At 39.7% G+C, this 57,671-nt stretch carries 50 protein-coding genes, 4 tRNA genes and 5 pseudogenes (1 of these 59 running past the window's edge); 26 read left to right on the forward strand and 33 right to left on the reverse strand.

Annotated features, from left to right (window positions below):
- Positions 1-121: 121 nt before the first annotated feature.
- Positions 122-349 (forward strand): annotated as a pseudogene (locus tag FTU17_RS07470) (transposase domain-containing protein); the annotation flags it as partial.
- Between the two features lie 44 nt (positions 350-393).
- Here FTU17_RS07470 and FTU17_RS07475 read toward each other — a convergent pair.
- The 7 genes from FTU17_RS07475 to FTU17_RS07505 all read right to left on the reverse strand — a co-directional run bounded on the left by FTU17_RS07475 (position 394) and on the right by FTU17_RS07505 (position 5,876).
- Positions 394-750: a cupin domain-containing protein gene (locus FTU17_RS07475; protein ID WP_180135018.1), complete on the reverse strand. Its 357-nt coding sequence runs from the start codon at positions 748-750 to the stop codon at positions 394-396.
- 118 nt (positions 751-868) lie between these two features.
- The gene (gene folE, locus FTU17_RS07480) at positions 869-1,417 is read right to left on the reverse strand and encodes a GTP cyclohydrolase I FolE (RefSeq protein WP_180135050.1); all 549 of its coding nucleotides are present in this window, start codon (positions 1,415-1,417) and stop codon (positions 869-871) included.
- Positions 1,418-1,512: 95 nt separating this feature from the next.
- Positions 1,513-2,202 carry a Smr/MutS family protein gene (locus FTU17_RS07485; RefSeq protein WP_180135019.1) on the reverse strand — a complete coding sequence of 230 codons (690 nt, stop codon included), beginning with the start codon at positions 2,200-2,202 and terminating at the stop codon, positions 1,513-1,515.
- Positions 2,203-2,313: 111 nt separating this feature from the next.
- Positions 2,314-3,234: a hypothetical protein gene (locus tag FTU17_RS07490; protein WP_257227373.1), complete on the reverse strand. Its 921-nt coding sequence runs from the start codon at positions 3,232-3,234 to the stop codon at positions 2,314-2,316.
- Positions 3,235-3,403: 169 nt separating this feature from the next.
- Positions 3,404-4,210: an indole-3-glycerol phosphate synthase TrpC gene (gene trpC, locus FTU17_RS07495; protein ID WP_180135021.1), complete on the reverse strand. Its 807-nt coding sequence runs from the start codon at positions 4,208-4,210 to the stop codon at positions 3,404-3,406.
- Positions 4,211-4,226: 16 nt separating this feature from the next.
- A complete protein-coding gene (gene trpD, locus FTU17_RS07500) occupies positions 4,227-5,273 on the reverse strand; it encodes an anthranilate phosphoribosyltransferase (RefSeq protein ID WP_180135022.1) in 1,047 nt (348 codons plus the stop codon).
- An 18-nt stretch (positions 5,274-5,291) separates the two neighbouring features.
- Positions 5,292-5,876, reverse strand: coding sequence for an aminodeoxychorismate/anthranilate synthase component II (locus FTU17_RS07505; RefSeq protein ID WP_218955537.1), 585 nt, complete (start codon positions 5,874-5,876; stop codon positions 5,292-5,294).
- Positions 5,877-6,764: 888 nt separating this feature from the next.
- On the opposite strand from FTU17_RS07505, the gene glnA reads away from it, so the two are divergent.
- On the forward strand, positions 6,765-8,180 hold the full coding sequence (glnA, locus tag FTU17_RS07510; RefSeq protein WP_180135023.1) for a type I glutamate--ammonia ligase: 1,416 nt from the start codon (positions 6,765-6,767) through the stop codon (positions 8,178-8,180).
- A gap of 96 nt (positions 8,181-8,276) precedes the next feature.
- Positions 8,277-8,555, forward strand: a complete 279-nt coding sequence (locus FTU17_RS07515; RefSeq protein WP_180114594.1) for a hypothetical protein — start codon at positions 8,277-8,279, stop codon at positions 8,553-8,555.
- An 82-nt stretch (positions 8,556-8,637) separates the two neighbouring features.
- Here the strand turns inward: FTU17_RS07515 and FTU17_RS07520 are convergent, their stop codons facing one another.
- On the reverse strand, positions 8,638-9,552 hold the full coding sequence (locus FTU17_RS07520) for a polysaccharide deacetylase family protein (protein WP_180135024.1): 915 nt from the start codon (positions 9,550-9,552) through the stop codon (positions 8,638-8,640).
- A 202-nt stretch (positions 9,553-9,754) separates the two neighbouring features.
- Here FTU17_RS07520 and FTU17_RS07525 point away from each other — a divergent pair, with 202 nt between their 5' ends.
- The 4 genes from FTU17_RS07525 to FTU17_RS07540 all read left to right on the forward strand — a co-directional run bounded on the left by FTU17_RS07525 (position 9,755) and on the right by FTU17_RS07540 (position 13,167).
- Complete coding sequence (locus tag FTU17_RS07525) at positions 9,755-10,240, forward strand: chorismate lyase (RefSeq protein WP_180135025.1); 486 nt, start codon at positions 9,755-9,757, stop codon at positions 10,238-10,240.
- A 22-nt stretch (positions 10,241-10,262) separates the two neighbouring features.
- Positions 10,263-11,144 (forward strand): 4-hydroxybenzoate octaprenyltransferase, encoded by an 882-nt coding sequence (gene ubiA / locus FTU17_RS07530; protein ID WP_180135026.1) that lies wholly within the window; start codon positions 10,263-10,265, stop codon positions 11,142-11,144.
- A 122-nt stretch (positions 11,145-11,266) separates the two neighbouring features.
- Complete coding sequence (locus FTU17_RS07535; RefSeq protein WP_180135027.1) at positions 11,267-12,724, forward strand: S9 family peptidase; 1,458 nt, start codon at positions 11,267-11,269, stop codon at positions 12,722-12,724.
- 182 nt (positions 12,725-12,906) lie between these two features.
- Positions 12,907-13,167: a hypothetical protein gene (locus tag FTU17_RS07540; protein WP_111884529.1), complete on the forward strand. Its 261-nt coding sequence runs from the start codon at positions 12,907-12,909 to the stop codon at positions 13,165-13,167.
- 75 nt (positions 13,168-13,242) lie between these two features.
- On the opposite strand, the pseudogene FTU17_RS07545 reads toward FTU17_RS07540, so the two are convergent.
- The 5 genes and pseudogenes from FTU17_RS07545 to FTU17_RS07565 form a co-directional block, all read right to left on the reverse strand.
- Positions 13,243-13,723 (reverse strand): annotated as a pseudogene (locus FTU17_RS07545) (DUF2726 domain-containing protein).
- Positions 13,724-13,744: 21 nt separating this feature from the next.
- A tRNA-Asn gene (locus FTU17_RS07550) sits at positions 13,745-13,820 on the reverse strand.
- 258 nt (positions 13,821-14,078) lie between these two features.
- A tRNA-Asn gene (locus tag FTU17_RS07555) sits at positions 14,079-14,154 on the reverse strand.
- Between the two features lie 216 nt (positions 14,155-14,370).
- Positions 14,371-14,446: transfer RNA gene (locus tag FTU17_RS07560), tRNA-Asn, on the reverse strand.
- 5 nt (positions 14,447-14,451) lie between these two features.
- Positions 14,452-14,527 (reverse strand) — tRNA-Asn (locus FTU17_RS07565).
- Between the two features lie 504 nt (positions 14,528-15,031).
- On the opposite strand from FTU17_RS07565, the gene FTU17_RS07570 reads away from it, so the two are divergent.
- The gene (locus FTU17_RS07570; protein WP_180135028.1) at positions 15,032-16,375 is read left to right on the forward strand and encodes a hypothetical protein; all 1,344 of its coding nucleotides are present in this window, start codon (positions 15,032-15,034) and stop codon (positions 16,373-16,375) included.
- Between the two features lie 331 nt (positions 16,376-16,706).
- On the opposite strand, the gene FTU17_RS07575 is transcribed toward FTU17_RS07570, so the two are convergent.
- Both FTU17_RS07575 and FTU17_RS07580 read right to left on the reverse strand, forming a co-directional pair.
- Entirely contained in the window at positions 16,707-17,333 is a 627-nt protein-coding gene (locus tag FTU17_RS07575) for a superoxide dismutase (RefSeq protein WP_180135029.1), read from the reverse strand.
- 156 nt (positions 17,334-17,489) lie between these two features.
- Entirely contained in the window at positions 17,490-18,248 is a 759-nt protein-coding gene (locus FTU17_RS07580) for a Nif3-like dinuclear metal center hexameric protein (protein WP_180114588.1), read from the reverse strand.
- Between the two features lie 169 nt (positions 18,249-18,417).
- Between FTU17_RS07580 and FTU17_RS07585 the strand changes: the two genes are divergently transcribed.
- Together FTU17_RS07585 and FTU17_RS07590 are read left to right on the forward strand one after the other, a co-directional pair.
- The gene (locus FTU17_RS07585; protein ID WP_180135030.1) at positions 18,418-19,596 is read left to right on the forward strand and encodes a trypsin-like peptidase domain-containing protein; all 1,179 of its coding nucleotides are present in this window, start codon (positions 18,418-18,420) and stop codon (positions 19,594-19,596) included.
- A 185-nt stretch (positions 19,597-19,781) separates the two neighbouring features.
- Positions 19,782-20,039: a hypothetical protein gene (locus tag FTU17_RS07590; protein ID WP_078191893.1), complete on the forward strand. Its 258-nt coding sequence runs from the start codon at positions 19,782-19,784 to the stop codon at positions 20,037-20,039.
- A gap of 104 nt (positions 20,040-20,143) precedes the next feature.
- On the opposite strand, the gene FTU17_RS07595 is transcribed toward FTU17_RS07590, so the two are convergent.
- The 3 genes from FTU17_RS07595 to lipA form a co-directional block, all read right to left on the reverse strand.
- Positions 20,144-20,530, reverse strand: a complete 387-nt coding sequence (locus FTU17_RS07595; RefSeq protein ID WP_005008801.1) for a carboxymuconolactone decarboxylase family protein — start codon at positions 20,528-20,530, stop codon at positions 20,144-20,146.
- Between the two features lie 159 nt (positions 20,531-20,689).
- On the reverse strand, positions 20,690-23,203 hold the full coding sequence (locus FTU17_RS07600; RefSeq protein ID WP_180135031.1) for an acyl-CoA dehydrogenase: 2,514 nt from the start codon (positions 23,201-23,203) through the stop codon (positions 20,690-20,692).
- Between the two features lie 420 nt (positions 23,204-23,623).
- Complete coding sequence (lipA, locus tag FTU17_RS07605; RefSeq protein ID WP_078190238.1) at positions 23,624-24,637, reverse strand: lipoyl synthase; 1,014 nt, start codon at positions 24,635-24,637, stop codon at positions 23,624-23,626.
- A 206-nt stretch (positions 24,638-24,843) separates the two neighbouring features.
- Here lipA and sthA point away from each other — a divergent pair, with 206 nt between their 5' ends.
- A complete protein-coding gene (gene sthA / locus FTU17_RS07610; RefSeq protein WP_078190237.1) occupies positions 24,844-26,259 on the forward strand; it encodes a Si-specific NAD(P)(+) transhydrogenase in 1,416 nt (471 codons plus the stop codon).
- A gap of 142 nt (positions 26,260-26,401) precedes the next feature.
- On the forward strand, positions 26,402-27,514 hold the full coding sequence (locus FTU17_RS07615) for an AAA family ATPase (protein ID WP_180135032.1): 1,113 nt from the start codon (positions 26,402-26,404) through the stop codon (positions 27,512-27,514).
- A 34-nt stretch (positions 27,515-27,548) separates the two neighbouring features.
- On the opposite strand, the gene chrA is transcribed toward FTU17_RS07615, so the two are convergent.
- Entirely contained in the window at positions 27,549-28,787 is a 1,239-nt protein-coding gene (gene chrA / locus FTU17_RS07620; protein ID WP_180135033.1) for a chromate efflux transporter, read from the reverse strand.
- 335 nt (positions 28,788-29,122) lie between these two features.
- On the opposite strand from chrA, the gene FTU17_RS07625 reads away from it, so the two are divergent.
- Entirely contained in the window at positions 29,123-30,106 is a 984-nt protein-coding gene (locus FTU17_RS07625) for an alpha/beta hydrolase (RefSeq protein WP_257227374.1), read from the forward strand.
- 95 nt (positions 30,107-30,201) lie between these two features.
- On the opposite strand, the gene FTU17_RS07630 is transcribed toward FTU17_RS07625, so the two are convergent.
- Positions 30,202-31,053 (reverse strand): pirin family protein, encoded by an 852-nt coding sequence (locus FTU17_RS07630; protein WP_180010429.1) that lies wholly within the window; start codon positions 31,051-31,053, stop codon positions 30,202-30,204.
- Between the two features lie 102 nt (positions 31,054-31,155).
- Here FTU17_RS07630 and FTU17_RS07635 point away from each other — a divergent pair.
- Positions 31,156-32,067, forward strand: a pseudogene (locus tag FTU17_RS07635) (LysR substrate-binding domain-containing protein).
- A 107-nt stretch (positions 32,068-32,174) separates the two neighbouring features.
- Here the strand turns inward: FTU17_RS07635 and FTU17_RS07640 are convergent.
- The 4 genes from FTU17_RS07640 to FTU17_RS07650 form a co-directional block, all read right to left on the reverse strand.
- Positions 32,175-33,131, reverse strand: coding sequence for a TauD/TfdA family dioxygenase (locus tag FTU17_RS07640; RefSeq protein WP_180135035.1), 957 nt, complete (start codon positions 33,129-33,131; stop codon positions 32,175-32,177).
- 221 nt (positions 33,132-33,352) lie between these two features.
- The gene (locus FTU17_RS17490) at positions 33,353-33,487 is read right to left on the reverse strand and encodes a hypothetical protein (RefSeq protein ID WP_257220694.1); all 135 of its coding nucleotides are present in this window, start codon (positions 33,485-33,487) and stop codon (positions 33,353-33,355) included.
- Positions 33,480-34,691, reverse strand: a complete 1,212-nt coding sequence (locus FTU17_RS07645; RefSeq protein ID WP_180135036.1) for an MFS transporter — start codon at positions 34,689-34,691, stop codon at positions 33,480-33,482. Before FTU17_RS07645 ends, FTU17_RS17490 begins: the two co-directional genes overlap by 8 nt.
- A 244-nt stretch (positions 34,692-34,935) precedes the next feature.
- Positions 34,936-35,994, reverse strand: a complete 1,059-nt coding sequence (locus tag FTU17_RS07650) for an OmpW family protein (RefSeq protein ID WP_180111707.1) — start codon at positions 35,992-35,994, stop codon at positions 34,936-34,938.
- Positions 35,995-36,437: 443 nt separating this feature from the next.
- On the opposite strand from FTU17_RS07650, the gene FTU17_RS07655 reads away from it, so the two are divergent.
- Positions 36,438-36,617, forward strand: coding sequence for a hypothetical protein (locus tag FTU17_RS07655; RefSeq protein ID WP_078190224.1), 180 nt, complete (start codon positions 36,438-36,440; stop codon positions 36,615-36,617).
- Positions 36,618-36,677: 60 nt separating this feature from the next.
- On the opposite strand, the pseudogene FTU17_RS07660 reads toward FTU17_RS07655, so the two are convergent.
- Both FTU17_RS07660 and FTU17_RS07665 read right to left on the reverse strand, forming a co-directional pair.
- Positions 36,678-38,135 (reverse strand): annotated as a pseudogene (locus tag FTU17_RS07660) (diguanylate cyclase domain-containing protein).
- A gap of 198 nt (positions 38,136-38,333) precedes the next feature.
- On the reverse strand, positions 38,334-39,122 hold the full coding sequence (locus tag FTU17_RS07665; RefSeq protein ID WP_180050860.1) for a hypothetical protein: 789 nt from the start codon (positions 39,120-39,122) through the stop codon (positions 38,334-38,336).
- Between the two features lie 299 nt (positions 39,123-39,421).
- Between FTU17_RS07665 and uvrB the strand changes: the two genes are divergently transcribed.
- The 7 genes from uvrB (at position 39,422) to FTU17_RS07700 (ending at position 49,019) form a co-directional block, all read left to right on the forward strand.
- A complete protein-coding gene (uvrB, locus tag FTU17_RS07670; RefSeq protein ID WP_180135037.1) occupies positions 39,422-41,443 on the forward strand; it encodes an excinuclease ABC subunit UvrB in 2,022 nt (673 codons plus the stop codon).
- 154 nt (positions 41,444-41,597) lie between these two features.
- Positions 41,598-42,194, forward strand: a complete 597-nt coding sequence (locus FTU17_RS07675; RefSeq protein WP_111885539.1) for a lipocalin family protein — start codon at positions 41,598-41,600, stop codon at positions 42,192-42,194.
- A gap of 127 nt (positions 42,195-42,321) precedes the next feature.
- The gene (rarD, locus tag FTU17_RS07680) at positions 42,322-43,254 is read left to right on the forward strand and encodes an EamA family transporter RarD (RefSeq protein WP_180135038.1); all 933 of its coding nucleotides are present in this window, start codon (positions 42,322-42,324) and stop codon (positions 43,252-43,254) included.
- Between the two features lie 218 nt (positions 43,255-43,472).
- Complete coding sequence (locus FTU17_RS07685; protein WP_180135039.1) at positions 43,473-45,158, forward strand: hypothetical protein; 1,686 nt, start codon at positions 43,473-43,475, stop codon at positions 45,156-45,158.
- A 709-nt stretch (positions 45,159-45,867) separates the two neighbouring features.
- On the forward strand, positions 45,868-47,325 hold the full coding sequence (locus FTU17_RS07690) for a glyceraldehyde-3-phosphate dehydrogenase (protein WP_168379186.1): 1,458 nt from the start codon (positions 45,868-45,870) through the stop codon (positions 47,323-47,325).
- Between the two features lie 308 nt (positions 47,326-47,633).
- On the forward strand, positions 47,634-48,335 hold the full coding sequence (locus FTU17_RS07695; protein ID WP_180135040.1) for an MFS transporter: 702 nt from the start codon (positions 47,634-47,636) through the stop codon (positions 48,333-48,335).
- 3 nt (positions 48,336-48,338) lie between these two features.
- Positions 48,339-49,019 carry a hypothetical protein gene (locus FTU17_RS07700; RefSeq protein WP_180135041.1) on the forward strand — a complete coding sequence of 227 codons (681 nt, stop codon included), beginning with the start codon at positions 48,339-48,341 and terminating at the stop codon, positions 49,017-49,019.
- Between the two features lie 57 nt (positions 49,020-49,076).
- Here the strand turns inward: FTU17_RS07700 and FTU17_RS07705 are convergent, their stop codons facing one another.
- Positions 49,077-49,931 (reverse strand): SDR family oxidoreductase, encoded by an 855-nt coding sequence (locus tag FTU17_RS07705; RefSeq protein ID WP_180135042.1) that lies wholly within the window; start codon positions 49,929-49,931, stop codon positions 49,077-49,079.
- Between the two features lie 115 nt (positions 49,932-50,046).
- On the opposite strand from FTU17_RS07705, the gene FTU17_RS07710 reads away from it, so the two are divergent.
- The 4 genes from FTU17_RS07710 (at position 50,047) to FTU17_RS07725 (ending at position 53,633) form a co-directional block, all read left to right on the forward strand.
- Positions 50,047-50,421, forward strand: a complete 375-nt coding sequence (locus FTU17_RS07710) for a helix-turn-helix domain-containing protein (protein ID WP_078191873.1) — start codon at positions 50,047-50,049, stop codon at positions 50,419-50,421.
- A 213-nt stretch (positions 50,422-50,634) separates the two neighbouring features.
- Positions 50,635-51,849: an Obg family GTPase CgtA gene (gene cgtA, locus FTU17_RS07715; RefSeq protein ID WP_180022810.1), complete on the forward strand. Its 1,215-nt coding sequence runs from the start codon at positions 50,635-50,637 to the stop codon at positions 51,847-51,849.
- A 40-nt stretch (positions 51,850-51,889) separates the two neighbouring features.
- Positions 51,890-53,023 (forward strand): glutamate 5-kinase, encoded by a 1,134-nt coding sequence (gene proB, locus FTU17_RS07720; RefSeq protein ID WP_078190202.1) that lies wholly within the window; start codon positions 51,890-51,892, stop codon positions 53,021-53,023.
- A gap of 91 nt (positions 53,024-53,114) precedes the next feature.
- Positions 53,115-53,633 carry a GNAT family N-acetyltransferase gene (locus FTU17_RS07725; protein WP_180135043.1) on the forward strand — a complete coding sequence of 173 codons (519 nt, stop codon included), beginning with the start codon at positions 53,115-53,117 and terminating at the stop codon, positions 53,631-53,633.
- A 57-nt stretch (positions 53,634-53,690) separates the two neighbouring features.
- On the opposite strand, the pseudogene arsH reads toward FTU17_RS07725, so the two are convergent.
- The 6 genes and pseudogenes from arsH to FTU17_RS07755 form a co-directional block, all read right to left on the reverse strand.
- Positions 53,691-54,395, reverse strand: a pseudogene (gene arsH / locus FTU17_RS07730) (arsenical resistance protein ArsH).
- 1 nt (position 54,396) lies between these two features.
- The gene (arsB, locus tag FTU17_RS07735; RefSeq protein ID WP_180135044.1) at positions 54,397-55,437 is read right to left on the reverse strand and encodes an ACR3 family arsenite efflux transporter; all 1,041 of its coding nucleotides are present in this window, start codon (positions 55,435-55,437) and stop codon (positions 54,397-54,399) included.
- A gap of 2 nt (positions 55,438-55,439) precedes the next feature.
- Positions 55,440-55,913: an arsenate reductase ArsC gene (locus tag FTU17_RS07740; protein WP_180135045.1), complete on the reverse strand. Its 474-nt coding sequence runs from the start codon at positions 55,911-55,913 to the stop codon at positions 55,440-55,442.
- Positions 55,910-56,239 carry a metalloregulator ArsR/SmtB family transcription factor gene (locus tag FTU17_RS07745; RefSeq protein WP_180135046.1) on the reverse strand — a complete coding sequence of 110 codons (330 nt, stop codon included), beginning with the start codon at positions 56,237-56,239 and terminating at the stop codon, positions 55,910-55,912. Before FTU17_RS07745 ends, FTU17_RS07740 begins: the two co-directional genes overlap by 4 nt.
- Positions 56,240-56,441: 202 nt before the next feature.
- The gene (locus FTU17_RS07750) at positions 56,442-57,038 is read right to left on the reverse strand and encodes an undecaprenyl-diphosphatase (protein WP_180135047.1); all 597 of its coding nucleotides are present in this window, start codon (positions 57,036-57,038) and stop codon (positions 56,442-56,444) included.
- 173 nt (positions 57,039-57,211) lie between these two features.
- Positions 57,212-57,671, reverse strand: partial view of an SIMPL domain-containing protein gene (locus FTU17_RS07755; protein WP_180135048.1) — the 3' portion only. Its footprint extends 242 nt past the window's final position; only the last 460 of its 702 coding nucleotides appear in the window; its start codon lies beyond the right edge, outside the window; it ends in the stop codon at positions 57,212-57,214.

Here is a 57,671-nt window from a genome sequence, read left to right on the forward strand (position 1 = left end):
ATGTCAACGATGTATAACCGGGTGCCGAATGGCGCCTTAGCAGAGGCTTGAGCCGTGTGCTGGGAAACTCGCATGCACGGTTCTTAGGGGGTTGGACGTAGGTAACTGCGTCTGACTACCCGACAATCAGATGCGTCCCTGGGCCTTAGGACGCAAGAACTGGCTGTTTGCTGGCTCGCTGCGCAGTGGCCAGCGAGCGGCGAATATCATGACTTTAATCCAGTCAGCAAAGCTGAATGGCTTGGATCCGTATGCCTATTTAAGTGATGTGCTGAAAAGGCTGCCGACACACAAAGTGACCCAAATTGAAGAATTGCTGCCGCACTGCTGGAAACCTGAATCGAATTAAAAATTGGTATGGGATTCAGCGGACGCTTACAGATGTACTGTAATTTAAACTTCAACAACAACATAGTATTTTTTGACAGCTTCGACAACTTCAAACTTGCCCTGAAAAGATGGGGGAATAATGCCCGCTTGGCCAGCAGAAACTTCGATATATCCGCCTTGTTGATCATGAATACGTACTAATCCTTCAAGGATTGTAAAAAACTCTTGTTTGTTCGGTGCAAAGACAATATTCCATGCGCCAACTTCACATTGCCAAATCCCGCAGTCCATATTGGGGTGTGCATACATGCTTGCAGTTTCACGTTTGGGATTGCCCTGAACCAAACGGTCTGGGCGAGGGAAGTCTATGCTGTGTTCGGCTTGCGCTAAACCCTGACCAGCAATATATACATCTGACATGATTCATCCTGAAAATAGTGCTTTGCTATCAAAGCAAATGATTTGGGACATTAAACACAAATAAAAAAAGCCTCAAGAGTTTGAAGCTTTTTTAAAAGAACTGACGCTGAATGTTCTATTAATAGCTTTCAGGTACAGCACTTAGGAATTCACGGCGTTCTTCTTTATTGGTTTTAAAGTCACCGACAAAAGAAACGGTACGGGTTGTAGACTCTTGTTTACCCACACCACGCATCATCATACACATGTGAGCTGAATCAATCACCACAGCAACACCACGCGCGCCGGTCACTTCAGCCACAGCTTCAGCAATCTGCTGAGTAAGGTTTTCCTGAATTTGTAAGCGACGGGTAAACATTTCTGTAATACGTGCGAATTTTGATAAACCTAAAACATTGCCTTCTGGGAGATAAGCAATATGTACACGGCCATAAAAAGGCAATAAATGGTGCTCACACAAAGAATAGAATTCAATATTCTTAACTAAGACCATTTCACGGTTATCGGATGGGAAAACCGCATTGTTGGTCACTTCTTCAAGTGTCTGGCTATAACCAGAAGTAAGATATGAAAAAGCTTTAGCAGCACGCATAGGCGTATCTTTAAGACCTGGGCGATTCAGATCTTCACCAACGGCAGTTAGGATATTTGCGTAGGATTGCTGCATAGACATAAGACGTGTTCACTTACACTGAGAGATTGAACAAGGACGGCATTGTAGCAGAAAACTATTACAATGCCTTCTTTTGGAGTTAAATCCGATTATTGTTTAAACTGTGGGTTCTTTTCTGCACGTTTAAGCAGAACCAGTACAGCACCTGTACCGCCTTGTTTTTCTGGGGCGCTCACAAATGCCAATACATCACGGTGTTGACGTAACCAACTATTTACATAAGTTTTTAAAATTGCTTCTGGTCCTTTGCCATGCACAATTTTAATGACGTTTTGATTGTCATCTTTCGCCATTTGAATGATTTGCAGCACAGCCGAACGAGCTTCTTCTACAGTGCAACCGTGTAAGTCGACTGCTTCGAACCACCGTAGATTACCAGCTTTTAAATCTTCAAAAACTTTATGCTGTAAGGTTGCAATGCGATAGCTTAAAGCAGCTTGACTGGCAACAGGGTTGAGCATCGCTTGCGTATCAGAAAGTAATGCATCATCTGTTTCCATAGGACCAATTGCAGCAGCACGTTTAGCCAACGTTTGCGCATCAGGTTTTTTACGACCAACTTTTTCCATTTTTGCAATATTTCCTGCATTCATTTTTTGAACACCTTGCATTTGCTTTTGGAAAAGCGCGAAGTCTTCTTCCCGCTCTTGTTCAACAGTCTTTGGCGTTGGCTCAGGCTGTTTAGCAATCGTCGAGGAATGTGGATTCGTAATTTGCTTTTTAAAAGATTTCAGTAGGTTGTACTGATCTTTTGAAAGCGAAGAATCGTGTTTGCTCATAATGAAAAAACGGGAAATATACAAAAATTTAGTGCAATTATAGCCTTAAATGGCACTGATTTGAACTGGAAAGACTTTATATAAAGAAGATCTCTTAATTCATTACAAGTCCTATTTGGGCTTCAAAGTTGAATTAATTAATTTAATAACTTTTTTATTTTTATATTGTTCTGCAAGAGCTAATGCTGATTGTTCTTCATTAAATTTAGAAATACACACGATTTCGGTTGAAGCGCCTTTTTCAAGTAAATAAGAAATTATCTGATATTGATTTAGGCGAATAGCTTTACCTAATGGGGAGCATCTAGTGAAATAATATGTTTGTGGTTCAACTTCATCTACTACAAGTTCATTTATTTTTCTCAGCTTCATTTTTTTGATGAAAGAAATATCTGTGTGCTCGATAGCCGCCATAATTAAGGTGGTATCATAAAATTCATTGTTTTCACCAAAATTTAAATATTCAAGATACAAATTTTTGGCTTTTTCATAATTATCAATATCATTTTTCTGTGTCAGGTTCTTTATCGCATTTTGGAAAAAATCATTCATATCATCAAAATCATTTATTGCTGCATGGAACATGAATATATTTATTAAATATGGCTCATCAGCTAAATCCTTTTTCAATAAATGAGGGTTATCTTTATAAAAAATCTGTTCAAAATAATTTAATTTTTCCATGGAAATAGGGTGAGATTTAATATTGATTGGTTTTGATAAAGAATTTTTATGTTCTTTAGAAATAGAAAAATAGGTTGAATTTTCAATATTCTTGTTTTTAGTATTGATTGAGTAATTAATGACTATTGGTAAGCCTTGATAACTAACGATTTCAATTTGATTCTTATTGAAATCATAATTTTTGCCCTTTAGCACGTTAGTATTTATATTTGGAAAAATTTGATTTAGGTCAATCTGCGCAGCAATGATGCCTTCGGGCATAGTGGAAATATTAAAGTAGAGGATATGATTTTGGTCAATAAGATACGGTGAGCCTGTATACAGAGTTATATTTTTTGCCCAACTCATCTGGTGTAGTGAAACCAAGATTAATGAAATGAATAGAAGAGTAGAAGAAATAATCGACTTCATTATTTTTAATTCTCAAATGAATAAAAATTATAAAAAGGATGTGTAATTTTTTTAATATGGATGCAAAGGAGAAAAAGGGTGAGCGAACTCACCCTACATATTTCATTTATATTTTATCAGGCACACCAAACAGCTCTTTAAACGCCTGATCAGGGCGTGGCTGCTTCATAAAACTTTCACCGACCAAGAATGCATGAATATCATGTTCTTGCATCATGGCAACATCTGTGGGTGTGGCAATACCGCTTTCTGTCACGAGTAGGCGAGAAGGTTCAAGTAACTTTTTCAAACGTAATGATGTGTTGAGGTCAACATCAAAGGTTTTTAAATTACGATTATTGACGCCAAGTATACAGTTGTCAGAAAGACGCATTGCACGCTCAAGTTCTTCTTCGTCATGTACTTCAACCAACACGTCGAGATTGTGTTCAAAAGCAGTTTTCGACATTTCTTCGAGTTGTTGATCAGACAAACAAGCCACGATTAATAAAATACAGTCCGCATGTAAAGCGCGTGCTTCAATTACGCCATAAGGGTCAATTAAAAAATCTTTACGAAGCGCAGGTAAGTCACAGTTCGTACGTGCAATCTGAATGTTTTCATCTGCGCCTTGGAAAAAATCCGCATCGGTGAGAACAGACAAACATGCTGCACCAGCATCTTGATACTGCTGCGCAATTTCAGAAGGGTTAAAGTTTTCACGAATGATGCCTTTCGATGGTGATGCCTTTTTAATTTCAGCAATCACCCCCGGACGTTTAGAGCCGAGGTTTTGTGCAAAACCTCGAACGGGTGTAGCTGCTTGGGCTAGCTCTTCGACATCTTTATAGCTACGTTGTTTAAGACGGGCTGCAAATTCTTCTTTTTTACGGTCAACAATTTTACCTAAAATTGTATTGGCGATATCTACCATGATTTGAGTCCTAATCTTAAGCTTCGTATTCTTTTAAAGTTTTCGTAAATTCAGACAAAATGCCCATTTTCTCTAGTGCTTGACCGCCATAAATAATGTCATGTGCTAATGCAACACCTTGTTTATAGCTATTGGTTAAGCCTGAAACATAGATACCGGCACCTGCATTTAGGGCAATCATATTCGCGGCTTTATCACCGAGTGTAGATTTGTTTTTACCTAAAGCATCTTTGATCAATTTCAGACTTTCAGCAGCACTATCTACAGATAGACCTGTTAAGGTTTGCGACTCGATATCTACAGCTTCAGGCTGAATTTCCCATTCAGTAACTTCGCCATCTTTAAGTTCTGCAACATAAGTACTTGATGCAAGGCTAATTTCATCTAAACCGTCTTTTGAATGCACCACCAAGACATGTTGTGCCCCGAGCTGTTTTAAAACTTCAGCCATAGGACGACATAATTCTGTAGAGAAAACACCAATCACAAAACGTTTTACGCCGGCCGGATTCGTAAGCGGGCCAAGTAGGTTGAAAATACTACGGAAGCCCAATTCTTTACGTGGACCAGCAGCATATTTCATGGCTTTATGATGATTAGGTGCAAAGAGGAAACCAACGCCCATTTCACGAATACAACGTTCAGTTTGCTGCATGTTCAGGTCAAGGTTAATTCCAGCTTGTTCTAAAAGATCAGAAGAGCCTGATTTTGATGAAACACCACGACCACCATGTTTAGCAATAGTTGCACCTGCTGCTGCAATAACAAAACTAGACGCAGTAGAGACGTTAAATAAGTTTTGACCATCTCCACCCGTGCCAACGATATCCACCAAATGTGGCAGATCACTGACATCAATTTTGATCGCAAATTCACGCATTACACGTGCTGCGGCAGTAATTTCATCAATACTTTCACCTTTTTGGCGTAAGCCCATCATGAGTGCGCCAATTTGAGCATCTGTCGCTTCACCTTGCATGATGGTACGCATCACTTCTTCCATTTGAGGTTGAGTGAGTTCAATATTTTTCGTGATGTTATTTAAAGCTTGTTGAATATTCATAATATTTTTTGCACTCGATTAAGCGTAAATTTCTAAAAAGTTTTTAAAGATTTGATGGCCATGTTCACTAAGAATCGATTCAGGGTGAAACTGCACGCCTTCGACAGGCAATGTCTTATGTTTAACACCCATGATTTCTTCCAGCGTGCCATCTTCTTCATTGGTCCAGCAGGTCACTTCTAAACATTCAGGCAAAGTCGCTTGATCAATCACCAAAGAGTGATAGCGAGTAGCGGCAAATGGAGAAGGGAGGTTGCTGAAAATGCCTTGATCGCTGTGGTACATGTCAGATAAACGACCGTGCATCACTTTTTTAGCGCGAATAATATCGCCGCCAAAAGCTTGTCCTATGGCTTGGTGGCCTAAACACACACCCAGTAAAGGCATTTTTCCCGCAAAGTGTTGAATCGCAGGAATTGAAATGCCTGCTTCACTTGGCGAACAAGGGCCAGGACCAATGACTAAATACTTCGGTTGCCATCGCTCGATATCTTCTAAAGTCACGGCATCGTTACGTACAACTTTTACTTCTTGATTTAACTCGCCAAAATATTGGACGATGTTGTAGGTAAAAGAGTCATAATTGTCGATCATCAAAAGCATGAGCGTATTAACCTTTGAAATTTATGCACTTAACTGTGCTTTGAATAGTCCGAAATGATTCTAAATAGTTGTATATTGACCCAAATATCGTGTGGATATTTTTAATAGAAAAATAGTGAAATATTTAGAATGCAGCCAATCATAGCAAATATTATTCAATTTCTGCTGAACAATTTCGCCAAAGTTGATCGCAACTGAAATCATTTCAGCAAATTATCGACTTATAAATTTAGGATTTAAGTTGAACAAAGCAATCGGCTGAATTTAAGTGTTTAAAATGTGATCAATTGATATTTTAAAAAGATCTGCTTGCTGTCGTTAAAAATATCAACTTAGGGCCAAAATGGAAAAATATGAACCGTTTTGAAGCAAAATCACCAAAATGGAGCACAATTAATGCAAAGGTAGATTGATTAAAATTAAAACAAAACGGTTAAATTTACTTCAATAAAAGGGTGTTTTACGCGCTAAAAAAACCTAAATATCGATCATTAATACAGTTATATCGTGGGTGTATTATTACCCATAACTAGCTAAACCATTAGTTTCTCTCGTATTTAAATTCGACCTTAAAGCTTTAATAAAATCCCAATAATTTTATCGTTGAAAGCAATTAATCATTTTGGTGCATACTGGTGCAAAACCAAATTGCACTATTTTGATACACTTGCGAAAAGTTTTTAAACAAAAGTGATGAAGAGTGGCTGAATATGGTGCATTTACTGTTACACACAGTATAATAGTCGAAAAGCAAGGAGCTAAAATCTTCTATTCTGATAAGGAATTCAGTATTTTAGCTTAGCTTTTAAAAGTTGGTACGGTAATTGCTTAATAACTACCAACTACTAACACGCACTTCAGTGTGCACAAAAAAATCATCGGAGCAAAATGAGCATGGCGAACAAGGTCCTTCAACTCATCCAAGAAAGTGGCGCAAAATGGGTCGATTTTCGCTTTACTGATACTAAGGGTAAAGAACAACACGTAACTTACCCAGCAGATTCAATCGACGAAGATACGTTTGAAGATGGCAAAATGTTTGATGGTTCTTCAATTGCTGGTTGGAAAGGCATTGAAGCATCTGACATGATCTTACGTCCAGATGCAGAAACTGGTTTTATCGACCCGTTCTTTGCAGAAGCTACAGTTGTTGTGACTTGTGACGTTATCGAACCTTCAACTGGTCAAGGTTATGAACGTGACCCACGCTCTATTGCTCGCCGTGCGGAAGAATACCTAAAATCAACTGGTATCGGTGATACTGCTTTCTTTGGTCCAGAACCAGAATTTTTCGTATTTGACGAAGTGAAATGGGACATCGACATGTCTGGCGCTCGCCACACATTAATCGCTGAAGAAGCTGCTTGGTCTACTGGTAAAGATTACGAAGCAGGTAACTCAGGTCATCGTCCACGTGTTAAAGGTGGTTATTTCCCAGTTCCTCCTGTTGATTCTCATCAAGATATGCGTGCAGACATGTGTGCAAAAATTGAAGACATCATTGGCCCAGGTCGTGTAGAAGTACATCACCACGAAGTTGCGTCTTGCCAGTTAGAAATTGGTGTGAGCTTCAACACAATGGTTCGTAAAGCTGACGAAGTACAACAGTTCAAATATGCTGTTTGGAACGTTGCGCACCAATACGCTAAAACTGCAACCTTTATGCCTAAACCAATGGTAGGCGATAACGGTTCTGGTATGCACGTTCACATGTCGATCTCTAAAGATGGCAAGAACCTGTTTGCTGGTGATGAATATGCAGGCCTTTCAGAAATGGCATTGTACTTCATCGGTGGTGTGATCAAACATGCTCGTTCATTGAATGCGATCACTAACCCATCAACTAACTCGTACAAACGTTTAGTTCCACATTTCGAAGCGCCGATTATGCTTGCTTACTCAGCACGTAACCGTTCAGCTTCTATCCGTATTCCTTACGTTTCAAGTCCTAAAGGCAAACGTATCGAAGCACGTTTCCCAGATCCAATGATGAACCCGTACTTAGGTTTCGCTGCACTTCTTATGGCTGGTCTTGACGGTATTCAAAACAAGATCCACCCAGGTGAAGCTGCTGACAAGAACTTGTACGACCTTCCTCCTGAAGAAGAAGCTAAAATCCCTACAGTGGCTCATAGCTTAGATATGGCGCTTGAAGCTCTTGCAGCTGACCATGATTACCTTCTTAAAGGTGGCGTGTTCACTAAAGAAATGCTTGATGCCTACATCGAACTTAAAACTGAAGAAGTTCGTCGTCTTAACACGACTACTCACCCAGTTGAATTTGACATGTACTACAGCTTGTAATTCTGTACAGAATTTCACTGTAAAAAGACCCGCCTTGTGCGGGTTTTTTTATGGGATGGGTTAAGATAAAGCAAAGAGTTGAATGAATATCTAAACATGGCAAAACCACGTAAAAAACATACCGGTTTTTTTCCTTGGATTGATCCATCGGATCAGGCAAAGGGATTTAAACTCAACTTCTCAGAAGTGACTTATTTGGAAGTGGGGCGGACCGTTGAAGGTTATAAACAGGCACAATTTGTCGAGCTGAAAAACCCAGAGCTGGCATTGGAGTTTGATTACCCTGAAAGTTTTTATATTACAACCGAAGGGTTGGTTTTAATAAAAACGCCGCAAGGCAAATTTGAAGCTATTGCCAAGACAGATAACTTTTAATCCAACACTAAAACTTGATCTAAAAATTGACCTACAACATTGCAGGTCATTTTTTATTGAGCATCTGTCAATTTGCCAATCGTCATTGCAAACCATGCTGTTTTAAATTGTCGATTTCATAAGGCGCATCTTCGGCGGGGTAGCGCAGCTGTGTAATTCCTTTAGTTTTGGTAATCGACCAAATCACACTTTCACCCGCAGGGATGTTTTGGCTGCGCTGTGCATATAGTGGGTCTTGTAGGGCGTCTGCTGCTGAAATAAATGTCCAGCCATGCTGCTGAAAGGCGGTAATGAGATCTTTTAAAAATGCGGCATTAATAGCATTTACATGTAAAAGTAAAACATGCTGTGGCGAACGATTTATGGTGAGCTGGGCAAGTTGGTCATAATAATCTGCTCGGTGAAGCAAGTGAGCAATATACGCTTGTTTTAGTCGGTCTAATTTGTCCTGATCTTGCAGTTTGGCATAGTCGAGATATTTTCGATTATAGAACCAGTCACTGGCATCTATACTCACGCCGCCAATGCGATACTGATGTTGCTCTAACCATTGATAGACAGCATCACGCTTTTCAGCGTTATTACCTTCTTTTAAAAATGGATAACGGTAGGTACGTATGTAATTCGGCAGCGTTTTTAAAACGGTATCCGCATGTGCAATGCTTTTTATATAATCTTTTGCAGATACATTTTCTTTATTCAGGTTTTGGTGCAGTGCACTATGATTGCCAATTAGATGGCCTGATTGTCCCCAGTCTTGAATCAGTTGCTTGCCTTGATAATCACCAATTTTAATCAGGCTCGGAAAAACAATACATTTGATTTGTTGATCATGCAGATGCTTTAAAACCTGGGCATTGATTTGTTCCGCTTGTGCGTTAAACGCTGGATTTAATCCATCATCAAAACTCAGCGCAAGAGATTTTGCTTGAGCTGTGATATTGGTACAAAGTAAAACAAGAAAAATAAAAACATGTAGCGGGTTATATGGAAACATTATGTTGGTGTAATTCAGTTGTTATCCACGACATCATACTGTGTATGTGAGGTTTGTGTTGATTGCAAATGTAATGAAGTACTTAAGCCGTTTTGGTTTTGCTCATTTTACTTAAAACAAGCTATTGGTCATGAAAAACGATGTTGAGTTGGTTACACTAAGGATTCGCTATACTCAGCAAATGGTTAAAGGGAAATGAAATATGCAGCGTCAAGCATGCGAAATGCGGGATAAAAGGATGTCTCCTGAATTAAGAACATGGTTGTATGCTTCGGGTTCATTAACCCAACAATTAACAGATTTTGCCCAAGGTGTATTTAAAGTTGAGCCGAGTATTGAGCAATTTCAACGTATGACGCTTCAAGATGCACAGTGGTTGCAAATGCCAATACAGCACATAGCTTGGGTACGTGAAAGTTATTTATATGGCTGTGAAGCTGAGCCGTGGGTCAAGGCAAAAAGTATATTTCCAATCCTTAGCATACAAGGGCGTGCGCGGATTTTTCAGCATATTGGTAAAAAACCCATCGGACATTTTTTATTTCAGCGTACCAATCCGAAGTGTGAGCGGCGTGTATTGTGGCTAGACGATGGTTGGACACGTCAGAGCTGTTATACTTGGCATGGTTGTAAATTTATAGTTCAGGAAACTTTTTTAGCGAGTTTTGAGCAATATTTGCAGAAATAACATTACCAGATGAAGGACAATCATGGCCGTGGTGCAACAGATTACTTGGCAGCAGCGTTTAGAAGCTTATTACTATTTATGTCGCTTCGATAAGCCAATTGGCACGGAACTGGTTTTTTGGCCAACCATGTGGGCACTGTGGATTGCCAATCAAGGAACACCGCAATTCAGTATTTTGATTCCCATGATTTTGGGCACGATATTTATGCGTGCAGCAGGTTGTGCGATTAATGACTTTGCTGACCGTAAAGTCGATGGTGCTGTGGAAAGAACCAAACATCGTCCTTTAGCCACTGGAGTGATTAGTGCTAAAGAAGCCATATATGTGTTCTTGATCTTGGTACTTGCTAGCGCATGTATGTTGTTCTTTTTACCGATAGAAACTTTTTATTGGTCCTTTGGTGCATTGTTTTTAGCGTTCATTTATCCCTTTATGAAACGCTACACGCATCTGCCACAAGTATTTTTAGGCGCGGCATTTTCATGGTCGATTCCTATGGCTTACACCGCAGTGGGGCAAACACCTGATTTAACGTGTTGGTTATTGTACTTTGGTAATTTGGCGTGGACCGTTGCGTATGATACACAATATGCCATTACTGACCGTGAATATGATTTGAAAATTGGCGTGAAATCGACTGCGATTTTATTTGGTAAATACGATATTGAAATCATTTCTTTATTGCAGGCGCTTAGTATTGTATTGATTGGTGCAGCGCTGTATTTAGAAGATCTCTTGGGGCCATTCGGTTTGGTTGCATTGTTGGCTGTGGCTGCCGATTTTATTTACCAGTGGACTAAAACTAAAGGCCGTGATCCTCAGTTATGTTTTTGGGCGTTTCGCCATAACCGTTGGGTCGGGCTTATGATTTTTATTGGAATTTTTATGGCATTGGTTCTTTAATGTCATTGATCTGAAACTTTTTAAAATGAACTAAAGCATCCTATTCGGGTGCTTTTTTTTATGCATTAATAAAAAGGCATGTAGTTTCATGTTTAAAGAATAATGATTAAAAAGGATATTTTATGAAACGTTCAAAAATAGCATTAGCTTTGACAGTTGCAGTTTCTATGCTGTCTTTAACCGCGTGTAATGATGATAATGACTCATCATCTTCGAATCAAAAATCAACATTTGTTTCTGAAGCAAATTATGCTTTAGATACTGTAGACAATACATCGTCCATTAAAGTCATGACGTATAACTTGACCAATGTGCAGGGGAAAGCAGCAACAGCAACAGCCTTAGTATTATTTCCAAAAGCTACTCAACCTAAAGATGGTTATCGTGTTGTGGTATGGGAGCATGGAACAGTTGGAGCTGGAGATGAATGTGCGCCAAGTAAAAATGTAATTCATCCACGCTTTAAAATTCTAGCTAACACGCTTATGGCGGCAGGTTATGTAATTGTGGCACCAGACTATGAGGGTTTAGGTACCAAGGGAGTACATCCATACCTCAATTTATCGAGTGCTGCAAATTCGGCACTTACTGCAGTTAAAGCGGCAAAAGAACATTATGGTAAGCAACTCAATGGTCAGTGGATGTCGATTGGTCAATCGCAAGGTGGTCATGCATCCTTAGGGACGGCGGAATTTGCAAATACGGATGCAAACTATAAAGGGGCAGTGGCAGCCGCACCTGCGTCGAGTTTGGGCACGATTATTAAGATCTATTTAGATCCAAAACTAAATGTTGATGCAAATGGTCAACCTAAAGCCCATGGATTGAATAGATTGGATGAACAGTTGGCACAAGTGCGTTATGCGCTTGGTATGGGGCAGCTTTCGGAGGTTCAAGCACAAGCGTTAATTGATCAAATTGCAGATGGCTATGCTGAGCTTTTGGCATATGCTGCATTGACAAGTTCGGGTATTAAAGCCTATGAGCCAAATTATGATTTAAAAAATATCTTTACTGCAGATGCTGGTGTTATTGCAGAAAAAGCCTATGGACGTACAGGGGATGATGGTGCATGTTTAAGTTATGCCGATCCAAATGGCGCAAATGGTTTGCAAGAACAGTTTAAAGCAGCTGTGATTGAATTCTTAAAAGATCCAACGAATATGGTTTCACAGTACGGAATTGATTTGAATAAAATCGATACCGATCCCGTTGTTCAGAAATTTTTAAATGATAATCAGCCAGCGACAAATGCAACTGCTGCCAAAGTAATTAAAGCCCCTGTTTATATTATTCAAGGTGAAGAAGATAAAGCTGTATTACCTCCTGTGACTCAAGCTTTATTTGAAAATATGAAATTGCAAGCGGTGAAATACTTCCCACAGGCAAAATATGAGGATGGATATTCATTGGATATTGTGCCAAAAGCAAGCCATACACAGGCGATTATCTGTAGAAATGCGCAAGCGGTCGAATTTATTCAAGCTAAAATGTCCGCAGGTACAGGTATCGATTTAACCAATGAGCAAAAAGATGCGAGCCAAAGTCCACATTGTACGGGTATAGCTGCTTCAAGCTAAGTTTTTAAATAATAAAAAAGGAGCATGTCTCCTTTTTTTATTGAATATTGGATTGTTAATCATTCAATCCGTGAAAATGAGGTGCATAGTTAGTTCGAGCAAAGAATGATATGAAGGCTTGAGCGAATTTTGTTTTTTGCTATATTGGGCGTCGAATTATTTATGTAAATGAAAGAATCGTTATGTCTGAAGTTAAGCCAAAACCCAATACCAAAAAGATGATCATTTTGATGGCACTTGGGCTATTGATTCCTATATTTTTGGTCAGTATGGCTTTTCTTGCAGTCAATAGTGATGCTAAAAACCAAGAAAAGTATAAGCAACAACAAGCTGAAATGATTGAGCGTATTAAAGAAAAAGAAGCTCAAGATGCGGCTTTGGCTGCTGAGGCTGACCAAGCAGTATCAGAAGTGCTGGCTGCTCAAGAGTCAAATGCTCAATAAAATTCAGCTTACATTGTGGATGTGAATGCAATGCGCATTCATTCAATGTTTGATTTTGATTTAAGTATTTAACAACTATTTATTTACATCATGCCTGAGCGTGTGAACTGTTGGAATGTTGGTGTAGCGGATTACACGGTAGCCAGCTTCTTCAAGCATCGCATTACGTTCAGCATCTTCTTGCTCTTTGCCTATGTGAGGGGTCATCCAGTTCGATTATCACTAATACATTATAAGTTTGGTCAAGTATGACAAAATCAGTGACTTTTCGATTAAATCTATTTCTGATTTTGTAATTTTGATTAGTGATCAGTGCGCTAAAAGCTACTTGGGCTAAAATGTGGTAGTTCGGAAATGCTTCATTTAAACGATGAAACATCTTACTTTCAAAGGCCGTGATTACACGACGTGGGAAAAACTTTTGTTTGCTTCTAAATAGTCTGGGAAAGACTAAGCAGATAAGGGCAAAAGTTGCCAAGCAACCAATAATAAAAAATATGAACTGACTGAGATCTGGCACGGAATAAACAACATATATGAAAAAAGCCCACGTCATGATGCGTGGGCTTTTAGAATTTGGCTCTCCAACCTGGGCTCGAACCAGGGACCTGCGGATTAACAGTCCGTCGCTCTACCGACTGAGCTATTGGAGAATCTGCACGCATTCTATGGGGCAAATGCGGTGAGGTCAAGTCAGAATTGCAAAAAATAAGGAAATTTAGGCTGAATGTATTAAATATAAACACCTTTAATATAAAGCGTTTTTAAAACTTAAGCTTTGACTATTCTTTCTAATGTGGAAGGAGAGGTCGGTGAATAGCTTAGGTCATAGAGCAAGTGATTCTTATCTTAAAAATAAAAGCCTAGAGCATAAAAAAAGCCCACGACATAATGTGTGGGCTTTTAGAATTTGGCTCTCCAACCTGGGCTCGAACCAGGGACCTGCGGATTAACAGTCCGTCGCTCTACCGACTGAGCTATTGGAGAATCTGAAACGGATTCTAAAGATGTATGGCAGGGTGGTCAAGCCTGATTTAAATAAAATACAGAAAAATCAAATTAAGTGTTTTAAAAATAGCCGAATCAGGCAAGTGGGTACTTATACACATACTTTGGGGAATGTAAAAACAATAAAGTAGGTGTACTCATATTAATGAATAGGCAATAAAAAACCCACTTCGTAATGAGTGGGTTTTTAGAATCTGGCTCTTCCACCTGGGCTCGAACCAGGGACCTGCGGATTAACAGTCCGTCGCTCTACCGACTGAGCTATGGAAGAATAGATGGCTCTCCAACCTGGGCTCGAACCAGGGACCTGCGGATTAACAGTCCGTCGCTCTACCGACTGAGCTATTGGAGAATCTGATGCGCATTTTAGGGATGAATTTTAAAGTGGTCAAGTAAAAATAAAAGATAAAGCGCTTAAATGTTTTTTTATTATCCAAAGATGAGTTTGTTGCTTATTTATTGATTCTTTTAAGCTTTTATTGAGTTAAAAGTCATCAGAATACTTTGGTGATTATAGTTTGAAGAGTAATGGATGAAATGGTGAGTAAGGTTGCGTTAGATCGCTATTCTTGTTTTAGACATGCTGAGAGAAGTACGCACTGTCATTTTGTATGATCGCTATTTTGTTACATTGGGCAATAATTAGACAGCCAATTACAGTTTTTAAAATAAATAGAAGATTTTTTAATAATTTTTAGATAAAAAAATCGTCTAAGTACACAAGTGGCTTAGCTTCCTGTATAAGAACTAGGCAAAGTTTCATTGTTTTATGAAATGGTATTGAATATTTACAAAAGTAGTCTAAATTCAGTATTTTTATAAAATTTAAAAATTTATTTTTTAAACAAGGATTTATATGCTTCACCTTAGAAGAAAATTATTCCCTTTAACTCTTTTATCTATTTTATTAGTCGCATGTGGTGGAGGGGGAGGAGAAAGTAGTCCAACGTCATCAGAAACATCTGTACCGAAGCCTATTGAAGAAACTACTGTACTAAGTCCAGATTTGACGCATGGCTATTTTGAAATTGAAAATTCTGGCATTGCTAATCACTCAACCATCAAGTTTTCACCATTTCACACAAATAGTGTGATTGAAGCATCTGCTACAAACAATAATATGTGGGATTTAGAAATTCTTACACCAAGCAATGATTTGTCTGCCCATATTAATAATTTGGCGGGTCTTTATTTTTATCCTAATGACGATAAAGTTGGAGTTTTTAGCTATTCAGAGAATGATAACGGGTATCTGAGAGTTCAATGTCAAAATTCATGCAGCGATACATTTTCTTATAAAATTGAAAAGCAGAGTAATGGTAAAACTTACTTTATTATAGACGCAAATGGTTCTATAGCAGGACGTTTAAATAATATTGGCTTTGCATCTACAGCTAAAATTAAGGGCTCTGTTAAGTTTGAAGTAAATTCTGATTGGCCAGTGTGGAACACCAAACGATTTAATGAATATCATGCGGAATCAGACTTAGTTGTTAATGGTAAACCTGCAACAATAGAAAAATTTTTGGATTGGAAAACTAGTTCTGTTTTAAGTTTTACGACCGATAAAGAATACTATTTTAATTTTAATAATCCTGTGGATCTTGATCACGATAGATTTATCTTAACAGAGGGGAATTATTTCAGTAATGAGCAACCTAAAGATGTGCACATATATAAGGGATACTTCAATCGAGATTTTATATTAAATACAGATTATGAAAATGGTATAACGACCTTTAAATTCATCAATAACTTATTTACTAACCCTATTGAATATATTGCTTCTCCAGACTTAAAAGTATCTGGAGGTTTTGTGAAAAAAGTTCCTTATGGTCAAGTCATTGCAGGAGATGAAGTTTTTAAAATTGATGCAACAGTTGCAGCAGCGGTATATGCAGAAAATGAAAGTAAATATTTTCGCTTTATGAGTCGAGATAATCAATCTGATCTCGAGTTCACAGTGAAATACGATACTATAACTAAAAATGTAAATGTAGCTTATCAAAGACCACAGAAGGGTCAATTAAATGTGAATATTTATCTGAAATGGAACTGTAAATTGACGGATAATCATTGTACTGGTGTAACTGTCAATGATTCAGAGGGAACAATTGAATTTAAAAATGTGCAGTTAGATGATGGTCGTCTAATAAATGGCAAGTTTGGTCATTTAGGCGTAAATGATCTCGTAAGGTGATAATTGCGTAGTTATACTCCAAAAAATATAACTATGTTGGTTCTCCTACAATTAACTTAATACATGGTATTCGAAAACATCTTAATTTTAATAAATTTCAGAGTCTTGTGTGGGGTGTTGAAAGGCTATACCTATGGATTTTGAATTTTTAAAATGTTTATCATGCAACATGGGAAAAATAGTCTATGTTGCATAGCTTATTTTAGTTTCACTGAAACTAAAACAAAAAAGAGAAGTTCTAATACCTTTTATAACTTTACAAATTGTAGAGCCCATAAAAAAAATCACCCTAAAAGGGTGATTTTTTTTGACTTTAAAATAAGGTTAAAACTTATTTTTCAACGCCAGCAGCTTGACCTGCATATTTAGCGTTTGCATAGTCCCAGTTCACTAGACTTTCTAAGAAAGTAGAGATGTATTTAGGACGAGCATTGCGGAAATCGATGTAGTAAGCATGTTCCCAAACGTCGATAGTCAACACAGCAACTTTACCGTGTGCAAGCGGAGTGTCAGCATTTGAAGTTTTAAGGATAGACAAGTTGCCGTTTACTTCGTCAGCAACTAACCAAGCCCAACCTGAACCGAATTGAGTTGTTGCAGCAGCAGCGAATTCTTCAGCAAATTTTTCGTAAGAACCGAAAGCTTCGTCAATTTTAGCAGCCAATGCGCCAGTAGCTTTACCACCACCGTTTTTAGCCATACAGTTCCAGTAGAACGTGTGGTTCCAAACTTGAGCTGCATTGTTGAATACGCCTGCTTTAGAAGCATCGCCTTTAACTGCAGTGATGATTTCTTCTAAAGATTTTCCTTCAAGATCAGTACCAGCGATTAGGTTGTTAAGATTAACAACATAAGTATTGTGGTGTTTGTCGTGATGGTATTCTAAAGTTTCTTTGCTGATGTGAGGAGCAAGATCGTCGTAACCGTAAGGTAACGCTGGTAAAGTAATCGTTGTCATGTTTTCAATTCCTTGCATTTTGCTGGGTTTTGACATTAAGTGCCGTTATTGTAATAGATTCTTGCAGTAAAATGCGCATTGCTTATAAATAACAATACAGAATAAAGCCTGAAAATATACGTATAAGGACTGAGCCAAAGACCTAGACGATTTAAATTAAATCGGGTTATTTAATTCGAAATAACTATACTCAATATTGAACTGTTCTGAAATAGCTTTTGCGAGTCGTTGTACACCATAACGCTCAGTTGCATGGTGTCCACATGCATAATAATGCACGTTTAATTCTTCAGCCTCGTAAAAAGTACGTTCGCTCACTTCACCTGAAATGTAGGCATCACAATCTAAAGCAGCCGCCTTACCAATAAAGTCCTGTGCGCCGCCCGTACAAAAACCAATTTTTTGAATAGAGGGTTTATCTGCCGGCAGGTGAATGGCATCAAATCCTAATTTTTCAGAAACGAACTCTTTAAACGCTGTTGGAGTCATTGCTTGTTTTAAATAACCAACATTACCAATAGGATTGCGCTCAGTAGGATCTAAGGCTTCAATATTCTCTAATTCGAGCAAATCAGCTATCGCTGCATTATTACCTAAAGTAGGGTGACTATCTAAAGGTAAGTGATAACCTACGAGTGAAATATCTTTTTTGATCAGGCTTTTGATGCGTTTGCCGCGCATACCTGTGATTGGGTAAGCTTCACCTTTCCAAAAATAACCATGATGTACCAATAACAAATCAGCATTTGCTGCGATTGCGGCTTCAATCGCAGTTTGTGATGCGGTAACTGCACATAAAATTTTATGCACTTCTGCTGAGCCTTCAATTTGCAAGCCATTGGGAGCATAGTCCTTAAATTCATGTGCTTTGAGTGTGCTGTCACACCACTGAATAATTTCACTTAACTGAGCCATATACTGTCCAAAATCTCAAAAAGATGCATCAAAATTTACGATTGTTTAAATTGTAACTAAAGAATCACAAATCTCTGTGTTTATTTTTAAGTTTGTTGAAAATATTACATTACAATACGATATAAATTATTTAGCCATCAATGAATTATAAAATTTAGAGGATATAGACGTGCGTCGGACCTTTACATGGTTACCTTGGGTATTATTAATACTTGTGATCATCGGTTTCTTTACATGGCAACAGGTTCAAAAACCTAAAGCACCCATTGCCCCAGATGGGGTCAAAATGCCTGCAGAAAAGGTTGAACCCCTCATTGATACGTCGCGAACAGGCGGGGTGGTTTCGTATAGTGCTGCGGTAAAAGTCGCTGCGCCAGCGGTTGTGAATATTTTCACTACGCAAAAAGTGAAACAATTGGATCATCCTTTATTAAATGATCCTGTTTACCGTGAGTTTTTTGGTAATCAACTTCCAGATCAAACCAATCAAAACGAAAATAGTTTAGGTTCTGGTGTGATTGTTCGTCCTGATGGCTATATTTTGACGAATAACCACGTGATCGCACAGGCCGATCAGATCGTTGTGGCTTTACATGATGGTCGTCGTGCTGAAGCGAAAGTTGTGGGTACAGACCCAGATACAGACCTAGCTGTGATTAAGATTGAAATGAGTCAATTACCGGTTTTGCCATTTAAGCTAAGTGGCAATGAAGTCGGTGATGTCGTCCTAGCGATTGGTAACCCTTTTGGCGTGGGTCAGACGGTTACGCAAGGGATTATCTCAGCTACAGGTCGTTCAGATTTGGGAATCAACACTTACGAAGACTTTATTCAAACAGATGCTGCGATCAACCCCGGCAACTCTGGTGGTGCTTTAATTGATGTTGCAGGGAATTTGATTGGTGTTAATACTGCGATCTTCTCGCAGTCCGGCGGTTCTTTGGGGATTGGTTTCGCCATTCCTGCAAAAGTGTGCCAACAAGTGCTGAACTCTATTTTAAAAGATGGGCGAGTGGTACGTGGTTGGTTAGGTATTAGTTTACTTCCAATTGAGCAAGAAAATATTTTAGATCCACGTGTGAATGGTGTGATTGTGGCAGATGTCATTCGTAATGGACCTGCAGCACAAGCAGGTTTAAAACGTGGTGATAAAATTGTGAAAGTAAATAATGAGCTAATTACCTCGACTTCGCATTTAATCAACTTCGTTGCACAACAAGCGCCATTGAGCACTATGCAAATTGACATTGAGCGAGACGGAAAGGCGATGACATTGCCGGTACAAGTGGGAGAGCGTAAACTGCAAACTCAAAACAGTGACTCGCAATATATTCCATTACCCCGCTAGCATAGAAAATCCCTCTTCATGAGGGATTTCTTTTGAGTACTTTTTTTGTATATCGCTTTGAAGAGCTTCGTTTGCGCCAAACAATGCGCTTTGAAATTGAAATATCAATTACAAAAATGCATTGCACGCTTTGCTGAATTTGGCTTAATTTATAAGCAATAATAATCAGATAAGCGTATAAGAATATGAGCTTTTTACCCGCAGAACATGCCAAAGTTTTATCCAGTCAAGCCAATTTAGATATCGCCTTATATAAGACACGTTTGGCTTTGCTGATTGAGGAAAATGCCAAACAGGGGAATACCGCCGTATTTACGGTTTTACCCAAGCATTTAGCTTTAGAAGAGATTCGAAGTTTATCTGCTGAGCTTACAGAATTGGGATATCAAGTTCGATTTGAAGTGAATGAATTCTTCTATAATTTTAATGTGTATTGGATTTGATTCGGGATTCACTGCATTTAAGGTCCTAAGTTAAAAACAAGATGAAACCCTTTAGAAAACCACAATAATCGTAGTTTTCTAAAGCCGTTTTATAACGCAGTAACTTATTCAGATTTTTGATAGTCATTAATGACTTCAAGTGCCGCACGAAAGGCTTCTTGAGTCGCCGGTGCGCCACAATATGGCAAACTATGAAGTAACACTTCCTGAATTTCTTCTACAGTCGCCCCATTATTTAAAGCCCCTCGGACATGACCTTTGAGTTCTGTCGGACTTTTTTGTGCAGTTAAAAAGGCAATGGTAATTAGTGAGCGATATTTACGGGGTAAAACGCCTTCACGTTGCCAAGTTGAACCCCATGCATGCTCATTAATCCAATCTTGCAAAGGTTGAGTAAATGGCACGGTATTGTCTTGAGCACGTTTGACGAAACTTTCACCCATAACTTCAGTACGAACTTTTAAGCCATTTTCATAATCTTGTTGTGACATGCAGCAAACCCTCTGTGATGTAATTTTGCAATACAGCCTATACCTTTGACTCTGCGATACCATTGGCTGATGGTCGTATAAAAAAGCCATCCCATTGTTTAATAGTGGAATGGCTTTTATTTTGAGAAAAATAAAGCTCAAAATCGATGCAGAAGCTGATTAATAACGCAGAAATGCTTCTGGTTCATCATCGGTGTGTTGTTGCTTTTTCACTTCTGGTGTAACGGTTAAATGTGGATTGGATAACTCAAGTTCGTGGATGAGCTGCATGTCAAATACATCTGTGAGCATGCTGTCATAACGTTGAATGTTGTAAGTGCTGAGCTGTTCAGCTTCAGAGGCTGTAATGAATTTTTGTGCAATTGCATCGGCTATATGTGCTTCAAAAGTTAAACCTTTAAATTGACCTTTAGATTCAGCTTTTTTAAATTGGTTCCACAGCGGTTCAATTTTCAACAATTGTAAAAAGGCATTTTCCATACGACCAGAAACTTCATCTGCTGCAGTGCTGTAATACACGTGTTTTTTCAGTTCTTGGCGGAAAGTATTGTCTAGCATCATTTGAGTGGCAACTTCACGTTTTAAACGGTCTGTCGGTTTAGCAACAACTCGTCCAAACGGAAAGCAGATGATTTTTACTACGCTTGCTGCCAGTCGCATTGGGAAGTTATCAAATAAGCCATGGAAAGCTTCTTCAACATTGTACAAAGCTTTATCTAATGCAAGTTGTGCATGTAATTGTTCAGCTTCGCTTCTTTGACTTTGTTCATAATATTTAAGAATAGCCGTCGCGATAAATAAATAAGAGTGGATGTCTGCCAAACGTCCCGAAAGCATTTCTTTACGTTTAATATCGCCGGCTAAAAGGCCAAGACACATATCTGCAGTCAGTGCGAAATCGGCGCTGAAGCGATTAATTTTTTTATAGTAGGGGCGGCTAAATTCATCTGCTGAAGCTGGTGAGTCTGATGGGCCACCTGTGAACGCATAAGCAAAGGCACGTGCAGTTCGGTTAAAGGTATAGCCTAAGTGCTTAAACAGTATTTCATTGAATGTATTGAGTGCAGTGTTTTTATCTTCGGCTTGAAGTAATTGTAGCTCCTCAAATAAATATGGATGGCAACGCATTGAGCCTTGTCCAAAAATCATCAGAGAGCGACTGAGAATATTGGCGCCTTCGACAGTAATTGACACAGGAATGGCCTGATAATTCAACGCTAAAAAATTACGAGGCCCCATTTGCACGGCACGTCCACCGACGATATCCATGCCGTGATTGACTACTTTACGCATGGTTTCAGTGGCATAGTATTTGGCCATTGCAGTCATTACAGCAGGTTTGCCGCCTTGGTTTAAACCACAAGTCACCAAATAGCGGAATGCTTCAAGCATATAAGCATCTGATGCGATATCACTCGATGCTTCTTGTACACCTTCAAAATTACCTACAGAAATTTTAAATTGCTGACGAACTTTGGCAAATGCACCAACATTTAAATATGCCATTTCTCCGGCTGCCGTTGACAACGCAGGGAGTGAAATACCACGACCGACCGCTAAACATTCCATCAGCATACGCCAGCCTTTGCCGGCATTTTCAATCCCACCAATGATCCAGTCTAAGGGAATAAAGACATCTTTGCCTTCAACTGTCCCATTCATAAACGGTGAGCCTGGATTATGACGTGGGCCTGTAATGACACCGTCATGACTTGCTGGTAATAGGGCGCAGGTGATGCCATATTCCGTTTTATTTGTATCTCCCAATAAGCCATCTGGATCGTATAACTTAAATGCAAGACCAATGACGGTGGCAATTGGTGCAAGAGTAATCCAGCGTTTAGAGAAATTCATGTTTAAGCCGAGCACTTTTTGTCCCTCAAAGGTGCCATAACAGACGACACCTGTATCTGGAATAGCGCCTGCATCTGAGCCTGCTTCAGGGCTGGTGAGTCCAAAACATGGAATTTCTTCACCTTTGGCAAGGCCAGGGAGGTATCGGTCTTTTTGTGCTTCGGTACCATAGTGTAGAAGCAATTCCCCCGGTCCAAGCGAGTTGGGCACCATACAACTGACTGCGGCAGTCAGTGAGCGGGATGCAATCTTGCTCATGACACGGCTTTGTGCAAATGAGCTAAATTCACGGCCCCCGTAAGATTTTGGAATCACCAGTCCTAAGAAACCATTATCTTTAATAAATTGCCAAGCCTCTGGTGGGAGGTCTTTGTGTTTATGGTGAATATCCCATTCGTTGAGCATGGCACAAAGTTGTTCGACTTCATTATCAATGAAGGATTGTTCTTCAGCGCTGAGCTGAGGGTAGGGATAAGCCTCAAATTTTTTCCAATCAGGCGCGCCCATAAATAGCTCTTTTTCCCACCAACTTGTTCCTGCATCTAATGCTTCACGTTCCGTAATACTCATACTCGGCATCGCATTTGCTAAGGTTTTATAGGCAGGTTTGGTGAGCAGATTGAGCCGCAGTGGGTCAATCAACATTACTAAACTTAAAGCAATAAGAGGGATGCCAAGTATTAATGACCATGGGGTTAAAAAGGCGAGTGCAATTGAAACGAATATCAGTGTTATTGCGCCTACAGCTCGTGAAAGTTCAAAGAAAAAAACGGCCCAAAGAGCAAAAATAAAGAGTACGGCACTGAGTATAAATAGCATTTGTTATGGCTCCAGTGACAAGGGCCAGAGCGTTATGCGTTTAAAACAGCCTACATGCGTTTAAAATGATCTCATCTTTTGTCTTTCTGATTTTAAAGTGCATGAGACTGTCAAAATGGCATCACTCGGCTGGTGAGTATGATTGGACAATTGCGCGAATATAATGAAAGCGCAAATAAAGTGTTATCAATAGATTGATTAATAAATAATCACAACACAATCCCTATCGGGCAAAGAAATGTCACATTACGTAAACTTGGATAATTCGATATATTGGGTTGAATATTGGATACTGTTTAAGGAACACACAATTTTCGAAAGATCTTATATTTGTTAACGAATTGGGCTGAGTGTGAAAGCCACAAAAAAGCCCTCAATCAATGAGGGCTTTAATTTGCGATGTTTTAAATCTTAGAGTGATTAAGCTTCAATGGTTTGAACTGCAATTTTCTTTGCAGGATCAGTTTTACGACGTACCGCAGGCACTGGCTCACCATAGTATTGACGGTCAGCAAAGTAACTTGAACGGACCATTGGTGCAGCCCAAATGTTTTTGAAACCAAGCTTTTGGCCATGTGCAGTGTAACGCTCAAATTCTTCTGGGCTTACAAAACGGTCAATAGGAGCATGTTCTTTAGAGGGCTGTAAGTACTGGCCAATGGTGACATAGTCAACATCGTGTGCTTTTAAGTCGTCTAATAACGCGATCACTTCTTCTTCAGTTTCACCAATACCGACCATCAAACCACATTTGGTTGGAACATCTGGGCAGTATTCTTTAAACATTTTTAATAAGTTTAGAGAGTGTTGGTAGTCAGAACCCGGACGCATTGCTTTATACAAACGTGGCACGGTTTCAATGTTGTGGTTAAACACATCAGGTGGACACTCCGTCATAATACGAAGGGCAACATCCATACGACCACGGAAGTCAGGAACTAGAATTTCCAAAAGTGTTTTTGGACTCAAGTCACGAGCTTCTTTAATACAGTCAACAAAGTGCTGTGCGCCGCCATCAACTAGGTCATCACGGTCGACAGACGTAATTACGGCATATTTCAAACCAAGATTGGCAATGGTTTCTGCCATGTGACGTGGTTCATCTGGGTCAAGAGCATTGGGACGACCATGCGCAACGTCGCAGAATGGGCAACGACGAGTACAGATATCGCCCATAATCATAAAGGTTGCAGTACCGCCACCGAAACATTCAGGTAAGTTCGGGCAAGCCGCTTCTTCACACACGGTATGTAATTTTTGTGCGCGCAAAGTTGTTTTAATACGTTGAACTTCATCAGGGGCAGCCATTTTGACCCGAATCCAGTCAGGCTTACGAGGCGTTTCAACCGTTGGCACAACCTTCACAGGTATGCGAGCGACTTTTTCTGCGCCACGAAGTTTTACACCCTGTACAGGTTTACGGTTCTCAGACATATTCAACTTTTCCACTGTTTTTGACGAGGAGATATTCAAAAAATTAGCTCAATCATTATAGCGGACTTGAGCTTAAATAGGGGGAAAACGATATTCATATAATAAATGTGGTTATCACATAATATATGTGAGCTAAATATCCAAAAAAGTTAGGATATACGTCATAATACAGCCTAGATTAAAGAATATTTGTAAAGGAGCGTTGAATGCCACGTAAGAAAGAGGTCGTTAGTGGAACTTTCGTGAAATACGATGCGGTAGTTCTGGGTTCTGGCCCTGCGGGTGAAGGCGCTGCAATGAAACTTGCTAAATCAGGTAAGCGAGTTGCTATTGTAGATATGCGTGAACAGCTTGGTGGTAACTGTACCCATGTAGGAACAATTCCAAGTAAAGCATTACGTCAGACCGTTTCAAGCATTTTACGTTACCAACGTGACCCTATGTTCCAAAAAGTCGGTGAATGGAAACAGTTCACGATGAAACAGGTGTTACGTAATGCGCATAAAGTGATTCAACAACAAGTTGAAACTCACTCACGTTTTTATGACCGTAATAAAATTGATATTTTCCACGGTCGTGCGTATATCCAAGATCAAAACACTGTTTTGATCTTTAGCAATGAAGGTATGACGGAAACTTTAGTATTCCAGCAATTAGTGATTGCAACAGGTTCACGTCCTTACCGTCCAGCTGCTTTAGACTTTAATCATCCTCGCGTATTTGATTCAGATAAAATTTTGGATCTGGATTATTCAATCCAAAAAATCATCATTTATGGTGCAGGTGTGATTGGTTGTGAATATGCGTCTATCTTTATTGGTCTAGACCACAAAGTCGACTTGATCAATACACAGCACAAATTACTCAGCTACTTAGACGATGAAATCTCAGATGCATTGTCATATCGTTTACGTGAGCAGGGTGTACTGATTCGCCACAATGAACAGATTGATCATCTTGAAACACATGATGATCATGTGGTTCTGCACTTGCAAAGTGGTAAGAAAATTAAAGCCGACGCGATTTTGTGGTGTAACGGCCGTTCTGGTAATACAGATGGTTTAGGCCTAGAAAATGTAGGTATCAAACCAAACAGCCGTGGTCAATTAACCGTGAATGATCAATATCAAACTGAAGTAGAGAATATCTTTGCTGCGGGTGATGTAATCGGTTGGCCTTCACTTGCATCTGCTGCATATGACCAAGGTCGCTGTGCCGGTTCTAACATGAGCGGTGAAGAAGGAATTGCACCTGTAACGGATATTCCTACAGGTATTTATACAATTCCTGAAATTTCTTCGATTGGTAAAACTGAACAACAGTTAACTGAAGAAAAAATTCCGTATGAAGTGGGTCAGGCATCTTTCCGTCATTTGGCACGTGCGCAAATTACGGGCGATACCGTGGGCGAGCTTAAAATCTTGTTCCATCGTGATACTTTAGAAATTTTAGGCGTTCATTGCTTCGGTAATAATGCTGCGGAAATTATTCACATTGGTCAGGCCGTGATGAACAGCCCGAACAATACGATTAAATATTTTGTAGAAACCACATTTAACTATCCGACAATGGCGGAAGCGTACCGTGTTGCAACATTGAACGGTATGAACCGCTTATTCTAAGGTTAAAGTGAACTTAGAATGTGCAATGAAAGACCCGTAAGTTTCGGCTTGCGGGTTTTTTATGGGTAGAATAAAGTGCATACAAAATATACAGTCAATCAACTCATAATCATCAGCATTTTCAACTCATTTTAGGTAACCCATGACGATCCGTTCAGTGACTATTCAAGGTTTTCGATCTATTCATCATATGAGTCTGACCTTGTCGCGTCTGAATATTGTCAGTGGTCCGAATGGTTGTGGTAAATCCAATCTATATAAAGCTGTACGTCTCCTGCATGAAGCTGCAAATGGCCAATTATCCCAAGCTATTGCAAATGAGGGCGGGATTCAAAAAATCATGTGGGCAGGTGGTCACCGTGCGGGTGATCGATCGAAAGACCCTAAGCGCATGAAGCTTGCAGTGGAGATGGAGCATTATGAATATCAACTTGAAATAGGTTTTCCTGAACCGCTCATCACCTTGTTTGCACTCGATCCTTTGGTCAAACTAGAAGGAATTTGGTTAAGCGGTTATCAACGTCGAAAAATGAGCGAGTTGTTAGAGAGAACCAACCAAGCGGCATTTCTTAAAAATGTTGATGAAGAACGGATTGCTTATCCGATGGCATTAACACCAGAAGAGTCGGTGTTTGGACAATTGTCCGATCCACACTTATATCCCGAAGTTTCACAAGTGCGTGAGACCATGAAAAACTGGCGCTTTTATCATGAGTTTTCAGTCAGTGGAAATTCACCGATCCGTGTCCCACAGGTGGGTATTCGTTCGCCAGTTTTAGCGCATGATGGCACAAATTTAGCCGCAGCCTTTGAAACTTTACGTGAGCGTGGCAACAGTGAAACCTTGTTTGAAGTACTAGAAAAAGCCTTTCCGCAGACCCAATTTTATGTGCAGGAAATGGGTGGGCGCTTTCAAATGATGATGCAAAAGCAAGGGATCTTAAGACCTTTGGAAAGTGCCGAATTTTCAGATGGGACTTTACGGTTTTTGTGTTTAGCTGTGGCTTTATTGAGTCCAAGACCCCCAAATTTTATGGCACTGAATGAGCCAGAAAATAGCTTACATCCCGATTTATTACCTGCCTTGGCGATGCTGATTGCCGAAGCAAGTCGCTATACGCAGCTTTGGTTGACCACACATTCCAATGAACTGGTTGAAATGATCAAACAGTATAGTGATGTGCAGCATTATCAACTAGATCAAGTCGAGGGGAAGACCGTGGTCAAGGGCGCAAGCTTAATCGATGAGGATTAGATTATTCCTTTAGCTATAGTTTTTTTGCTTAAGTTTAAAAAGGTAGAAAAGTTAAAAAAGCATAATAGCCGATAAAACTGCTTATTAAGCTAAACCAGGCTGGCAGCTTGCTGCGAAGTAAAGCAATAACGACGGCAACAAATATAAAGTCCGTCCATTGAATGATGTATTTCTGGCTCATTTGAAATAGTAGACACAGTAATAGACCGACGACAGCAGCATTGATTATTTTTAAGGTGCCGAAAAGCATCGGGTATTTCATCAACTTATTCCAAAACGGTAATAAGCCAAACAATAATAAAAATGATGGTAAAAATATCGCCACAGTCGCGAGTACAGTATTTAAGAGTAGCACATCAGTCATGGGTAAAAGTGTGCCGAGATAGGCGGCGAAACTAAACAAAGGCCCCGGCATGAGTTGTGCAAGGGCATAGCCTAAGTCAAAATTTTCATTACTGATCAGTCCTGTCGAGACAAAGTCCTGATGTAAAAATGGCAAAATAATATGTCCACCACCAAAGACGAGGGACGCTGTGCGGTAGAAGCTTTCTAAGCTAAATGCCAAGACACTGCTGTGTTGTATATCGAAGAATGGCAGAACGAAAAAAGGGCTGATAAAGGCGAGAAGCCATAGCCATGAAGTATGTGTATTGCCACCTGTATTCAGGCTTAAATTGTTATGTATAGGTGGAACTGTTTCGGCGATATTTGGCTTTTTGTTGTGCAAGTTATTTGATGATAAAACTAAACCGATAATTGCAGCGCATAAAATCACCAAAACTTGATTTAGAGAAAATTGAAAGAAATAAATAAAAAATGCAGCTAAAAGCATGACTAGATACTGAAATTTTGTTTTACAGAAGCTTCGCATCATTTGCCAAAATGCCCATGCAACCACAGCAAGGACGATTAACTGAATAACATGAAAGAATAAAGTTGAGAGTTGATTACTGAGTTTTAGACTTAAAGTGGCCGCGGTACACATCAGCAGGGCTGAAGGTAAAGTAAAGCCTAACCACGCAAAACAAGCACCTTGATAGCGATTGAGTTGAAATCCAATCGCCATGCCGAGCTGGCTACTTGTTGGGCCTGGAAGGACTTGAGCCAAGGCAAGCAAATGCGCATATTCATGCTCTGTTATCCATTTTTCTTGTTTCACAAAATATTGAAAAAACAACACCAAATGTGCCGCAGGTCCACCAAATGCAATACACCCTAATCTTAAAAAGGTGAGAAAGATGACAAGGTTTCGTTGTGGTTTGGACTGGCTCATGCGTTACCAATATTTAAAATCAAAAGTAAGGTTATGAATTTCTAAAGGATAAAATTATTAAAGTTAAAAGATCTTAAAGGCTGATTATTGCAGGAGTATGTAAATCCTGCTTCAAAAATATTTTGAAGTGCTTAGCAGGGAAAAAGATAATTGGATAAAGTGACATAGTGCTGTCCCACATGCACATGGCGTCGGTTTCCGCCGCTGATTAGCATCAGCACATACACATAAAAAATTGTCTAAAAATGACTTCTCCAAAATCAGACACCTTATCAGAAATTTTGAGCGCTTTATTGAAGTGGGTGATGAGTGGCATAGCATCGTTACTTTCAATCATGGCATTTGCAGATGATCAGCTACCTGCTACACAACCATTAGCAAGTTATGCAGATCAAAACAGTTGGCAGGACATTCAGCCCTATCTACCTAAAGAATACCATTTAACCGAAACGCAGCGCCCTAAAGAAGAGTGGTGGAATTGGCAGGGTCATACTGTTCACTTAGATACCTATCGAAATCCACAGGCAAAAGTGAAGGTGATTCTGTTTCATGTTGTAGGAACAAATGGTCGACAAATGTCGATGATTTTGGGGCATCCTTTGGCACAGCGTGGCTATGAAACTATCGCTATTGATATGCCCGGTTATGGCCTCACCCAAGTCAAAAAGGGCTCAAAAATTCGTTATGATGACTGGGTTCAAGCAGGCAATGACCTCATTGAAGCCGAGCGACAAAAAGATCATCGTCCTATCGTTTTGTATGGGCTTAGTGCAGGTGGTATGTTGACCTATCACGTGGCGGCAAAAAATAAACAGGTGAAAGGTATCGTCGGTATGACCTTTCTAGATACTTCAAATAAAACCGTGCGTGATCAAGTCTCTTTGAATAAATTTATGAGCCGCGTGGGCAGTCCAATGGCTCATGTGACGGCACATACACCATTATCAGCATTGCCAATGCCGATGCGTTGGGTAAGTAAAATGCATCGTTTGGTGAATAATGACGCAGCATTGCAGGTCTTTTTCAAAGATAAAACGTCAGCTGGGAATAGTGTATCGGTTAAATTTCTAGATTCGTATTTATATTATAAAAATGACACGCCACCGGAGCAGTTTGATGTCTGCCCAATTCTACTAACGCAGCCTGAACAAGACCGTTGGACGCCTTTGGCTTTAAGTCAGCCATTTTTAGCACGGATTCACCAAGTTCCAGTCGATGTTGTCATGTTGAAAAACGCAGGACATTATCCTTTGGAACAGCCGGGACTCGATCAAATGGTCAATACAATCGATGAGTTTTATCAAAAAGTCACGCAATAATCTGTTGAAAGCATGATGCGTAATTCATACCAAAATAGATATAAAAAAAACCGCCAGAAGGCGGTTTTTTTATTGGGACATTATCGTGGAAATATTTAAGCAAAATGACCATGTTGAAAATCATAAAATGCCTGACGTATTTCATCTTCAGTATTCATGACGAATGGTCCATGTGCCGCAATAGGTTCATTTAAAGCTTCGCCACTTAAAATAAGCAGTTTGGTTGCTTCAAAAGATTTAAGTTTCAAGGACGATACTTGGTCACTGACATATAAAGTCTGTTTCGCATCAAAGCGTTGACCTTCAATTTCGATCGCACCACTTAATACAAAAATCATGTTATTCCACTGTGGGTTGAATGAAAATTCCTGTTCAACATTTGCATTCAAGCGCACATCCAAGACATTCATTGGGCTAAAGGTTTCAGCTGCACCCATTGTGTCTTCAAATTGGCCAGCAATGACGCGTACCACGCCTGCATTTTGTGCAAGTTTAACTTCAGCAATATTGGCTGTAGTCAGTTCTTGGTAGCGAGGTTCAGTCATTTTGGCATGACTAGGTAAATTCACCCAAAGTTGTACCATGTCTAAATTTCCGCCAGTTTTGGCAAAATCTTTAGAATGATGTTCTTCATGCATAATGCCTCGACCCGCAGTCATCCATTGCACTTCGTCTTTGGCAATGCTGCCGTGATTTCCTTTAGAGTCAAAATGCTCCAATTCTCCTTCATAAACAATGGTTACTGTTTCAAAGCCACGATGTGGATGCGACCCAACACCACGTTGATGATGACTTGGAGAGAAATGATATTGGCCGGTATAGCCCATAACGAGGAATGGACTGGTTTGATTGCCCATTTCTTGCATAGGGAGCATAGAGTTTGTTGGGAAGCCATCGCCCACCCAAGTGCTACGATCACTATGATAAACACGTTTGATTGAATTCATAATTCAGCCCTCAATTTATTGCTTCTGAGATCTATTATTGAGGTATAGTGAGGGAATGACAGGGCGAAAAACTCAACAGATTATTCTAAAAATGAAACAATCATGCAAAATTTAAATGACTATTACTATTTCGTGCAAGTGGTGAAATACCAAGGTTATACCAAAGCCAGTGAAGCATTGGGTATTACAAAATCTAAGCTATCACGCCGTATCACAGAATTAGAGACCCGTTTGGGGGTGCGTCTGATTCAGCGTAATACGCGTAAATTTACAGTAACTGAAATAGGACAACAGTTCTATTTGCATTGCTTAAAAATTTTAGAGGAAGTCAGCGAAACGGAAAACTTTGTGCTTAGTACATTGAATGACCAACTCTGTGGCCAAATTAAAATCTCTTGTCCTGTGGCTTTGGTGGAAATGCCTGTTGCAAAAATGGTCACCGATTTTATGCAGCAATATCCAGACATCAGTGTGCACCTGATGGCGACCAATCATCGGGTTGATGTCATTGAGGAAGGCGTAGATTTAGCCATTCGTGTGCGCAATATGCCTTTAATGGATAGTGATTTGATCGTTCGAGATTTAGATGCTTGGGATCATGTTTTGGTGGCATCGCCACAACTTTTCTTCGAGCGTGAAATACCACAGCAATTGGCTGAGATTTAAAATTTTCCGTGTATTGGTTTTGATCGGCCTAAACATTTTTGGGATTTCCGACATCGTGAAAAAAGTGAAACTCAACAAATTGAATTTCATCCACGCTTAAGAACTGACAGTTTTAGTGCCATGATTTCTGCTGTTATTTCTGGCGTGGGAATCGCTTCTTTGCCCAAAGTGTTTGTACGTGATGCTTTAAAAAGTGGTGAGTTAATTGAACTGTTTCCTGAATGGCAATTGCCGCAAGGGGTCATCCATGTTGCCTACGCGACACGACAAGGCATGCTGCCGGGTGTACGTGCGATGTTAGATCATTTAATTTCAGGTTTTAAGGCATTAGATATAGATCATCCGTAATTTGAGCAGTGTTCTTATTGTTTTAACATTTTAATTATTTGGAGTTATTGCTCAAACACGGATTTTACAGGGTTATTTATTTTTTATTGTTGGCATGAAGTTCAACATTAGTATGGTCGTCCTCCTGCTAAGCTAATTCGCTTTAATAAGCGGCGTTGGTCTGAAGGGAAAGGGCGGCGTGAGTGTAAAGTGGCTTGGTTATCCCAAAATACAATGTCACCTTCTTCCCATTGATGTTCATATCGAAACTCAGGTTTCAATAAATGTTCACGTAAAGATGCAATCAATTCACTGCCTGACTGATCATCGTAGTGAACCAATTCGACTTCAGATCGTTCATTTAACCACAGACCTTTACGGCCACTTTCTGGATGGGTACGTACTAGCGGATGTGGATAAGCATGTCCAACAATCGGTTGGTCTTTGAAACGGTAAAGCGGTGTAGCGCCATATCCCGTTGTGCCTTTATTATTTTTGGCACGGACAAATGGGTTATAGGTAATGAGTTGAAGTTGGTCTAAATGTTTTTGTGTCGCTTCATCTAAAGCTTCATAGGCTTTAATGGTGTTATACCATGAGGTTTGTCCACCGTCTTGTGGCAGTTCAATGGCATAGAGTAATGAACCAAAAGATGGCAGTGGAGTCCACTGATGGTCTGCATGCGCAGCCAATTCACCATGTCCAGTATAGTCTCCTTTACCAACTGCATTTGACACAGGTACGACGTCTGGTGGTGTACCGGTATCATCTTGTGACGCTAGCACAGGAATATCTGCACCGGGACGGAAGATTGAACCGAAGTAACTTGCAAACGCGAGATACTGTAAATCATCTAGACTTTGATGTTTAAAAATTAAAATCAAGTGTTCTGCCAACGCTTGTTTTAAACGGTAGATGGTTTCCCCAGACTGTGCTTTACGCGCATCTAAACCATAAACCACAGCCCCCAAAGCTTGGTCATGTTGCGTTTCAATACGAATTTCATTGCCATCTTGAAATTGTTCTGCTTGATGCCAACGTGGAGCATCATGGATGGCTTGTGAAAGTTGAGTCAATGCGGTCATTTCATAAGTTCTCAAATTGTTCTTTATTGAGACTTAATCTAAGGAAGAAAGTGCAGGTTGGAAAATTAAAAAATAAGCTAAGTTTATGAAAAAACTTATTATTAATACTAATATGCTGAAAATGCAGCTTTTATTGAATCGTGTAGAAAATAGCTAAAAAACTGCTGTTGTAGTGTTGATAAAACAGCAGTTTGAATTGGAATTAAGGCTTCTATGCGTCTTTAATGTGCACAAAACGCTTGGTTAAAGTATTCGAATAATTCAGGCGTTTGGCTCCATAAGCCGATGGATAAGGCCAACAAGGCCAGAATACTGATGCCAATACTGAGTCGGAACCACAGTGTTGAATTAGTCATGAATGACACTTTCCTCATTAACCATGAAATGTACCAATACCCCAAAAATACTCAGGACAATCGAAAAAATCCAAATGGCATTATAGTTACCAGTCATATCGTGGTTCACACCACCCAACCAGCCACCAAAAAATGAACCGACTTGGTGAGTAAAGAACACGATACCGCTGAGCATACTGAGATATTTAACGCCAAACATATTGGCCACAATGCCGTTGGTGAGTGGTACAGTAGAAAGCCATAGTAGACCCATAATGACGCCAAATGCATAGATTGTCCATGTGCTTAAAGGCAGCAAAAGAAAGGCAATAATGGCAATGCCACGTAAACCATACAGTCCCATTAACAGCTTTGGTTTGGAATATTTGCCACCGAGCAAACCTGCTGTGTAGGTGCCGACAATATTAAACAGTCCAACGAGCGCTAGGAAAATAGTGCCTGTAGTGGCATTAAAACCATGATCGATTAAATATCCCGGAAGATGGATGCCAATAAACACCACTTGGAAGCCACAGACAAAGAAACCGAGTGCTAGAAACCAAAAGGGTTTATGCTCCCAAGCCAATTGCAAAATTTGTTTAAAAGTCAGAGAGGCTTCATGCGTATTGGTTGCATTTGGTGCAACATACATTGGTGCTTTTAGCATCCAAGCTAAAGGAATAATAAGTGCAATTAAAATGGCGCTGACCACCAAAGCTGAAGACCAACCAAATTTTTGCAGTAACAGTAACGTAGAGGGCAGCATAATGAACTGACCAAAAGAACCTGCAGCACTGGCAATACCCATGGCTAAACTACGTTTTTCTGGATGCGCTGCACGTCCTACGGCCGAGAGTAATACTGGAAATGAAGTGGCCGAGAGAGCCAAACCCAGGATTAAACCTGCACTTAAATTAAGCAGTAAACCGGTGGAGCTGACGGCCATGAGTAATAGTCCGAGGGCATATAATGCACCACCGACGGCGACCACGATCTTACTGCCATATTTATCTGCAAAAGCTCCAGTAATTGGCTGCACAGCACCCCAAATTAAGTTTTGCATGGCAATGGCAAGGCTAAATACGTTATGTCCCCAACCAAATTCATCACTCATCGGCACGAGATAGAGGCCAAATGCATGACGAACCCCTAAAGACAATGCCAAAATAATAGCACTGCCAATGAGCATGTAAATCAGGGGCTTTGAGAAACGAGTATCAGACATACAGCAGTCTACATTTTTTAAATTTAACCCAATGGTATTCGAATAAACGCAGAGTTGCGATTAAATTTAATTCACCAAACAATAAATTTTTTTTATAGGTAACTATGGATGAATAAAGGAAATTGCCTCAGCATAAATTCAAAAGTGTTTAAAAGAGGTTGAAGAGATAATTCAAAATAAAAGACCATATATAGCCTAATAAAAAAGACGGCTGTAGCCGTCTTTTTTATATTCAGGTTATTAATTAGAAACGCATACCGATACCTGCATACGCAAGAATTGGATTTACTTCAATATCGGCTTTAGATTTGATCAGTTCACCATGTGTCGCATCTGTAACGGTAATGGTGGTTTCATTCTGTAGGTGTGCATAGCTGACAGAACCTACAGCAAACCATTTGTCATTGAAGTCATAGGTGAAGCCCACCGTTGCAATCGGAGCAAATACATCAGTTGCCTCTAAATCAACTTTTGGATTTGCCTTACTTGGTTTTCCTTCTAAAGAAGCGCCTGCATTACCTTCTTTAATGTTGGCAATCATGTGACCTGCGGCAATTAAATCTTTCTCAATTTGTGGATTCATTTCCAACTCATTGAAGTAAGCATACATCACGCCTAGACCCACATAGGGACGGAATTTATTGACGCCAGTTTTACCGAAGTGATATTGGATTTCAGCAGCCGGAGTCCATGCACGTGCAGAAGCTGCTGCACCATGTGCGCCTAAGTCGGTAATGAAAATATCATTTTCAAGTTCAAGATTTCCCAGTGCACCGCCGAGTGGTTTTGCAATGGCAGAAAATGGTGCATAAATTTTCCCTGAGCCTTGTAAATCAACTTTTGGCGGAATACCCGCTTTCATTTCTAGTGATACATTGTCAGTGAAGAAATAGTTGGTCATGATCCCAAGCGTGGTGACGTCGTCTGCTTCAAGACCTGTCCCTGGATTGTCCCATTGTTCAAGTCCTGAAATAGTGGCTTTACCACTCATTTCAGCAGGAACAGTGTCCAAAGTATTTAGCGCAACTTCTAGTAGGGGCGGAACTTTGTACCCTTCTCGAATATTGTCTTTTACTGTTTGTGATTTAACTTCGCCAACATCTGCCTCATAGCCTTCATTGATGGCAGTATTTACACGGAATGGCTGTGCTTTACCTTGTGGCATAACATGTAGAGCACCAACAGAGACAGAAAAACGTTTGAAGCCATCGCCATCTTTTAAACTAAAATATGGTGAGTCTGCATGACTGAGCATAGGTAGGGCAGCCATAGAAGCAGCAATGCACAATACACTTTTTTTCATTTTAAAGGACTCCATGTCCGTAAATTGATAATAATTTTTCTAATTGCCCATTATTCAAAATTAGTGCGTAAAAAATGTTATAGAAAACAAGAATAAACGTAATAATCCTGTAACATTCTTGATGATTTGTATTATTTGAAGGCTTTAATTAGGTATTTGTGTAAAAAATCTAACTTTTTTGAAATTTAGAAATGGTTCTATCTATTTGTAAATACTCAATATTTATTGACATAAATGACAGTGCTTTGGTTGATTTGGGTCAATAAATTAGTTTAAAACGACCATATTTAAAGCAGTTTTTTGTGCTGTTGTCCTCTATAGATATAAAAATTCATAGCTAATTATGGAGTCTTTATATGTCAATCGAGGCTAATCACTCAAAGCCTTTTACACCAAAACCATTTTTTTTGTACAATAGCGCTAGATTCAATTGAGTTATTCGTATGAGTACGCAAAACCCTCCCAAGAAAAAGGCTTTAGTCAATTTGCCTTTTCCGATTAAAAAAGCTGAAGATAATGCTTCGGATGAAATCTTTGAAGATATGCGTCCAAAACCGCAGCGTTATGCTGACCGTACTTGGATGCCACCACGCGGTACACGTCGTTCGATGGGTAAGCGTTAAGAGATTTAAATAAAAAAGCCATGATTAAAACCATGGCTTTTTTATTGCAAATTATTGTTTTTAATTGCGTATTTCAGACTGAATTCTTCGGTCTTTATTGAGATAATACTTTTTTTTCTGACGATACATGTCCAGATCTGCACGTTTAAGCATATCTTCCATTCGCTCATTCAAGATATTGGTGGCTGAACCAATCGATATACTCATCGGTTGATTAGAATAAAATTGGTTATCGACCAATAACAACTCATTCAAACTTTGTAAACAGTTTTGCAATGCTGCATCATCAGCACCCGGTAAAAGTATGACAAATTCATCACCGCCAATGCGTGAAGCAGAATAGGGCGTATGCTGAATAAGTTGGTTTAAAATGTTGCCCAGACGTCTGAGGATACTGTCACCAGCATCGTGCCCAATACTGTCATTGAGTTCTTTTAGTCCATTTAAATCAATAAAAATACAAGAAACAGGACGTAATTGATTGCGTTCAAGACGCTTGAGTTCTGCTATATAAAATGAACGATTATAGAGTTTGGTCAATACGTCGTGCTTACCTAAATACTCAAGATAATTTTCAGCCTTTTTACGTGCGGTAATATCGGTTAATGCAACCTGCACGGTGCTCCAGTCGTCGAGATAATCGGGAAATACAGTAAATTGTAGTAAGACGTGGCGAATACTGCCATCAAGTGCATAATTTATAGCTTCACGTTGATGATGTAGATTGCCATTCCAAAGTTCAATCAACTGTTCTTTAAAAGTTTGCAGCATCTCTTTGGCAAACACTTTATGTACATTTTTGAGCAATATTTCTTTATTCGGAGCGCCAAATAAATCAAGCGTGGCTTGATTGACGTCAACGATCAGTATTTCTTTAATGCACTCTTGTACAAAATCGGGGTGAACATCCAAAAATGTCACAAAATCTTCTATACCTAAAGCGCGAAGCTGATCTAATTTGATTTTAATCCGGCTAAAATCTTCGACCCAAAGTGAGGTCGGAGAATAATGAAAACGCGCTTCTGCCAAATGACGACTTTGTTCTTGTAAATGGCAAGCTTCAGTATAAGAGGTGATATCTTCAGTCGTTATTAAGACGGCAGATAAATCCTGCTCATGACTCGGTAGCACGATGCCCTTGAGTTGAATGTCTAGGCGTTGTCCATTAAGCGTATAGTTCACGGCAGAATGGGAAAAATGTGTTTCACCATTCCACAATGCAACCAATTCTCTAATGTGTGTTTGACACATCTCGGCCTGAAAAACTAAATTCAGGTTTTGACATAAATGTTCAAAGTCATGTGCTTGATAAAGTTCCAACGTTTTTGCGTTGACCTGTAAGAGTTTTATTTTTCTCGCACATTGCAGAATACGTGATTCATCTTGTTGAAGAAAAGTAGCGAGATCCTGCACACCTTGCTGACGCCAGAGATCAAATTGTTTTTTGACTTCACTGTAATCTTCAAGTCACATGGCAATGGGGGATAGCTCAAAAAAAGGAGAATCTAGCATGTCTATTTTATGTGCTCGTCATTCTTTATGATAATGTCAGCAAGTAGTATAAGACGAAAAAAATGATATTAAAATAATGTGATATGTAAAATAAGTTTTATTTTTAATGTGACTTAAATCGCTAAAAGTCATTAGTCAACCGTAGAAAAAAAGCCAATATGGACATTGGCTTTTTGGGTGTTTCAAATGTGGTGAAAAGAGCCTTTAGCGGCTGGCTTTACGGGCTTTATTTTCAGGCTTTGGTGCAGCAATTTCACGTTCAGCTTTCCAAACATCGATGAAATCTTTTTCATTGATATTGTACAGTTCAAGTAGGGCTAAAATAACGCCGCCAAACATCATCGGGCCTTCAGAATTACTTTGAAACTCAAATATTTTCCCATTCAGCGCATGCAAAATATCTTCAATTTCAAAAATACGGTCACGACCATTGCTATCTGTCGGGTACATTTGGGTATTCAGCACAATTTTCGCAAGACTTTTTTCATTATCTGTTAAGGCCAGAACATCAACCAATTCATCTGCCGAAGGTGCAAAAATTACCGAGTCTTGAAAAATTGTATGTAGAAGTTTCGAAGTAAGTTTAGGTAAAGCTTTTTCAACGAAAGGACGGAATGAAATTGGAAAAATAACATTTCTGGAAATCCCCTTAAACATGGGGGCAATTTCTTCAACTTTATAGCCAGCGACACCACAACCGATCGAGGTTATGAAGTATTTAGTCTTCGGATGATTCTTGGTATAGATTTTAAAATCATCGACATAGTGTTGAATTTGTGACAACGGCATTTGTTGTAAATGCTCATTCATGGTTGGAATCGCAAAACTTTGACCTGCCCATCCACGACCAATACCATTCATTGCACCAAAATGCTCTAGTGCGGTACGCGCTGCACCGCCAGCATGTTGACCTGCCATATTGCTGCCAAAAACAAAAATGGTATCTTCAGCTAAGTTTTTAACAATACTTTCGTCATGATATTGGTAAGTCATAAGTTTGATCTGTGGCGTCCTTTTGTTCATGTTGCAGATGAAATTTATATAGGTCAAGTATTAATAAGGGATAAATGAACGCTTTACCTATGAGTTTTTTAGCCTAAAGAGTTTCTTTGAAAAAAATTGGCTCAATCAGGTGATTTATAATTTTGAAGTTGACGAAATAATCTAGAAACTCATACTAAATAAAGATTACTTCTGTCTGTAAGAGACTTTGGCTTTTTACATAAATTTAGCGTTGTTTTGTGCAACTTTGCCCTCATAATAAAGCCCTATAAAAACTGTTGAAGAAGAGTGTGATGCAGGAACAGCCTTTTGAACTGGTAACACAATATCAGCCCGCAGGTGATCAACCTCAAGCGATTGAGAAATTGGTCAAGGGGATTGAGAAAGGAATGCATGACCAGTTGCTCTTAGGGGTAACTGGTTCTGGTAAAACCTATACCATGGCAAATGTGATAGCACGCACGCAACGTCCAACGATTATTATGGCGCATAACAAGACTTTGGCTGCACAGCTTTATGGCGAGTTTAAAGCCTTCTTTCCGCATAATGCTGTGGAATATTTCGTCAGTTATTATGACTATTATCAGCCCGAAGCCTATGTTCCATCTTCAGATACCTTTATTGAAAAAGACTCATCCATTAATGATCACATTGACCAAATGCGTCTTTCGGCAACCCGGGCATTATTAGAACGACGTGATGCGATCATTGTAGCGTCAGTTTCAGCCATCTATGGTCTGGGTGACCCGAATGCCTATATGAGTATGCTTTTACATATCGTAGAAGGTGACCGTATCAGCCGTGATGACATCATCCGTCGGCTGGTGGAAATGCAATACACCCGCAATGAACTCGAATTCCTACGCGGCACATACCGTATCCGTGGTGAAATTATTGATATTTTCCCTGCAGAATCGGATCAAAATGCAATTCGAATTGAGTTGTTTGATGACGAAGTCGATTCAGTTCGATGGTTTGATCCCTTGACAGGAAAACTTGTACGTAAAGTGCCACGTATTACGATTTATCCAAAGAGCCATTACGTGACGCCTAAAGATAACTTACAGCGTGCAATTGGGACTATTCGAGAAGAACTTACAGACCGACTGGGGTTCTTTCGTGCAAATGATAAATTACTCGAAGCACAGCGTATCGAACAGCGCACACGTTATGACTTAGAGATGATGCAGCAGCTTGGCTATACCAACGGTATTGAAAACTACTCACGGCACTTGTCAGGTCGACCTTCAGGTGAAGCACCTCCGACTTTGTTTGATTATGTACCTGATGATGCCTTATTAATCATCGATGAATCGCATGTGACTGTTCCGCAAATTGGGGCCATGTATAAAGGTGACCGTTCACGTAAAGAAAACTTAGTGAATTACGGTTTTCGTTTACCAAGTGCGCTTGATAACCGCCCAATGAAATTTGAAGAATGGGAGCGGATTATTCCTTCGACCATTTATGTTAGTGCAACACCTGCACATTATGAAATGGAAAAATCTGAACAAGTTGTTGAGCAAGTGGTTCGACCTACAGGTTTGGTCGATCCTGAAATTGAAATTCGTCCAGTCTTGACGCAAGTGGATGATGTACTGTCAGAAATTAATAATCGTAAAGATTTAAATGAGCGTGTGTTAGTCACAACGCTAACCAAACGTATGGCAGAAGATTTAACTTCGTATTTGAAAGAATACGGCATTAAAGTCGCTTATTTACATTCAGATATTGACACTGTTGAACGAACTAAAATTATTCATGAATTGCGTTCGGGTGTGTACGATGCAATCGTTGGGATTAACTTACTGCGCGAAGGTTTAGATATGCCCGAGGTGTCTTTAGTAGCCATTTTAGATGCAGACAAAGAAGGCTTCTTACGTTCTGAGCGTTCTTTGATTCAAACCATCGGTCGTGCAGCGCGTAACTTAAATGGTAAAGCGATTTTATATGCAGATCGTATGACCGACTCCATGCAAAAAGCCATTGATGAAACGGATCGTCGTCGTAATTTACAGATTGCATTTAACCTTGAGCATGGCATTACGCCACGAAGTGCAGTGCGTCAAAACGTCAATGATATTGATACAGGTGAAGTGCTGACAGATGATGAAATCGATGCAAAAAATTCAGATCAGGCTAAGGCATTAACTGCAGATGAACGTCATTTGATGTCTGATCCAAAACTTTTAGCAAAACATATGAACAAGCTGGAAAAAGAAATGCTGAAAGCATCGAAAGATTTGCAGTTTGAACAAGCCGCTCGTTTACGTGATGAAATCTTGCGTTTAAAAGCACAGATGATTTCATAATTTTGTTAGACAAGATGCGGAATATTGTCTGAATTACATACATAATTCAGACAAGAAAATGATTTTTAGAGCAATTTTTTCCGCTAGAGTAAAAACACGAGAGAAAGAATTACTTAATTTTCATCGAATGTTTTGCATCGAAATGAGGCATAAAATGACAACAACGAATCTTCCGAAAGCTGGTTTTAAGCTCGCAAAAATTGCACTTGGTGCAGCAGTGTTAATTGGTTTGGGTGCAGCCACAATGGCCTATGCACAGACGAAACCGTTACAGACTGTGGAAAAAGTCGAGCTCGATCGTTATTTAGGTATGTGGTATGAAGTAGCTCGTAAGCCTATGGTTTTTCAAAAAAGCTGTGACCGTGATGTGATTGCGGTTTACACGCTAAATGAAAATGGCAACATTAATGTCAATAATCGCTGTGTATCTAAAGATGGTACCAAGAAGCAATCAATAGGCGAGGCATTTGTACAAAATGCACCGTTTAACACGAAATTAAAAGTTAGTTTCTTACCAGAAGCCATTCGTTGGTTGCCTGTGGGGCGTGGTGATTATTGGGTGCTCAAAGCCGATGAAGACTATCAAACAGTTTTGGTGGGTGAGCCACGTCGTAAATATATGTGGGTGCTTTCTCGTTCGGCTCATCCAGATCAGGAAGTGATTCAGGAATATCTAAATTATGCTCAATCTGTTGGTTATGACTTATCAGATATTATTCATACTAAGCAAACAGTGAAACCTAAAACCTAAATAATTGAACAAATGCTAAAAAACCATGCCTGTGCATGGTTTTTTATTTGCTAGAATGTCTCTGCAAAAAGCTTGATCAATCAAGCAAAATATCAAATTCATGGTGTATTTGGGACTGGAGTGGAAGATGTATAAAGGCGTTGCATTGTCTGTATTGGCATCGGTCACTTTTGGTATTTTGTATTTCTTTACCATCTTTTTAAAACCTCTAGATAGCGAGCAAACATTTGCATGGCGCATGTTAGCGACCTTACCATTTTTAACGCTATTTATGTGGTGGATGAAAGATTTAAACAAAGTCAGTGAAATTTTTTGGCGAGTGGTTAAGCAGCCGATTTTTCTGATTTGGTTAATCATCAGTTCTTTTTTATGTACTACACAGCTTTGGTTGTTTTTGTGGGGGCCGATTAATGGCCGTGGACTAGAAGTTTCTTTGGGATATTTTCTACTTCCCTTAGTGATGGTTCTGGTCGGATGTGTGCTGTATAAAGAAAAACTTTCTAAATGGCAGATGGCTGCCGTGGCACTGGCAATTTTAGGTGTCGGCCATGAAATTTGGCGTATTGGCAGTATCGCGTGGGAAACTGTTTATGTCGCTGTGGCTTATCCAATTTATTTCTTTTTACGTCGTACCTTTAAAACCGATCATTTGGGTGGTTTTTGGTGGGATCTTTGCTTAATTCTGCCTGTAGCATTTTATTTAGGATTTATTCATAGCGATAGTTTAGCGCTGATGTCGTTATTCCCGCATCTGATTTTGGCGGTTTTAGGACTTGGTTTTCTGAGTGCGCTTGGCTTAGGTAGCTATATGTTGGCGAGTCGCTATCTGCCATTTGTGATTTTTGGTTTGTTGAGTTATTTAGAACCCGTGTTGTTAGCTTTTGCATCCATCGCATTGGGGGAGCGAGTAGAAGCCGAAGAATGGCTGACCTATATTCCAATTTGGGGTGCGGTATTGTTATTGGTGATAGAAGGTGTTTTGCATCTGTTTAAACAAAAGCAAAATGAACGTGCGCTAGCAAAAAATGTAAAAGCGTTAAATGATCGAATCGATTCTTAAACTGAAAATAGTGGTACGATAAATTGATCAGTTTACAATTAATGCTTGCTGTTTTTTAGTAAAATCTTAAACTTAGAAAATTAAAACACGCCATGATTCAATTTATTGTTTAGGAAGAACAGCATTGAATGATGGTGTACAAAAATATTTATTTTAGATAAAAATAAACTGAAATCGATAAAAGATCGATTAAAGAACCAAGATACAGGAAGCAGTCAGTGGTTGTCCCATTTCATCAAAGCGCCAAACTTTTACAGCTAGAGCCTGTGTTGGATCAGCATTGGCGGAGTATTGTATCTGAAGTATGCACTGATCTTGATCAATCCAATTTAGCACAGATACAGCAGGTGTTATCGCAAAAAGGTATTCGTTGGGAGTCTTCATCACAGTCGTATCAAAGAGATGTACCGATGAATTTGGGCATGCTGATGAAAGTACTAAAATATGATGTCATGCGTGAGCATGCACAGTATTTGGCAATACAGCTCGAAGAACTTCGAACATTGACAATGAGTATTCAAATTGCGCATAAATTAGAAGAAAACCTAGCCTATATCAATAAAATAGATGCCGAAGAAGATTTTGAATTACAGCATGAAAAAAACGTATTACATCGGCATTTCATTTTAAATGCTGCACAAATCATTCGTGAAATGGATTTGATTGCGCCGAGAGATGCGCGTCAACTCACTGCTCAGCAAGTCAAAATTTTCTTGATCGAAATTTTCTTAAAGTCACATGTGTTGGGGCAAGTTTTTGATGCTTCTATCCCGAAATCATCTGAGGTTTGGCAACATCCGATTTTTAAATACTATTTAAAGCGTGAACAAAAAACGCGATATCTACAAGTCGTACAAACATCTGAGTTTATTTATATTTTGTCGCCTGATTTAGATTGGACGACGCAGTATTCAGCAACTCGGTTTTTATCGACAAAACATAATGACGCTTTAGCAGACGACGTTTTTGATGGGGTGGCCATAGATTTAACTACTGCTTTAGAGAATCAGCAAATAGAACAATTAAAAATTCAAGTGTCAAAGCTAGCATCCATTGCAGGTTTTATACATTTAGATCTACAAAATTTAATGCAGCAACTCCATATACGGGTAGATAAGCATCTACTTTTGATGCTGCATGTAGAGGATGCCACTCAACAATTGGCGACGGTTTTACCTGCTTTTGAGCAGCAGTTCAATGAATTGATTTTGAAGCCATTACATCAGACTGTTCAATTTCAACTAAGTGAGCAGATACAGCATGATTTTGTCTTTTTTCATTGCATGCAAATATCTCAAAAGCTCATCACGAGTCTAAATGTCTTGAGTAGTTGCCCTAAGTTTGAGGCAAGTTTGGAGTTGAAACGACTGCGACTTCAACTACAGGCTTGGCAAGTACTGTTGTTGAAACGGCGTACGCACATTTTTAATGTTCAAAACGAAGATGAGTGGGAGTTTCATCATCATCAGTCACAGCAAATTCATACGGCGCTGAAGGCGATCTTGCAGCCGGTCGATGATCAACAGAAGATCTTTGCTACAGACGCAACTGTAGAAAATACGGGTACCCATGGCGCGCATGCGCATGTTGGATTTTCCAAACGCATGACGAAAACAGGGGAGTATGAAAGCCTTGAAGCCGATGCTTTAAAAGCGCAGCAGCAAAAAAAACGACAAACTTATATGCAGGTTTTAATGTTGCTGAAGGAACATGCTTCACAGCTCGTCAATCTTGATTTTGAGCCATGTGAAAATGCCTTAAACGTGCGATCTTTTAGTGATCAGAGATATTTTGCGATTAGTGCTGGTGAGAATAGTTTAAATGCACTACCGAAAATATTAGAGCTGAGTGTAAATTTCTTTGATTTTAATCTGGAAAAGTTTGCTGATAATCTGAAAAATTAGCTGAATTTTCAATATTGATCTGACTTTAAATAATTTTAGGCAGTAACATTAGGGGCGTAATTTGATTCAAATAAAAGAATGATACGCGGTAAGGTCATCCGCAATTGTCTGAGACAGGGTTACTTCTAATAAAAAATGTTTTTGCGATACTTTGAATAAATTGACGGTAGTGAACGAGTTTTGCGGTGAGGAGCATTGCTCCGCAAGATGGTTTCCTTATGAAGCACGCTTCTCATTTTGCCAAATGAGAAACAACGTTTCGTAAGAGTACCTCCAACTGAAGGCTAAACCCTTTATTCAAACCTTCGATGTAAGACTCCGTCGAATAGTCATAAAAATCATTTAAAAATGTGAAATTATTATTACGAGCTTAACATCAGTAAAAATACTATAAATTGAGCAAAATATAAAAACACCACAATTTGAAAAATATAAATATTCGTTAATCTTTGAGCTAAATATGCAGAGATCTGGTTGATAAAACTACATTTGAAATTTTGTGACAAAAATCTGCGAAAAAGCCGGTTTTTCAACTTTCGGCTATAAAATCATAATACTAATCATGATTATTTTGAAAATTGATAGTGAATATATAACAAAATAACCTTGTCGAAATCTGCTTTTAGATTCATTAATTTTCAGTTTTCCATTACAATTGTGGGGTTTTGAAATTTATGCTTAGATTTACAATTAATTAGAGGACGTATCTGTGAGCAAAGACACTATCGTTGCCCTACATGCAGAGCACCAAGGTCGCTGGAAAAACCGTGAAGAAATCGCGGAACGTATGATTGCCCTAGTGGGTCAGTTATATCGTGAAAAAAACATCGTAGCTACAGTATACGGTCGTTCTTTAATTAACCGTTCGGTTATCCAAATTCTTAAAGCGCATCGTCGTACTCGCGTACTTGACGTTGAACTTTCAGTTGTGAACACTTTCCCAATTCTTGAAGCTTTGGCAAAAATCGAAAACATCGGTACTGCTGAAATTGATCTTGGCAAACTTGCTGTTGAGTTCAAAGAAAAAGGCGGTGATGTTGACGCATTCGTTGCTGACGCTGTGAAATCACTTGAAGGCAATGCAACTAACGTTGAAAACCGTGATGTTGTACTTTACGGTTTCGGTCGTATTGGTCGTATCCTTGCACGTTTGATGATCAGCCAATCTGGTCTAGGTCGTGGTCTTAACCTTAAAGCAATCGTTGTTCGTAAATCATCTGACGGTGACTTAGAAAAACGTGCGTCTTTATTACGTCGTGATTCTATTCATGGTCCATTCGCAGGTACAATTTCTGTTGATGAAGAAAACGAAGCAATCATTGCTAACGGTAACTTCATCAAAGTGATCTATGCGTCTAACCCATCTGAAGTTGATTACACTGCTTACGGTATTAACAATGCACTTGTAATCGATAACACAGGTAAATGGCGTGATTCTGAAGGTCTTGCACAGCACCTTAAATGCGCTGGCGCTGCACGTGTAATTCTAACTGCACCTGGTAAAGGTGACATGAAGAACGTTGTATACGGTGTGAACCAAGCTGACATCCTTGATGAAGATACAATCATCTCTGCTGCAAGCTGTACAACAAACGCGATCACACCAACACTTAAAGTGTTAAACGACAAGTACACAGTGATCAATGGTCACGTTGAAACAGTTCACTCGTTCACGAACGACCAGAACTTAATCGACAACTACCATAAAGCTGACCGTCGTGGCCGTGCTGCAACATTGAACATGGTTATTACTGAAACAGGTGCTGCTAAAGCTGTTGCTAAAGCGCTTCCTGCTCTTCAAGGTAAATTGACTGGTAACTCAGTACGTGTACCTACTCCAAACGTATCTCTTGCAATTTTGAACCTTACTTTAGGTCAAGATGTTGACCGTGAAGAAGTGAATGAATACATTCGCCAAATTTCAATCAACTCTAACCTTCAAGGTCAAATCGGTTATACAAACTCAACTGAAGTTGTATCGTCTGACTTTATCGGTTCACGTACTGCAGGTGTATTTGACGCTCAAGCGACAATCACTTCTGGTAACCGTTTAACTGCATATGTTTGGTACGATAACGAAGTGGGTTATAGCTGCCAAGTATTGCGTATTGCTGAGCAAATGGGCGGCGTAAGCTATCCAAAAATTCCTGCTGAAACAAATGCATAATTTGTGAAAGCAAAAAAAAAGAGCCTCATTTGAGGCTCTTTTTTTTATACACTGAGCAAGGATGAAAAGCTTAAGGGATAGACGATGGGTGGATTGATCAAAAGCATCAAACTATCTTGTTTTTTCTGCCACTGTTAGATGAGTGTGAGTCATTTATAATGAAAAAACCGACTAAAATATTCAAGTTTTAAGTTAATGAAATTATTAAAGAAATAAATACAAAAATTGCAAACTGGTTTGGGTAATGTGTTCAAAATAAAGCGGTAAAAATAAAAAAGCAAAAGGAATTTAGTTTTCAAGCAAAGCACATGCTCAGTGGATTGGCATTTATTGTGTTTGCTGCACTCTGTGGTGTACTCATCGCCATTTGGGTGTTTAAGCACTTTAATATTTATATCCCGCTAGAAAATCAGAACGTTAATATTGACCTGCAAGAGCCATTACAAGCTGAAGTCAAAATTCATGATGCCTTGGATGTGGACGTGACAGGGCGGGTGAATGCTGAAATTCCGATACATGAAAATTTAAATATTCCCTTAACTCAAACGCTGACACCACGGGTGTATTTTGATAATCAAGTTCCGATCAAGACCACGATTCCAGTGCGTGAAACTTTGAAAGTGAATCAAAACCTTCCTGTGAATACCAAAGTGAAAGTCAGAGTCATGGGGCAGGATGTGACATTGCCACTCAAAGGTGATATCCCAATTCAATTGGATATTCCAGTGCATATTAATGTGCCTTTAGAGCAAAAAGTACATTTAAAGTTTGATGCACCAGTCAAAACCGTGCTGAAAGAAAACCTACATATTCCACTGAATGCAAATTTAAAAACCAACATTCCTATTGAAGGTAATTTAAATGTTCCAATTAAAACGGCATTAAAAGCGACAGTGGATGTGCAAAAAACGTTGCCGGTTCAAATTAAAAAGGGTGAATTGGTGATTCCACTAAAAACAATGCGACTCAACAGAGAGCATGCCAAAACTGAAGCGAAAGCTCAGGAGTAAGCCATGTGGATATTTCAATCGGCGAAGCGCATCATTTTGAGTTTTATCGCAGTTGCGTTATTGGTTGCGGTACTATTTTGGTTGTATTTAAATATTTATGCGTCGATGCAAGTACGTGCAAAAAATCCTGATATTCAATTGTCGCATTCACTACCCACTAAAATTTCCGTTGGCAATTATTTGCAAACGCAGTCTATTGGGACTCTGGATACGCAGATTGCTTTAGATCGGAAGCTGCAACTACCCTTGAAGGGAAAATATCTGGCAGATTTGCAGTTTAGTGTAGAGGTTCCGATCTCTGTGGATATTGATTATTCTACCAATATTCAAATTAACCAGACGATGCCGCTTGAGGCGACCACGGATTTGGTGATTAAAAATAAACTCGTGCCGAAATTTCCGTTAAAAATGGATATTCCTGTCAAGTTAGATGTGCCTTTTCATTTGAAAAGAACCTATAACATTCCTATTCGAATTAATTTTAATGGCCCTGTGTATTTTGAGTTTAATGAAAAAGTCGATTTGCATGTGGTACATCAGTTTGCACCACATCTAAAACTTAATGACCCGATGACCATGCGAAAAATCGCAACCTTTAATGCCACGATGTATAACGTAGAGCGTAATACCAAGGCAAATTTAGATATGAATATGGATTTGCCGATAAAAAATGTACATCCATAATTCAGATTCAAATCAAAAAAAGCCCGAATCAATTCGGGCTTTTTTTGTGGTTCGATCTTATTTTAAAGCAGCTTCAACAGCACTGCGTAAAGTAGTGGTTGGGTGACCGAGTAACTGTTCCAAGTCCTTACGATCACTTTGCATTGCACCGTCAATGCTGTTGATATCAGCATCGACGATCACATCTATAAGACCAGCAGATAAGCCCACTTGTAATAGACCTTGTGTATAGTCTTCAGCGGTTAGATTTTGATAGTGAACATTTTGACCTGAAACTTGCTGTAGGGTTTCAGCAAGCTGTGCCAAAGTGAAACTGTCTGAGCTTGCAAGTTCATAAGTTTTATTCTCATGACCAGCGCTTGTAAGTACTTTTGCAGCAGCTTCAGCATAGTCAGCACGTGTCGCTGCATTAATTTTTCCATCCTTTGCTGCACCAAATAAGGTACCTGTTTCAACCACATGCCCTACAGCGGCAAGATAGTTTTCGACATACCAGTTATTTCGTAAGAAGGTATAGGTTAAACCACTAGCTTGAATCAGACTTTCTGTTTCACGATGTTCTTGAGATAAACCCAATGGTGACGTATCTGCACGTAACAGGCTGGTATAAGCAAGATATGGAACTTTCGCTTCTACTGCAGCATCAATTACGGCTTTGTGTTGTGGAGTACGCCGACCAATTTCATTGGCAGAAATGAGTAATAATTTATCGACACCTTGTAGTGCAGGAACCAGTGTATCTGGTTGATCATAGTCAAAATGACGAAGTTCGATGCCTTGAGCTTGTAGAGATGCTGCTTTTTCTGTCGAGCGAACTAAAGCGATGATGTTTTCGGCTGCGGTTTCTTTCAATAAAAATTGAAGGACCAATTGGCCTAGTTGACCTGTTGCACCTGTAATTGCGATTTTCATATTTAAACCCTCTGATTGTTGAATAAATGATCTTGATGGTTGAATCTTAATCTGTTAACTTACTAAATGTAAGTACGTACCAAAAAGTAAGTTAGTGACTTTGAGGAAAGATTTAATGAACACATACGCTACAAGTAAATTATTAGGTCAAGTTTTATCCACAGATTGTCCATCTCGAGAAATATTGGAACATCTCACCAATAAATGGTCAGTATTAGTTTTACGTTGTTTGACTGAAGGGGTACACCGTTTTAGTGAACTTAAGCAGCGGATCGAAGGGGTGAGCGAAAAGATGCTGGCTCAAACGCTGAAAATGCTCGAGCAAGATGGTTTTATCTTAAGGACAGTCTATCCAGTTGTGCCACCCAAAGTTGAATATCAACTGACTTTAATGGGCTCACAGGCTGCAGAAAAGTTAATGCATCTGATTGGTTGGGTTGAACGAACATTGCCTGAAATTATTGAAGCCAAGGAAAATGCACGTAAATAGCTTTCAGAAATGGGGAGTGAAATTCGTTTGCCATTTATCAAAGGTATTTTGATGATGAGCTAAAGATTTTCGAGCGATGTGCGGATTTTCCTAAAAATTTGCATCAGCACCAAGATGAATGAAATTTATAGTATTGCTGAATAATATTGTTCGAGAAATTCTTTAAAATATGGCAGAATAAGCGGTTTTAAAGTTTTTAGAGGATTGGCAAACATGCGCTTTGTTGATGAAGCAGTCATTACCGTAGAGGCTGGCGACGGTGGCAATGGCGTAGCCAGTTTTCGCCGTGAAAAATTCGTACCATTTGGTGGTCCAGATGGTGGTGATGGTGGTCGTGGCGGTAACGTATACGTTCAAGCCGACAACGACACAAGTACCCTAGTAGATTATCGTTATACACGTAAATTCCGTGCAGAACGTGCTAAAAATGGTCGTGGAGCGAACTGCTCAGGCCGTGGCGGTGAAGATACCGTATTGCTCGTTCCAGTGGGCACAACAATTGTAGATACAGAATCTGGCGATATCATCGGCGACTTAGTGGCTGACGGTCAGCGTGTGTTAGTGGCAGCAGGTGGTGAAGGTGGTTTGGGTAATACTCACTTCAAATCTTCAACCAACCGTTCTCCACGTAAATGTACACACGGCTCAAAAGGCGAATTTCGTGAAATTCGTCTTGAATTAAAAGTACTCGCAGACGTTGGTTTGTTGGGTATGCCAAATGCGGGTAAATCAACCTTTATCCGTGCAGTTTCAGCAGCAAAACCAAAAGTTGCAGATTATCCATTTACCACTATGGTGCCAAATCTAGGTGTGGTTGATGCCGATAGTCACCGTTCATTTGTAATGGCGGATATTCCGGGTCTAATCGAAGGGGCTGCAGAAGGTGCAGGTCTAGGTATTCGATTCCTGAAACACTTGGCTCGTACACGTATTTTATTACACATTGTAGATGTTCAACCGATTGATGGTTCTGACCCTGCGTACAATGCAAAAGCAATTTTGGAAGAGTTGAAAAAATTCTCCCCAACACTTTCAAAATTACCTGTTGTATTGGTACTCAATAAAGTAGACCAATTGGCGGCTGAAACGCGTGATGAATGGTGTGATCACATTCTCGAAGAGTTACAGTGGAAAGGCCCTGTATTCAAAACTTCAGGTTTAACGTTTGAAGGTACTAAAGACGTTGTGTACTACCTGATGGATCAAATTGAAGAACAGCGCGAACGCGAAACTGAAGATCCTGAATATGCTGCAGAAGTTAAAGCATTCCGTGATCAGCTTGAAGCTGAAACACGTGAGCAAACACTTGCTGCGAAAGAAGCATATCGTGAAATGCGTCGTCAACAACGTCTGGCAGGTCAAGGTGAAGACTTTGATGATGAATTTGAAGACGGTGATGATGAGGCAGAGTCGTACTACGTACGTTAATTGCTGAATAAGTGTCAAAGCAAACAAGTCTGAGGACAAGATGATAGAAGTGGTAGATGGGCAACGTCAGCTCAAGGGTTGTAAACGTATCGTTGTTAAAATCGGATCATCACTACTCACAGCAAACGGAAAAGGGTTAGATCTGGATGCAATCTCGCATTGGGCGGGACAAATTGCAGAACTACACAATGCAGGACACGAGATCATTCTTGTGTCTTCCGGTGCTGTGGCTGAAGGGATGGTACGTATGAATTTGGACAACCGACCCACAGATCTACCCAGTCTACAGGCTTGTGCTGCCATTGGTCAGATGGGCTTAATTCATACTTGGTCTAGCGTATTAGAACAACGTTCGATACGCACAGCGCAAGTTCTGTTAACGCATGATGACTTGGCAGACCGTCGTCGCTATTTGAACTCTTGTGATGCTTTGCAGCATTTGATCGATTGGCGTGTGATTCCTGTGATCAATGAAAATGACACAGTGTCGACTGACGAAATCCGCTTTGGCGATAACGATACTTTAGCTGCGATGGTGGCTGGACAGGTTCATGCAGACCTCTTGGTGATTCTAACTGACCAAGAAGGTATGTTCGACTCTGACCCACGCTCCAATCCAGACGCAAAACTGTTCCATACAGTACGTGCAATGGATGAATCATTATTCGATATGGCGGGCGGCGGCGGTAAATTCGGTCGTGGTGGTATGTTGACCAAAGTTCGTGCGGCACGTTTGGCAGCCAAGTCAGGTTGTCCAACAGTGATTGCGAGCGGCGATAGCGACAATGTACTTTCACGTGTGATGGCAGGTGAATTACTCGGTACCTTATTCATTACGGATAATGACCGTGTCACAGCTCATCAACAATGGTTAGCTGCACATTTACAAACAGCGGGTCGTTTAGTAATTGATGATGGCGCAGTCAAAGCCATTCGTGATAATCACCGCAGTTTATTACCTGTCGGTGTGAAAGCGGTTGAAGGGCATTTCGAACGTGGTGATGTGGTGGAATGTGTCGATACACAAGGTCATCGTGTTGCCGTAGGTCGTGTAAACTTCAGTTCACGTTCGGCAGAAATCGTTAAAGGTTTGGCCTCAGATAAAGTTCATCAAGTTTTAGGGGAAGCCCGATCACTTGAAATGATCCATCGCAATCATATGTCGATTTACTAAATTGAAAGATCAAAATCCTGCTTCCGAGCGGGATTTTTTATGGCATGCCATTTGAATATAACGATAAAAATAGTAATAAGACGAGAAGAATATGAGCGAAATTCAATATTTAAACATTCAAGATCTAAAAGATGAGCAGGCTCAACTGTGTGAATTATTGGCCCAATGTGTGCAAGATGGTGCATCACTGGATTTTTTAGCAGAAGAATCTAAGTCGCACTATGATGAATATTGGTCTGCTGTGGCAAAGGATATTCAAAAGCATAAAACCTTTTTGTGGGTGGCGCTGCAAAGCGGTGAAGTTGTGGGCACAGTACAATTGGTTCGTGCCACCAAAGCCAATGCGCTGCGTCGTACTGAGATTGAAAAACTTATGGTGCATCCAAAGGCACGTCAAAAAGGCATTGCTCATCAACTATTCACACTTGCAGAAGATCAAGCAAAACATTTGAACTTGAAATTACTTGTACTTGATACGCGTACAGGCGATGTCTCTGAAAAGCTATATGAAAAATTTAACTTTATAAAAGCTGGGATCATTCCGCAATTTGCATTGAGCCATACAGGTACAATAGATTCAACGACATTATTTTATAAATTATTAGTTTAAGTTGAAACGGATGGATATTTTAGACCAAAACTCCTGCACAGATGCAGGAGTTTTTCATTAAAGGTTCTTTTGATTAACTCGTTTAGAGAGTTCTTCCGCACTTTCAACTCGTTCAGAATAGCGATCTGTGAGGTAGGCAGATTGACCACGTGTGAGTAGGGTAAATTTGTATAATTCCTCCATCACATCGACAATGCGAATGTAATAGGAGGAAGGTTTCATGCGATCATTTTCATCAAACTCTAAAAATGCTTTTGCAACAGAAGATTGATTTGGAATCGTGATCATCCGCATCCAACGCCCAAGGATGCGCATTTGGTTAACAGCATTAAAAGATTGCGAACCACCACTGACTTGCATTAACGCCAGCGTTTTACCTTGAGTAGCACGAATGGCACCTGCCGCTAAAGGAATCCAATCAATTTGTGCTTTCAATATAGAGCTCATCGCACCATGTCGTTCTGGCGAACACCAAACCATGCCTTCTGATCATGTAAGCAATTCATGTAATTCCTGAACTTTGGGATGTGATGTTTCAGCATCTTCAGGCAGAGGAAGACCTTTAGGATGAAAGATTTTGACTTCTGCACCAAAATGTTCAAGGATTCGACCCGCCTCCAATACCGTTAAACGGCTAAATGAGCGTTCACGGTTGGAGCCATAGAGCAGCAGGATGCGTGGCGGATGTTCAAGTGCTTTAGCTTGAACTTGCTCAAAACGCGGTGTTTCAAGTAAATCAAGTTGAATATTGGGGAGCTTCATTTTAGTTCTCTTTATACCATTTGCGTTTTAACCATAGCGATACACTCACTAATGCAATAAGCACAGGCACTTCAACCAATGGGCCAATAATCGTGGTAAATGCAATCGGAGATGCAATGCCAAAGGTGGCGATGGCAACAGCGAGGGCAAGTTCAAAATTATTACCTGCTGCTGTAAAGGATATCGCAGTGGTTTTGGCGTAGTTATTGCCCATCCATTTGCTCATCAAAAAGCTAATGAAAAACATCACCACAAAGTAGATCGTGAGGGGAATGCCAATACGCAGTACATCCATCGGAAGGCTCACGACATCTGCACCTTTGAGGCTAAACATCACCACAATGGTAAAGAGTAATGCGATTAAACTGATGGGGCTGATTTTGGGTATAAATTGATTTTTATACCAATCCAGACCTTTTTGTTTTACCAATATGGCACGCGTCAGGAAACCGAGCAGGAAGGGAATACCTAGATACACCAATACTGCATGTGTGATGGTCCAAAAGCTGACTTGGATCACTTGTGCTTCGATACCAAAATATGGCGGTAAAAAACTCAAAAAGAACCATGCGTAGGTACTAAAAAATGCAATTTGGAAAATACTGTTAAATGCCACTAAAGCCGCAACGTATTGGTTATCCCCGCAAGCTAAATCATTCCAAACCAGAACCATTGCAATGCAACGTGCTAAACCAATCAGAATCAAACCGGTCATGTATTCAGGGTAGTGTTGTAAAAACACGATCGCCAAAATAAACATCAGGCAAGGTGCGATTAACCAATTTTGAACCAGTGATAGGTATAAGGTACGTTTATCTTTAAACACTTCAGGCAGCGCTTTGTAATCCACTTTGGCCAAAGGCGGATACATCATCAGGATTAAACCAATGGCAATCGCAATATTGACATCACCGATATTGAGTTGATTTAAAGCTCTTGAAGCACTTGGAATATAGACGCCAATCGCAATGCCTAGCCCCATTGCGATAAAAATCCACAGCGTGAGGTTTCGGTCGAGAAATGACAGTTTTTTAGCAGTCATTATTATTGAATCTCTGAAATTTTCTCAATCTTTAAACGCAGTTCTTCATTGGATAGCGCTGAAAAATCCAGTTGAAATAAAGCATCAAGGCGACGATTAATGTGTGCGACAGTCTCTAAGAATGCCTCAAGTTTGACCGCTTCAGTCGCATCTAAATGTGAAGGATCTTCAAGTCCCCAATGTGATTTAATGGCTGAGCCAAGAAAAATAGGACAGGCTTCTTGCGCAGCAGATCCACAAACAGTAATCACCACATCAGGTTCGAATTGCTCACATTCCGCAATCGTTTTACTGTATAAACCTTCGGTGGGTAAATTTAAGTTATTGAGGGTTTTGAGTGTGAGCGGATGTACGTGTCCACTAGGTTTGCTTCCTGCGCTATAAGCATGAAAACCTTCTGGTGCTCGGACATTAAATAAGACTTCGGACAAAATGCTGCGGCAACTATTGCCCGTACATAAAAATAGAAAATTCATAGTGATTCACAAAGGGTCGTATTACTTTTTGAGGTGTTTAAATTGAGGTCTTTAAAGCGTTCTTGATGGCGCATGACCTCAAGAATTTGTGTGCACCACGCTGGGAGCGTAGGATGAATCGAGTAATACACCCATTGGCCTTTACGTTGATCACTCAAAACACCAGATGAGCGTAGTAGCGCTAGATGGCGTGAAATTTTGGGTTGGCTTAATTGAAGTGATTCGGTGAGTTCACATACGCAGAGTTCACCTTTGCATGCCAATAACATGACGATATTTAGTCGAGTTTCATCGGCAAGTAATTTGAAAAATTCAGTCTGTTCCATGTCTATCTATACATATGGATTAGCATATATATTTACATATGAATATATAGATGTCCATATGTATAAAGGTTTTATCTAAATCTAAATTTAAAAGTTTAATGATGATTATGTGATTTACGATATTTTAAAAAACTGATTTATAAATCTCGTATTTTAGAAACATCCTCAAAGATGAGGATGTTTATTTTCAAGTGTAAGTGCTTTATTCAATCCATCCCCGTCGAATTAATGGTTTCATTAGAAAAGTATGCATATTCAATATGTAATACATAATCTTATGTTGGTGTTTCCACCAAATAGGCAAGCCTGCCAAATTTATGAAGAGAGCAATAAAAAAAGCACCGAACATATCAATAGGAAAATGTACGCCCACATACACGCGAGACCATGCTACAAGCAATGCCACCCAAATCAGTATACGACCCAAATCGCGTTTTAATGAAAAATAGTATGAGAACGCAATACCACTAAAAATACTCATGTGATTACTGGGAAAAGAGCCTGTAGGATCATGTTGTATTAAAGTTTGACCTACATCAATTACAAAGGGGCGAGGTGTGTGCAATATTGCGGATAAAATCTCACTTATACACAGTGTCACTGCGGTAAAGAGCGCAGCTTTTACAATTGCTGTTTTTGTTTCAATCTGTCCAAACAACCATGCGAAAGCAAAGATAATTAAAAATATGTAAATCAGATCATGTGCGATAAATTGAGCGAAAGTCATCATTAGTGTTGATGCATGCTCGGGCACATTTAATAAATAGTAAAGGTCAAGATTGAGTTGTTCGATAGACATGTTGCTTAAGGGGGAATAAGACAGTTGGCTAATGTAATCCTCTCGTGGCTAAAGATATAGCAAGGAATTGTAAAAATTAACGAAATAAATAAGCGCTTTGTTGAAAAGCAAAAAAGCCATCAAAAGCGACTGCTTATTTGATGGCTTTTTGATGCTAGGGCATGAACACTCAATTATTTAAACTGTATGGTGCCGTTGGCATTTACAGTGATTTTAGACTCGCCACCCGCCATTTCCTGTTCTGGAATTGCATCAGCTGCTGCAGCTTTCATCATGGCCATACGTGGTACAGGCTGACCACCATAATTGCTGGTATTTAAATTGATATTCACCAAGTTATAGCCTGACTTATTCCACGCTTGTGACAATGTTTGCGCGCGTTGTTGGAAGTTTTTAGAGGCTTCAACCATGAGTTCATTTTCAACTTTTTTACGCTGTGCATCTGACACACTAAAGCTGATGGATTGAGTTTGGAAATTTTGTTGTAACTCGCTCACCAATTGGCTAGCAGTTTTAAAGTCAGTACTTTCTAAACGAACTTCAGCACGACCACGCCATTCTTTCAATTTACGACTGTCATTGTCATAAATCGGGTAGGTGCTTTGAGATCCCGTTTCGATTTTTACCGCAGGG

Origin of the sequence: Acinetobacter sp. YH12070, from assembly GCF_013419625.1 — a bacterium.
GTDB lineage: Bacteria > Pseudomonadota > Gammaproteobacteria > Pseudomonadales > Moraxellaceae > Acinetobacter > Acinetobacter amyesii.

Bases quoted from the DNA above. Each gene is read 5' to 3' on its own strand.
- FTU17_RS07630 (WP_180010429.1), bottom strand. From the start codon at position 31,053: ATGAATTCAATCAAACGTGTTTATCATAGTGATCGTAGCACTTGGGTG.
- FTU17_RS07595 (WP_005008801.1), bottom strand. From the start codon at position 20,530: ATGTCACAACAAGATTATGAAAATGGCTTAAAAGTTCGTACTGAAGTT.
- FTU17_RS07745 (WP_180135046.1), bottom strand. From the start codon at position 56,239: ATGGAACAGACTGAATTTTTCAAATTACTTGCCGATGAAACTCGACTA.
- FTU17_RS07705 (WP_180135042.1), bottom strand. From the start codon at position 49,931: ATGAAAATCGCAATTACAGGTGCAACAGGTCAACTAGGCCAATTGGTC.
- folE (WP_180135050.1), bottom strand. From the start codon at position 1,417: ATGCAGCAATCCTACGCAAATATCCTAACTGCCGTTGGTGAAGATCTG.
- FTU17_RS07750 (WP_180135047.1), bottom strand. From the start codon at position 57,038: ATGTCTATCGAACAACTCAATCTTGACCTTTACTATTTATTAAATGTG.
- chrA (WP_180135033.1), bottom strand. From the start codon at position 28,787: ATGAGCCAGTCCAAACCACAACGAAACCTTGTCATCTTTCTCACCTTT.
- proB (WP_078190202.1), top strand. From the start codon at position 51,890: ATGATAGAAGTGGTAGATGGGCAACGTCAGCTCAAGGGTTGTAAACGT.
- FTU17_RS07675 (WP_111885539.1), top strand. From the start codon at position 41,598: ATGACAACAACGAATCTTCCGAAAGCTGGTTTTAAGCTCGCAAAAATT.
- FTU17_RS07475 (WP_180135018.1), bottom strand. From the start codon at position 750: ATGTCAGATGTATATATTGCTGGTCAGGGTTTAGCGCAAGCCGAACAC.
- FTU17_RS07600 (WP_180135031.1), bottom strand. From the start codon at position 23,203: ATGCTATTTATACTCAGTGCCGTACTCTTTATTTTTGCTCTTTGGGCC.
- FTU17_RS07520 (WP_180135024.1), bottom strand. From the start codon at position 9,552: ATGTTTCCATATAACCCGCTACATGTTTTTATTTTTCTTGTTTTACTT.
- FTU17_RS07505 (WP_218955537.1), bottom strand. From the start codon at position 5,876: ATGCTTTTGATGATCGACAATTATGACTCTTTTACCTACAACATCGTC.
- FTU17_RS07625 (WP_257227374.1), top strand. From the start codon at position 29,123: ATGGCATTTGCAGATGATCAGCTACCTGCTACACAACCATTAGCAAGT.
- FTU17_RS07725 (WP_180135043.1), top strand. From the start codon at position 53,115: ATGAGCGAAATTCAATATTTAAACATTCAAGATCTAAAAGATGAGCAG.
- glnA (WP_180135023.1), top strand. From the start codon at position 6,765: ATGAGCATGGCGAACAAGGTCCTTCAACTCATCCAAGAAAGTGGCGCA.
- FTU17_RS07650 (WP_180111707.1), bottom strand. From the start codon at position 35,994: ATGAAAAAAAGTGTATTGTGCATTGCTGCTTCTATGGCTGCCCTACCT.
- FTU17_RS07740 (WP_180135045.1), bottom strand. From the start codon at position 55,913: ATGAATTTTCTATTTTTATGTACGGGCAATAGTTGCCGCAGCATTTTG.
- ubiA (WP_180135026.1), top strand. From the start codon at position 10,263: ATGGCCGTGGTGCAACAGATTACTTGGCAGCAGCGTTTAGAAGCTTAT.
- lipA (WP_078190238.1), bottom strand. From the start codon at position 24,637: ATGTCTGAGAACCGTAAACCTGTACAGGGTGTAAAACTTCGTGGCGCA.
- FTU17_RS07540 (WP_111884529.1), top strand. From the start codon at position 12,907: ATGTCTGAAGTTAAGCCAAAACCCAATACCAAAAAGATGATCATTTTG.
- trpC (WP_180135021.1), bottom strand. From the start codon at position 4,210: ATGGTAGATATCGCCAATACAATTTTAGGTAAAATTGTTGACCGTAAA.
- FTU17_RS07645 (WP_180135036.1), bottom strand. From the start codon at position 34,691: ATGTCTGATACTCGTTTCTCAAAGCCCCTGATTTACATGCTCATTGGC.
- FTU17_RS07590 (WP_078191893.1), top strand. From the start codon at position 19,782: ATGAGCTTTTTACCCGCAGAACATGCCAAAGTTTTATCCAGTCAAGCC.
- trpD (WP_180135022.1), bottom strand. From the start codon at position 5,273: ATGAATATTCAACAAGCTTTAAATAACATCACGAAAAATATTGAACTC.
- FTU17_RS07700 (WP_180135041.1), top strand. From the start codon at position 48,339: ATGTGGATATTTCAATCGGCGAAGCGCATCATTTTGAGTTTTATCGCA.
- FTU17_RS07485 (WP_180135019.1), bottom strand. From the start codon at position 2,202: ATGAGCAAACACGATTCTTCGCTTTCAAAAGATCAGTACAACCTACTG.
- FTU17_RS07695 (WP_180135040.1), top strand. From the start codon at position 47,634: ATGCTCAGTGGATTGGCATTTATTGTGTTTGCTGCACTCTGTGGTGTA.
- FTU17_RS07515 (WP_180114594.1), top strand. From the start codon at position 8,277: ATGGCAAAACCACGTAAAAAACATACCGGTTTTTTTCCTTGGATTGAT.
- sthA (WP_078190237.1), top strand. From the start codon at position 24,844: ATGCCACGTAAGAAAGAGGTCGTTAGTGGAACTTTCGTGAAATACGAT.
- FTU17_RS07640 (WP_180135035.1), bottom strand. From the start codon at position 33,131: ATGACCGCATTGACTCAACTTTCACAAGCCATCCATGATGCTCCACGT.
- cgtA (WP_180022810.1), top strand. From the start codon at position 50,635: ATGCGCTTTGTTGATGAAGCAGTCATTACCGTAGAGGCTGGCGACGGT.
- FTU17_RS07525 (WP_180135025.1), top strand. From the start codon at position 9,755: ATGCAGCGTCAAGCATGCGAAATGCGGGATAAAAGGATGTCTCCTGAA.
- FTU17_RS07575 (WP_180135029.1), bottom strand. From the start codon at position 17,333: ATGACAACGATTACTTTACCAGCGTTACCTTACGGTTACGACGATCTT.
- rarD (WP_180135038.1), top strand. From the start codon at position 42,322: ATGTATAAAGGCGTTGCATTGTCTGTATTGGCATCGGTCACTTTTGGT.
- arsB (WP_180135044.1), bottom strand. From the start codon at position 55,437: ATGACTGCTAAAAAACTGTCATTTCTCGACCGAAACCTCACGCTGTGG.
- FTU17_RS07655 (WP_078190224.1), top strand. From the start codon at position 36,438: ATGAGTACGCAAAACCCTCCCAAGAAAAAGGCTTTAGTCAATTTGCCT.
- FTU17_RS07570 (WP_180135028.1), top strand. From the start codon at position 15,032: ATGCTTCACCTTAGAAGAAAATTATTCCCTTTAACTCTTTTATCTATT.
- FTU17_RS07665 (WP_180050860.1), bottom strand. From the start codon at position 39,122: ATGACTTACCAATATCATGACGAAAGTATTGTTAAAAACTTAGCTGAA.
- FTU17_RS07615 (WP_180135032.1), top strand. From the start codon at position 26,402: ATGACGATCCGTTCAGTGACTATTCAAGGTTTTCGATCTATTCATCAT.
- FTU17_RS07490 (WP_257227373.1), bottom strand. From the start codon at position 3,234: ATGAGTTGGGCAAAAAATATAACTCTGTATACAGGCTCACCGTATCTT.
- FTU17_RS07535 (WP_180135027.1), top strand. From the start codon at position 11,267: ATGAAACGTTCAAAAATAGCATTAGCTTTGACAGTTGCAGTTTCTATG.
- FTU17_RS07710 (WP_078191873.1), top strand. From the start codon at position 50,047: ATGAACACATACGCTACAAGTAAATTATTAGGTCAAGTTTTATCCACA.
- FTU17_RS07580 (WP_180114588.1), bottom strand. From the start codon at position 18,248: ATGGCTCAGTTAAGTGAAATTATTCAGTGGTGTGACAGCACACTCAAA.
- FTU17_RS17490 (WP_257220694.1), bottom strand. From the start codon at position 33,487: ATGACTAATTCAACACTGTGGTTCCGACTCAGTATTGGCATCAGTATT.